The organism is Streptomyces sp. CBMA29, from assembly GCF_014596445.1.
GTDB lineage: Bacteria > Actinomycetota > Actinomycetes > Streptomycetales > Streptomycetaceae > Actinacidiphila.
This window is the reverse complement of the sequence record NZ_MECL01000177.1, coordinates 1-57,671: the sequence shown is the minus strand read 5'-3', so window position 1 is coordinate 57,671 and position 57,671 is coordinate 1. Positions and strand designations below refer to the sequence as shown.

Genomic DNA, 57,671 nt, shown 5'->3' with positions numbered 1-57,671 from the left:
TCGAGCGGCTGAAGAGGGACCTGCTGGCGCGCGGCGAGGTGCAGGATCTCATCGCGTCCGTGTGGGGCGCGGTGCGCACGATGATGGTCGCCGCCGCCGAGGACGAGCGCAGCGAGCTGCGGATGCGCGCCCGCGCCTCCCTGCTGTCGCTCGGCCGCAAGCTGGCCACCGACCCGCGGCTCCAGGAGAAGGTCGACGTCTGGCTGGAGGACGCCGCCACGTATCTCGTCACCACCTACCGTGACGAGATCACCTCGCTGATCTCCGAGACCGTCGCGGGCTGGGACGCCGACCAGACGTCCCGCAAGATCGAGAACCACGTCGGCCGCGACCTCCAGTTCATCCGGATCAACGGCACCGTCGTCGGCGCCCTCGCGGGCCTGGCCATCTTCGCCATCTCCCGCCTCGCGGGGGGCTGACGGGCGGCGCCGTACCGCCGTATCGTTGCCGATGTGACGGTTCGTCAGATACGGCGTGATCGGCGGGGTGCGACGTCCAGGCGGGGGTCGGGCCCGCCCCGGCGGCGGCGCGTGGTCGCCTACGGGCGCGGCTACGGCCGCCGCTACGGGCAGGCGTACGGCCCCGGTTACGGCCGCGGGCCCCGTCCGCGGCGCTCGCCGACCGGGCGGCTGCTGTGGGCGGCGGCCGAACTGGCCATGACCGCCGGGGTTCTCGTACTCCTGCTCGTCGTCCACCAGTTGTGGTGGACCAACGTGCAGGCGCACGCGGCGGCCCGGCGCGAAGTCGCCGCGCTGGAACGCAGTTGGGGCACGCCGTCGCCTTCCCCTTCGCCCGCGGCGCCCTTGCCGGGGGCCGGCGCGCCGAGTGACGATCCGGCCGTCACGCCGAGCGGCCCGGCCTCCTCCGCCTCCGCGCCGCCGCCCTCCTCGAAGGGCGGCACCCGCGATCTGGCCTTCGCCGTCATCCACATTCCCCGGATCGGGATCACCGCGCCGATCGCCGAGGGCATCAGCAAGTCCGCGATCCTCAACCACGGTTACGTCGGCCACTACCCCGGCACCGCGGGACCCGGCGCCACCGGCAACTTCGCCCTCGCCGGGCACCGCAACACCCACGGCGAGCCCTTCCGCTACATCAACCGGCTCCGGGTCGGCGACACCGTCGAGGTCGAGACGGCCGCCTACCGCTACACGTACGTGATCCGCCAGGTCCTTCCCGAGACGTATGCCTCCGACGGCACCGTCATCGCGCCCATCCCCTACAGCTCCGTCCACTCCTCCGCCAGGATGCGCGGGGCCGCGCACTACATCACGCTCACCACCTGCACTCCCGAATTCACCTCCCGCTACCGCCTCATCCTCTGGGGCACCCTCCAGTCCACCGCCTCCCGCTAGGGGTCGCGCCCCTCTCCGGGGCCCGGCCCGTGCGGTTCTCCTGCCAGGGTGGCTGGCCGATCTTTCAAGGGGCGCTGGGGACACCTCCCAGCGGTAGCCAGCTGAGGAACCGCGCGCTCAGCCACAGCGGTGGCGCGGTCAGCTGCCCCCAGTTCCCCGCTGTCCCGCCCCGAGCTGGCTCGACCTGAGAATGCTTGTGGGTCGCGTCGCAGGGGGTCAGTCTCGGGTGGCTCCCGCTGGCCACAGAATCTGAACAGTCACTCCGTTGCTTTCCGCGTAGCGGACGACATCGGCGGTGCCGCCGTAGCCGCGCGCTGGCTGACCGTCCCATACGGCAATCACCTGGTCGACCAAGCCCACGAGGATCTCGCTGCCAGTCATGTGAGCCTGGGAGTTCGAGTGGGCCAAACCCGTAGCGTGAACCTCTGACGCGCGGTTCAGAAGGGCGTCGTACGTGAGGTGGTGCCACTCAGGAAGGGCGTCCCGATAGTCCTCGGAAGGGATGACCACTTCGAGGTGGCCGCCGTGTTCGAGGATCGCCTCGGCGAACCAGGCGTCGGGGCCGTCGGCGATGCACGACACTCCGATGAGTTCCTCGGCGGGAAACGTCGTCACCGTATCGAGGATCGCCGCCTTGACGAGGCTCGCCGACTGCCCGGTCAAGCCTCGGTGTCCCGTTATTCCTACGCGCATCTGGTTTCCCTCCTGATCACAGGTATGCGCCGTGCAGTCGCTCATCGAAGTCACGGACCACCCGAGGCGGCGTCTTCGATGAGTACGCGCGACGGAAGACCCGTGCTCGCTCGACTACGCGACCGGAGCGATACCGTAGCCCAGTCTCGACTGCCCGCGTGGCAAGTAGGTATCCCGCTTCTAGTCGACCGTTAACCAAATGGCCTGTAGCGAGGTCGAGTTGCAAGATGGCGCGTTGTTTGGGGTGTGAGGCTGCGGCAACCAGAGCTGTTTCGTCGTCAGTTTCGAAGACCCATGACGGTAGACCGAGCCTTGCTCCGCACGCGAGGCGGGATGCGGCAACCTTGGACTCGTTGAACGTGAAAACCCAGGGCCAGGGCGGCGGTTCCTCTGCCGAGATACGCGCCACCCCTTCTCGGCTCCTGACGAGAGCCCGATCGCACGACCGCTCATCTCCCGCCGCAGCGTGGGCCAGAGCCTCTACGGTGCCCAACCAGGAGTCGGCGATTGCTATCGCGTCGGAACCTAGGTGTCGTCGTGCGGTGTGAACGAGGGCCAGGGCCTGTGCGGCATTGCCCGTGTCCGCCTCCATCTGCGCGAGGCTGCCAATCTGGTACGAGGCAAGCAAGTTGTTCCCCGACCGCTTGGCCGCCTTGATCGCCGATCCGTACCACGTACGCGCTGATCCGGCGTCTCCCATGTCCCAACTGAGCCAACCTGCCAAGCTCGCCGCCTCGCTGCCGACTGCGGCGAGCCGCACCCTCTGCGCCTCGTCCTCGGCGTCAGCCGCGACACTATGGATCAGCCGAAGGTGGGCGAGTACCACTTCGGAGAGCTGCCGCGACGAAGTCGCGCCATCCATGCGGCGGAACGCGGTAGTTGCGACTCTCAGGGTTGCTGCCTGTCCTGACTCCGCATGGCGCTGGCGTCCCGACAGGGAAGCGAGAGCCGGTGCGGTCGCCACCGCTGCCGCTCCCGCAAGGAATCCTCGGCGTTCCACTTGATCTGTTCCATCCGTGCGCGATGTGGCTCCTGCCGCCGACGTGTCGGCGAGACCGACTAACCGTCGAGGCATGTCCAGATATGTGGCTGCCTTCGCAAGGATGCTCATGTCGTACGGTCCCGCTGCCCGTGATTCGAGTCGTGAGACAGCAGATTGTGTGATGCCGCATCCTTCACCGAGCTGCCGCTGAGTGATCCGCAAGTCCCTGCGAGCGAGTTGGATGACGCGCCCGTAGTTTCCCCCTCTAGAGGCATCGCGGATCGCTTGCTTCGACCAGTTCATTCGTTCCGCTTTCCCGGACGGTACGTCCGTGATCGCTGAGACCGCCGTCCCCGTATGCGCATCGCGAATGTGCGCATGCGTTACGTGCATCAAGTTTGGCTGACGCCAGCGCCCGCCCGCTTTGGTCTAGCCAAGACAACCGCAATTAGGTGGGGGCGAACCCATGACGGACGAGGCAACGTCAGCGCAGGGCGTTTCGGAGGGGCACACAGGCAGCCAGGAAGACGTGGAGGGTACGCGGCTGGTGAAGCGGTGGACGCGTAACCCGCGGTGGGTGGCCGAGGCCAGGAGTGACCTGCGGAGGGAGTTGGGTGGGTGGGGGCTGGGCGGGCTGGCGGAGACGGCCGAGTTGGTGCTGTCCGAGCTTTTCACCAATGCGGTTCGGTATGCGCCGCGTGACCGGAAGATCGAGACACGGTACGAGCCGACGTCGGACGGCGGGGTTCGGATCGAAGTGCATGATGCGAGTGAGGTCTGGCCTGTGCTCCAGGAGCCTTCCGCCGATGCGGAGTCCGGATACGGTCTCGCGCTGGTGGACTCGCTGACCGGTTCCCGGTGGGGTGTCAGTGAGCGGGACGGGGTCGGAAAACGGGTGTGGGCGGTCGTCGGGTGTGCCGACGGAGAGGTGGCGGGCCGGTGAGCGCGCTCGGGGCCGTCGTTGACGCCGACGCAGAAGCGCGGTCCGGCCGGACGTGGGTGGTGGTGGCGGGGCGGACCGCCGTTACCGGTCATCTGCCCGCGTGGGCCGAGGACGATCCCAGTGGCTCGGTGCCGCTGAGCCGGTTATCGGTCGTGCTGGCCGACATCAGTCATCGGGTGCCGTTCGACGGTCAGCGGATGCGGGTGGGGTTCGCCAACGGTTCGGACGCCGCCGAGCAGTGGGTGCTGAGCGGATTCATGCGCTGCACCCCCTATGCCGAGGCTCCCGCGCCGTGTGTTCCGGTCGTGGACCTGCTGATCGTTGACGACTGGTGGGTGAACGACCTCGACCCTGCGGGGCTTTCGGAGGTCATCGCCCTTCTGCGCGCGCAGGCCGACCGCCTTGACCGCGAGGTGCGTCCCGCTCTTGTCGCCGCCCGAGACGCCTGGGCCTCAGACCCTCCCGCGCGTCTCGCGGGAGGGAGCGCGCCGCAAGCGATCAGGCCGACTTGAACTGCTGGCGCTGCGTGCCGAGTCCGTCGATGCTCAGTTCGACGACATCGCCTGGCCGGAGGTACGGCTTGGGCTCGGGCTGGCCCATCGCCACACCGGCGGGGGTGCCGGTGTTGATGACGTCGCCGGGGTAGAGCGTCATGAAGTGGCTGAGATAGCGGACGACTTCGGCGACGGGGAAGATCTGGCTCGCGGTGGAGCCGTCCTGCTTCAACTCGCCGTTGACCCAGAGTCGGAGGCTCAGGGCCTGCGGGTCGGGGACCTCGTCGGCGGTGACGAGCCAGGGCCCGAGGGGGTTGAAGGTCTCGCAGTTCTTGCCCTTGTCCCACTGGCCGCCGCGTTCGATCTGGAACGCGCGCTCGGAGACGTCGTGCGCGATGGTGTACCCCGCGACGGCGGCCAGCGCCTCCTCGTGCGAGGCGGCGTAGCGCAGTTCGCGGCCGATGACGACGGCCAACTCCACTTCCCAGTCGGTCTTTTCGCTGCCGCGCGGCACCAGCACCGTGTCGTCGGGGCCGACGACCGTGTCCGGGGCCTTCATGAACACGACGGGCTCGCTCGGCGCCTGGGCGCCGGTCTCGGCCGCGTGGTCGTGGTAGTTGAGCCCGATGCAGACGACCTTGCCGATCCGGGAGAGCGGCGGGCCGACCCGAAGCGACTGGTCGAGCGACGGCAGCGAGCCGTCGGCCGCGGCTTCCGCGACCGCGGTGAGCGCCGCCGCATCGGCGAGGAGCTTCCCGTCGATGTCGGTCACCAGACCGCTCAGGTCGCGCAGTACACCGTCTCCGTCGAGCAGGGCCGGGCGCTCCGCCCCGGCGGGGCCGACTCGCAGCAGCTTCACTTGGGTACTCCCATTTGTTCTCCGGTCGCCTCTGGGCGGCCTGCCCCGGGCCGGGGCTCGGTCATCGGTTGGGCACCCGGTGGGAACGGTCATCGGATGTCTTGTCCGATCCTCCAACTCCGTCCCCGGCCCGCGCAACCCCCGCCCACCCCGTGGGACAGCCACTGCCTGCGCGGTGCGTTGAGCGCCTGGAGGTGCGGCCTCCGTTCCCGCGCTCGCGCAAGACTTGTGCGGGGACCCGAAGGGGTGCGGGGGACTTGCGCGACACGTCGTGGCGGCGGCGCGCCTTGAGGAGCGGTCCTGGCGGGGCCGTCGCTGTCCGGGCTCGGGCCGGCGGCCCGTGGCCGGTCGCCCGGTCGCCCCTGGAAATGACGATGGCCCCTCGTCGGGGGCCGTGCACCACGCTGGGCCGGGAAGAAGACGCGGCCTCCTGCATTTCCAAGCTATAGCGCATGGGGGGGCTTGCGGCAAGGGCCCCCTGGGGTCGCACAATGGGCGGCCGGAGGCCAGAGGTGCGGTGAATCTGGCGGAATGCACGGCTTTGTGGACGGGGACATCTGATGGTGGACGTGACCGTCGTCGGCAGTGGGCCGACGGGGTTGATGCTGGCGAGCGAGCTGCGGTTGCAGGGCGTGGACGTGGTGGTGCTGGAGCGGGAGGCGGGAGCGGCGTCGTTGGTGCGGGCGCTGGGGCTGCACGCGCGGAGCATCGAGATCATGGACCAGCGCGGGCTGCTGGAGCGGTTCCTGGCGCTGGGGACGCAGCACCGGGTCGGGGGATTCTTCGGGGGGATCGGCAGGCAGTGGCCGCAGCGGCTGGATACCGCGCACGGATATGTGCTGGGGATCTTCCAGACGGTCACCGAACGGCTGCTGACCGAGCACGCGCTGGAGCTCGGCGTGGAGTTCAGGCGCGGCTGCGAGGTCGTGGGGCTGAGCCAGGACGACGAGGGGGTGACGGCGCGACTGGCGGACGGGTCGCGGCTGCGGTCGCGGTATCTCGTGGGGTGCGACGGCGGCCGGAGCACGGTGCGCAGACTGCTCGGCATCGGGTTCCCGGGGGAGCCGAGCAGGGTGGAGACGCTGATCGGCGAGATGGAACTGGACGTCGACCAGGAGACGTTGGCGGCCGTGACGGCCGAGGTGCGCAAGACCGAGAAGCGCTTCGGGGCGATGCCCCTCGGTGACGGGATGTACCGGGTGGTCGTGCCCGCGAAGGGCGTCTCCGAGGACCGGGCGGTCCCGCCGACGCTGGAGGACTTCAAGGAGCGGCTGACGGCGTTCGGCGGCACCGACTTCGGCGTGCACTCACCGCGTTCGCTGTCGCGGTTCGGCGACACGACCCGCCTGGCGGACAGCTACCGCGTGGGCCGGGCGCTGCTGGCGGGGGACGCGGCGCACATCCACCCGCCGACCGGCGGCCAGGGCCTCAACCTCGGCGTGCAGGACGCGTTCAACCTCGGCTGGAAGCTGGCCGCCGCCATCAACGGCTGGGCCCCGGAAGGGCTGTTGGACACCTACGAGACCGAACGGCGACCGGTGGCCGCCGCCGTACTGGACAACACCCGCGCCCAGATGGAGCTGATGTCCACGGAGCCGGGAGCCATGGCGGTGCGCCGACTGCTGTCGGAGCTGGCCGAGTTCGAGAACGTCAACACGTATCTGATCGAGAAGATCACCGCGATCGGCATCCGCTACGACTTCGGTGAGGGGCACGAACTGCTCGGACGGCGCCTGCGGGACGTGGAGTTGAAGCGCGGCCACCTTTACGGGCTGATGCACCAGGGGCGCGGTCTGCTGCTCGACCGGACCGGCGCGCTCTCGGTCGACGGGTGGGCGGACCGGGTCGACCACGTGATCGACGTCAGCGAGGAACTGGACGTGCCCGCCGTCCTGTTGCGCCCGGACGGCCATGTGGCGTGGGTCGGCGAGGACCAGGCGGAACTGCGCGCCCTGATGCCGAAGTGGTTCGGCGCCCCCGCCGACGGAACGAACGAATCTCAGGCGGGCAGCGCCAGATAGCGGGTGAGCGCCGCCACGACCAGCGCGTGGTCCTCGACCTGCGGGAGGCCGGAGACGGCGACGACCCCGACCACGCCGACTCCCGCCACCCGCAGGGGGAACGCGCCGCCGTGCGCCGCGTACAGGTCGGGGTCGAGCCGCGAGGACTCCTCGAAGCTGCCGCCCTTGGCCCGGAACCGCTCGCCGACCAGCAGCGACGAGGCGTGGTAGCGCTCGACGACCCGGGCCTTACGGGTCAGCCAGGCGTCGTTGTCGGGGGTGGTGCCGTCCAGGGCGTAGTGGAAGAGCTGCTGACCGCCGCGCCGGATGTCGACGGTGACGGCGGCGCCGCCCTCGCGGGCCATCTCGACGAGCAGGGAGCCGAGCCGCCAGGCGTCGTCGTGGGTGAACCGGGGGAACACCAACTCTGCTTCCTGGGCCACGAGTTCGGCGACCCGCTCACCGGCCGGGACGCTCGCGGCGGTCACAGCGCCACCGTCCTGCCCTGCGCGGCCGAGAGCTTCGCGGCCTCCAGGACGTCCAGGGCCGCGGCGGCCTCCAGGGCGCTGACCGGCGGCGGGGCGCCGTCGCGCAGGGAGGCCAGGACACCGGCGTAGAAGGCGGGGTAGTCGCCCGGCACGGACGGCACCCGGCGCGCGTTGTCGTCGGTGCCGATCGTGCCCCACGAGGACTCCGGCTCCGCGCCCCACGCGGTGCCCTCGCCGGGACGCAGGCCCTCGCGCAGCGCGGCCTCCTGCGGGTCCAGGCCGTAGGTGACGTAGCCGCCGAGGCTGCCGAGGACCCGGAAGCGCGGCCCGAGGCGGGCGGTGGTGGCGCTCATCCACAGGTGGGAGTGGACGCCGTTGGCGTGGGTGACGGCGATGAAGGTGTCGTCGTCCGCGGCGGCGCCGGGCCGCTGGACGTCGGACTCGGCGTAGACCAGGGCGGCCGGGCCGAACAGGGCGAGCGCCTGGTCGACGAGGTGGCTGCCGAGGTCGTACAGCAGGCCGCCGATCTCGGCCGGGTCGCCGGACTCGCGCCAGCCGCCCTTGGGCTGCGGGCGCCACCGCTCGAAGCGCGACTCGAAGCGCTGCACCTCGCCCAACTCGCCCTTGTCCAGCAGCCCTTGGAGGGTGAGGAAGTCGCTGTCCCAGCGCCGGTTCTGGAAGACGGAGAGCAGCAGGCCGCGGCGCTCGGCGAAGGCGGCCAGTTCGCGCGCCTCGGCCGCGGTGCTCGCGAGCGGCTTGTCCACAACGACCGGCAGCCCGGCGTCCAACGCGGCGGTGGCCAGCGGCACATGGGTGCGGTTGGGGGAGGCCAGGACGATCAGGTCCAGCTCGGACGCGCGCGCCCACAGCTCGTCGGCCGCGGCGGCGAAGCGTACGTCTGGGTGCTCGGCCAGCGCCTGGGCGCGGCGCTCGGGGCTGCCGGTGACGACCGTGTCGAGGACCAAGCCCTCGGTGGCGGCGATCAGCGGGGCGTGGAAGAAGGAGCCAGCCGGGCCGTAGCCGACGAGGCCGACGCGAAGGGGGGTGCCGGGGGTGCGGGTGCCGGGGGTGCTCATGTGCTCCACTTTGGCAACAGTGTTGCCAAAGTGCAAGCACGCGGGACAATGGCGGGGTGAACCCGTCCGCGCCCGGCGCCAACCTCCCCGCCCTCCGCATCCACAACGCCGCACTCGTCCTCGCCCTGCTCCGTACGGCCACGCTGTCGCCCGCCGACGGCGGTACGGACAGTGGCGGTACGGGCAGTGCCGGTGCGGGCAGCGGCGGTACGGGCAGCGGCGCGCGGGGCATCAGCCGTCTGGAACTGGCCGAGCGGACCGGCCTCACCCCGCAGGCGGTCAGCAAGATCACCGCCCGGCTGCGGGCCGAAGGACTGGTCGAGGAGGCCGGCCGGCGCGCCTCGACCGGCGGCAAGCCGCGCACCGAACTGCGGCTGGTCAGCGCCGCCCGGCACGCCGTCGGCGTCCACCTCGACGGGGAACGGCTCACCGCCGTCCTCACCGACCTCACCGGCCGTACCGTCGCCGAACGCGAGGCGCCGCTTGATCTCGGCCTGCCCGTGGAGTCCGCGCTCGCCGCGATCGTCCACGAGGTACGGCTCACCGCCGCCCGCGCCCCCGGCGCCGTCCTCGGCGTCGGCGTCGGCATGCGCGGCCCCCTCGACCACCGCACCGGCACCCTCCACCGCGTCACCGGCTTCCCGCACTGGCAGGACGTCCCGCTCCGCGACCGGTTGGCCGCCGCCCTCGGCCTCCCGGTCGCCCTCGACAAGAACACCAACGCGGCGGCCCTGTCGATCCTGGCCGAGGCCGTCCCGGCCGGGACCGCGGAGGTCCCACCACGTCCGGCCGCCCACTCCGACCCGGCCCCCGACCCGGCCCCCGCCCCCGTCACCGCCGCCCGTCCCCGCCCCGCCTCGGGCGGCCCCCCGGCCTTCGCGTATCTGCACCTCGGGGCCGGGCTCGGCGCCGGGCTGGTGCTGGGCGGGGAGGTGTACCGGGGCGGGCGGACCGGCGCGGGGGAGTTCGGGCACCAGGCGGTGGAACTGGGCGGGGTGCTGTGCAAGTGCGGCAACCGTGGGTGCCTGGAGGCGCTGTGCCTGGCGGCGGCCGGGCGCGGCGACACCGCCGGCGCGGCGCGGCTGCTGGGCGTCGGGGCGGCGAATCTGGTCGCGCTGCTCGACATCGACCGGGTGGTGCTGGGCGGCAGGACCGTACTGGCCGCGCCCGCCGTCTTCGCGGCGCAGGTCGCGGCCGTCCTGGCCGAGCGCGGCCGGAGCGTGCCCGTGGGATTCGCCGCGGCGGGCCCCCGCGCGGTGGCCGAGGGCGCCGCCCTGCTCGTCCTGGCCCCGCTCTTCGGCCATGTCCTGACCCGCGCCTGAAACGTCCCCACCCGCGCCGGGCCGGGGCTCCGGGGGCGGGCGGCCCCGCCCGGTCCGCGGGGATCGGACGAGGGCGGACCGCCGCCCGCCGAAAGGGAGTTGGCGGCCCGCACCGATGTGACCGCCCGCGACCGACGCGAACGCGAACGCCGACGCCGACGCCGCCAAGCTCAAGCAGATCATGGCGGGCCTGGACGTCTTCACCCCCGACTGGTCCGACATCGACGCCCACCCGACCGCCCACCCGACCGCCCACCCGACCGACCACCCGACCGCCCACCCGACCGATTACGTGGACGCGTGGAAGACCGCCGCCGGAGGCTGATCCGTGGCTGACCGTGAGACGGCCGGGGCGGGTGCCATTCGCCCCGGCTACGCTGATGAGTGAACGCCGTGCGCTGAAGCCGCGAGCGCGAGTGGTGCGAGGAACAGGAGAGCGGAACCCGTGTCGACACGCAGGCCCATCGAGTCGTGGCTCACCGACATGGACGGGGTGCTGATCCATGAGGGCACGCCCATCCCGGGCGCCGACGCCTTCATCAAGGGGCTGAAGGAGTCCGGCAAGCCCTTCCTGGTGCTCACCAACAACTCCATCTACACCCCGCGCGACCTGCACGCCCGGCTGACCCGCATGGGTCTCGACGTGCCGGTCGAGAACATCTGGACGTCCGCGCTGGCCACCGCCAAGTTCCTGGACGACCAGCGCCCCGGCGGCACCGCGTACGTGATCGGCGAGGCGGGGCTGACCACCGCCCTGCACGACGTCGGCTACATCCTCACCGACACCGACCCGGACTACGTCGTCCTCGGCGAGACCCGCACCTACAGCTTCGAGGCGCTCACCAAGGCGATCCGGCTGATCAACAACGGCGCCCGCTTCATCGGCACCAACCCCGACGAGACCGGGCCGTCCCCCGAGGGCGTGCTGCCCGCGACCGGCTCGGTGGCCGCGCTGATCACCAAGGCCACCGGCAAGGACCCCTACTTCGTGGGCAAGCCCAACCCGCTGATGATGCGCGCCGGGCTCAACGCGATCGGCGCGCACAGCGAGACCAGCGCGATGATCGGCGACCGGATGGACACCGACGTGCTGGCCGGCCTGGAGTCCGGCATGACCACGTTCCTGGTGCTGACCGGCCTCACCACGCCCGCCGACATCGACCGCCACCCCTTCCGTCCCTCGCGCGTCGTGAACTCCATCGCGGACCTCGTCGCGGAGATCTAGGAGACCCGACACACCGATTCGTCACTCTCCGTAGAGCGTGCGTCACCCTGATGGACGACTGAGGCGCCCCCCGGGGTGCGGGCGGCGGCCGTCGCAGGGATGTTCGTAAGCACCGGGCGCGAGTCCCCGCTCCCGGACGAGCGGAGGTCTCCATGTTCGGTCTGAAACTGCCCGTCATCGCCGCAGCCGGTGCCGTCGGAGTGTTCGCGCTCGGTGGCGCGTCAGGGCTGCCCAGCCAGGCGATCGCCGACTCGGGCGGAGGGGGATCGTCGTCCTCTTCCTCCTCGTCGTCCTCGTCCTCGTCGTCCAGCTCCTCGGACTCGATGGACGTCTCGCCCACCAGCGTGGCGCCGGGCGGTGTCGTGAGCCTGCACCTGGAGACCTCCTGCAAGTCCGGCGGCAAGGCCCGCGCCAGCGCCGAGGTCTTCGTGGACACCGTCACCCTCGCCCCGGCGAGCGACGGCTCCCACTCGCTCGAAGGCACCGCGTTCATCAAGTCCGACGCGGTCGACGGCTCGTACGAGATCTCCGTGGAGTGCAACGGCGCCTCCAGCTCCGCGTCCGCGTCCGTGACGGTCACCGGCGCCAGCACCTCGCTGCCGATCGCGCCCGTCCCCGCGGGCGGCGGCGGTACCGCGCAGCTCGCGGCCGGGCCCGGCACGGCCGGTTCCGACACCAGCGCGCTGCTGGTCACCGGCGGCTTCGCGGCCGTCGGCCTGGCGGGCCTCGTGATCCACCGGCGCCGCAGCTCCGACCGCGGCTGACCGGCATGGCGGAAGGGGCGGAGGCCGCGGGCGGCGGCGAGGACGGTCCACGGCCCGACAACAGGACCTGGACGACCGCGGCCGTCGCCCTCGTGCTGCTCGCGGCCTGGCTGTTCGGGCACGACGGCGGCGGCAGCGGTACGGAAGCCACCCCCGGCGGCCGGGCGCTGGCCGCCGCCGCTGCCGACCGCCCGCGCGAGGTCTACGCCCCCCACCTGCCGATGCCCGCCTCCACGCCGCTGCGCATCGACATCGCCTCGATCGGGCTGCACGCCAAGCTCGTCGGGCGCGGCCTGAAGGACGGCGCGGTCGACCCGCCGCCGTACGCCACCCCGGACGTCGCGGGCTGGTACCGCGACGGGCCGTCGCCCGGAACGGCGGGCGCGGCGCTGATCGTCGGCCATGTCGACACCGAGACCCGCGCGGCCGTCTTCTACGGGCTGAGCACCGTCGAGCCGGGCGCGCTGGTCGAGGTGACCCGCGCGGACGGCACGGTCGCCGAATTCTCCGTCGAGGGCGTCGAGGTGGTGGAGAAGGACCACTTCGACGCCAACCGGGTGTACGGGTCCTCCGGGCGCCCTGAACTGCGGCTGATCACCTGCGGCGGCTCCTTCGACAAGGAGAAGCAGGCGTACTCGGCGAACGTCGTGGTCTTCGCGGCGCTGACCGGCAACCGCACGACCTGACGCACGGACGACCTGACGCACGGACGGCCTGACGCACGGACGGCCCGGCATGCGTACGGACTGGCATGTGTACGACCTGGCATGCGTACGGGGACTGGCATGTGTCGAGACCCGCACCCCTCCCGGGGTGCGTACCGCGCCCGGCCGGTGGCTCGCCTCCCCCGCGAAGCCGCCCGGCCGGGCGCTCCTCACCCTCGGGCGCCTGGACTGCGGGAGGCGTCCGGCGCGGCCGGGGGAGTGGGGGAAGCGTAGGGGCGTGGGGCAGTTGGGTCCTGAAGCGGATGAGCACGGCGCCGTCCACCGCGTGGTGCACCTGGACCCCGTCGATCGTCACCGGGTGGGCCGCGGCCTCGGCGAGCCGCCTGCACAGGTCCCTGGCCTCGTCGCGGGCCGGTTCCGGCGCCGGCTCCGCGCCGTCGCCGGGCGGCCCGTGGTCGTAGCCGTAGTCGGTGACCGCGACCGTGCAGTGCCCGCCGTCCACGCCCAGGGTGACGCGGTAGCGCCGGGCCAGGCTGTGAGCGACCAGGTAGGCGCACGCCAGCGAGGTGGCGTCGGTGATCAGGGCGCCGATCCCGCCGTACGGGCCGCCGAGCGTGTCGAGGGCGGCGCGGGTCATACGGGCCGCCAGTTCGTCGCTGCCGGGCAGGCGGCCGACGGAGAAGGTCCAGGACACGTCGAGCGCCGGGCGGTCGGCTTCGCGTGGGGGGAGGTACGCGGATGCCGCGAGCTTGACCATGGGCAAACCAAGTCCTGCGTCGTCGGGCCGTGCCTGAGCGGACGGGAGAGTACGGGTCTGAGCGCCGCGACCGGGGTCACGGGCCACGAAGTGCCCCACACCCTAGAACACCGAACTCCCGTGCACCAGAGGGAATATGACGGTTGGTTACACATTCTCTACGCAATGCGACGTCATCAGCGACGTCATCAGCGACGTCAGCGTCACCGGCGACGTCACCGGCCGGGGCCCCCGCGTAGCTCCGCCGCGTCCACCGTGCGGTCGAGCAGGCCCTGCGCCAGGTCGGAGAGCCGGATGCGGCGCGTCCTGGCGTGGCTGCGCAGCGCGGTGAAGGCGGCGTCCACGCTCACCTGCCAGCGCTCGGCGAGCAGCCCCTTGGCCTGCTCGACCAGGACCCGGCTCTCCAGCGCGGACTGGAGCTGGTCGGCGAGCTGTTCGCGCTGCCGTCTGACCCGGCGCTGGAGCACCCCGATGGTGGTGACGTCGGCGAGCGCCTGGGTCAGCTCGGCGTAGCCGTCCGGGAGCGGGCCGGGCGCTGTACGGAACAGCGTCAGGGCGCCGATGGTCTCCTCGCGCCAGCGCATCGGGACGGCGAGGACGGCGCCGTGGCCCGCGGCCAGCGCGGCCTCGGTGAATTCGGGCCAGCGGCCCGCCGCCGCGTCCAGCACGTCGGCGCGCACCGGCGCGCCCGCGCGGTGGCACTCGCGGCCGGGGCCCTCGGCGGCGACCAGCGCCCGTACGGCCTCGTCCGTGGCGGCGACCACCTCCGGCTCCCGGCTTCCGCGCGAGTCCGCCACCAGCAGCAGCCCGGCCGCCGCCGCCCCCAGCACCCCGACACACCGCCCGACCAGCACGTCTCCGACCGCGCCGTCCCCGTCGAGCGTGTCGGCCACGGCCACGAAGGCCGCCCCGAGCGCGGCGGCGTACGGCTCGGGCGCCGGAGAGTCCGAGGGAGCGCCGGAGGGAGCGCCGGGCCGGACACCGGAAGCACCGTTCGTGGCAGGGCCGCTCTTGGGAGGACCGGAAGGAACACCTGGCGCGCTGTGGCTCATTCTCGCTGCTCCCCGTTCGTGCCCGGCCCCCGTTGCCGGACTCGCAGCCGAGTATCCGCCGCCGGGTCGGCGCGGCGCCTCCGCCGTAGGTCGGAGACAGCGCGGTAGCGCGGGGCCGCGGGACGAGCGGGAAGCCGGAGTCCGTCATACCTTGGCAAAACGGTGTGCTCGCACCGAGCACCGAGCACCCAGCACCCAGCACCGAGCACCGAGCACCCAGCACCCAGCGCCGACGACCGAGAACCGGAAACCACCACGTCCCACGGTCCGCCCGAGGAGGTCCGGATGCCCGTGCCCGATCCGAAGGGCGAGGCACTGCGCCCTGTGCCGCCCGCGAGCGCCGCGCCCGACCGGGTGGAGGAGTCACGGGCCGCCGGCACACCGCAGGGCCTCAAGGCCGCGCTGACCGAGCTGCTGGGCGCCGGCAAGGTCCTCACCGGCGTCTCCGACCTCGTGCGCTACGCCTCCGACGCCAGCCCGTACCGCTTCGTGCCGCAGGCCGTCGTGCTGCCCGAGAGCGCCCAGGACGTCGTCAGACTGCTGGCCTACGCCCGCCGCGAGCGCCGCCACCTGGTCTTCAGAGCCGCGGGCACCAGCCTCAACGGCCAGGCGCAGGGCGAGGACATCCTGGTGGACGTGCGCCGCCACTTCAGCGGCGTCGAGGTCGAGGCCGACGGCGCGCGGGCCCGTATCCTGCCCGGCACCGTCCTCGCGCGGGCCAACGCCGCCCTGGCCCGGTACGGCCGGGTGCTCGGCCCCGACCCGGCCAGCGCCGTCGCGTGCACGGTCGGCGGAGTCGTCGCCAACAACGCGTCCGGGATGGCCGCGGGCACCAGCCGCACCTCGTACCGCACCGTCACCTCGATGACCGTCGTCCTGCCGTCGGGCACCCTCGTGGACACCGGCGATCCCGACGCCGACGCGGCGCTGGCCGCCGCCGAGCCCGAGCTGTGCCAGGGCCTGCTCGACCTGCGGGACGAGATCGAGGCCGACGAGGAGCTGACCGCCAGGATCCGCTCGAAGCACGCGATCAAGAACACCAACGGCTACCGGCTGGACGCCTTCCTCGACGCCGAGACGCCCGCGCAGATCCTGCGCGGCCTGATGGTCGGCTCACAGGGCACCCTCGGCTTCGTCGCCGAGGCCGTCTTCGAGACGCTGCCGATACGCGGGGCGGCGACCGCCGCCCTGCTGTTCTTCCCGACGCTGCCCGCCGCCGCCGCGGCCGTACCGCTGTTCAACCAGGCGGGGGCCGAGGCCGTCGAGCTGATGGACGGCAACACCCTGCGGGCCGTGGTGGGCGTGCCCGAGGTGCCGGGCGAGTGGGCCGTGCTGCCGCGCGAGACGACCGCGCTGCTCGTGGAGTTCCGGGCCGCCGACGACACGGAGCTGGCCGCGTACGAGCGGGCCGCCGTGCGGGTCTGCGACGACCTCGGCCTGGTCACGCCCGTACCGTCGGCGGACAACGCCTTCACCCGCGACCCGGCGCGGATCGCCGATCTGTGGCGGATTCGCAAAGCCTTCGTCGCGGCGGTCGGGAGCGCCCGCCCTTCGGGCACCACGCTGATCACCGAGGACTTCGCCGTACCGCCGGAGCTGCTCGCCGACGCCTGCGCCGAGCTGCTGGAGCTCCAGGAGCGGCACGGCTTCGAGGCGGCCGTCGCGGGCCACGCCGCGCACGGCAATCTGCACTTCCTGCTGACCTTCGACGCGGCCGACCCCGCCGACGTGGAGCGCTACGCCGCCTTCATGGACGATTTCTGCCACACCGTCGTCGAGCGCTTCGACGGCTCGCTGAAGGCCGAGCACGGCACCGGCCGCAACATCGCGCCCTTCCTCGAACTGGAGTGGGGAGCGAAGGCCACCGCCCTGATGTGGCGGGTCAAGCGGCTGCTCGACCCGGACGGCGTCCTCGCCCCCGGAGTCGTCCTCGACCTGGACCCGCGCGGCCACCTGCGCGGCCTCAAGACGATCCCGGCCATCGAGGCCGTCGCCGACGCCTGCATCGAGTGCGGCTTCTGCGAGCCCACCTGCCCCAGCCGCGACCTGACCACCACCCCCAGGCAGCGGATCGTGCTGCGCCGCGAAATGCTCCGCCAGCCGCCCGGCTCCCCGGTCCTCCAGGCGCTCCTGGACGCGTACGGGTACGACGCCGTCGACACCTGCGCGGGCGACTCCACCTGCGCGCTGGCCTGCCCGGTCGGCATCGACACCGGCGCGATGATGCGGGACTTCCGGCACGCCGGGCACTCCCGTACCGAGGAGCGGGTCGCCGCCTCCGTCGCCGTCCACTGGAAGGCCGCGGAACGCGCCGCCCGCGCCGCGGTGGCCGCCGCGGACGCGGTACGCGACCGGGTCGGCGACCGCCCGCTGACCGTCAGCACCGGCCTGGCCCGCAGAGCGGTGCGCCCGGACCTGATACCCGGATGGCTCCCCGAGATCCCCGGCGCAGCCCCCAGGCTGCCCCGCACCGAGAAGGACGGCGCGACCGCGGTGTACTACCCGGCGTGCGTCAACCGCGTCTTCGGCGTCCCGGCCACCCGGTACGGGTCGCTGCCGCAGGCCGTCGTCAGCGTCTCCGCGCGGGCGGGCCGCCCGGTGTGGATTCCGGACGACGTGACGGGCACCTGCTGCGCCACCATCTGGCACTCCAAGGGCTACCTGGCGGGCAACGCGGTGATGGCCAACCGGATCGTGGAGGCGGCCTGGCTGTGGACCGGCGGCGGACGGCTGCCGATCGTGGTCGACGCCAGCTCCTGCACGCTCGGCCTGGCCCGCGAGGTCGTGCCGTACCTCACCGACGCCAACCGCGAGCTGCACGGCGAGCTGACCGTCATCGACTCCGTCGTCTGGGCCGCCGAGCACCTGCTGCCGCGGCTGACGGTCACCGGCACCGTCGCGTCCGCCGTCCTGCACCCGACCTGCTCGATGCGGCACCTCGGCGACACCGCCGCGCTGGAGACCGTCGCGCGGGCCTGCGCCCGCGAGGTCGTCGTACCCGACGACGCGGGCTGCTGCGCCTTCGCGGGCGACCGCGGGATGCTGCACGAGGAGCTGACCGAGGCCGCGACGCGCGCCGAGGCCGAGGAGGTCGCGGCGCGCGGCTACGACGCGTATCTGTCGGCGAACCGGATGTGCGAGCTGGGCATGGAACACGCCACCGGCGAGGCGTACGAGTCGGTGCTGATCGCGCTGGACCGCGCGACGCGGGGTCTGCCGGCCACCCACGCGGCGGCCGGGCCGGACGCGCCGGACACGACGGCAGCGGTCACACCGGATTGAGCGGCGGGTCCTGCGGGTGGGCCGGCAGCGGCCGTTGCTGGGGCGCGAGCAGCAGCAGGACCACGTCGTCGGTGAGCGAGCCGCCCGCGTGCTCCAGCAGGTCGCTGTAGACCCGCTCCACGGCGTCGTCCAGGTCGTACGAGGCGCCGGCCACCAGCCGGCCGACCCGCTCGGCCAGCGGGTAGAAGGAGTTGTCCCGCGGGCTGCGGGCCTCGATCACCCCGTCGGTGCACAGCACCAGCACGTCGCCCGGCATGAGCGGCACCCGCCACGGCGTGGGCCCCTCGGCCACCATGTCGGCCAGGCCCAGCGGCAGCCACGGCTCGTTCGGGTACAGCGACTCCACCTCGCCGTCCCGCGAGACGCGCAGCGGCGGCACATGGCCGTAGTGCAGCAGTTCCACGCTGTCCGGCTTGTCGAACTGCGCGAACAGCGCCGTGATGAAGTCCCCGCCGGTCACATGCCTGCCGACGCTGATGTCCACCCGCCGCGCCACCTGGTCGAGTCCGCCCTCGTCGAACGCGGCCTCGCGGAAGGCGCCGAGCACCACCGCCGAGGTCTGCACCGCGCCCAGGCCCTTGCCGCGCACGTCGCCGATCAGCGCCCGTACCCCGTACGGGGTCTCGAGCACCGCGTACAGGTCGCCGCCGATCTGCGCCGCGTCGGCCGCCGACACGTACCGCACGGCCAGTTGGACACCGCCCACGCGCGGGGCGGGCGGGCGCATCAGGGCGTGCTGGGCGGCTTCGGCGACGGAGGTGATGGCGCTGAACGCCTTCGCGCCGGTCTCGCGGCGCCAGGCGATGTAGATGCTGAAGAGGGTCACCGAGCCGTACGCGAAGATCTGGCCGAAGAACACGTCGTGATCGGGGATCTCGGCGATGCCGTCGTAGGGCGCGAGCGCCGCCTGGATGATCAGGCCCAGCACGCCGATGAACAGGGTCCGCCGCCAGTTGACGGTGATCGCGGCCAGCGGGGGCGCGGCCACGATGCCCGGCGTGATGAAGTGGTCCCGGCCCGCCGCGAGATCGGCGATCACGACCAGCGCCATGACCAGCAGGGGGAGCGACATACCCATACGTGACAGGTATTCGTCCTCCACATGCTGTAGCGCCCTGACCACGCGGACATTCTTCACACGGTGAACCTATCTGGCCTTTCCGGCCGGGTCAGCCGCTCGTCCAACTCGTCCAGGACCAGCCGGTCGCCGTCCACCTGGCCCGTGCGATACGCCGCACGGCCCACGATATGAGCCGCGACCGGAACAGTCATCAGCTGAAACGTGCCAATCAGTACCAGCGTTCCCAGATCCACCCAGGAACGCAAGCGCAGGGCGACCCCGAGCAGTACCAACAGCAGCCCGAGCACCTGAGGCTTGGTCGCCGCGTGCATCCGGGTGAGGGTGTCGGGCAGCTTCAGCAGCCCGACCCCGGCCACGAAGCTCAGCCCCGCGCCGAGCAGCAGACACACCGCCGCGGCCCAGTCGCCCACCGAGGTCCAGCTCATCCGCCCGTCTCCTCACCGTCAGGGCGGTCCCGCCCGCCGTCTTCCGTTCCGGCGCCCTCCTGTGGCTCCGGTTGTTCCTGAGGTTCCTGACGTTCCTGAGGCTCCGCGCCGCGCGCCGCGATGAAGCGGGCACTGGCCACCGAGCCGGTGAAGCCGAGGAAGGCCAGGACCAGCAGCACCGGCAGGGTGTACGGGGTGCGCGCCTCCGCGGCCCGCGCGCCGAGCCCGGCCACCACGACCGCCAGCAGCGCGTCCACCGCCACCGCCCGGTCCAGCATCGAGGGGCCGCGCGCCAGCCGGACGAAGACCATCACGCCGGAGGCGACCAGCAGGGCGAGCACCACCCCCGTCACCCAGTTCACGGTGCACCCGTACCCGGCTCGGGGGCCGTCAGGTCGGCGATCTCCGCGCGGGTGCCGAACGCCCGTACCACCAACTCCTCCAGCCGTCTGACCTCGGCGCGGGCCTGGTCCGTGCCCGCGCTGTCGGAGCCCATGACGTGGACGAAGAGGGTGCCGGTGGAGCGCTGGATCTCCAGTACGGCGCTGCCCGGCACCGCGCAGACCGCCACGGCCGTCGCGGTCAGCATCAGGTCGCTTCGGGAGCGCAGCGGTACGGCGAGCACCGCGCAGGGCAGCGGCGAGGGGGTGAGGATCTGCCAGACCGTACGCATCCCGGCCACCGTCAGATCGGCCAGGAAGGAGGCGGCGAAGCGGACCAGGCCCACCGGGTGCAGCCGCAGTTCGAGTTCGAGCGGCGGGAGGGGGAAGGCCAGGCAGAGCACGACGCCGACGGCCAGGCCGGTCAGCACATTGCCCGCGGTGACCTTTCCCCACAGCAGCACCCAGACCACGGCCAGCCAGAGCACCAGCGGCCACTGGATTCTCCGCAGGGTACGCACCCGCCGAATGGTCGCAGACCGGACACGTGTGACGGGCCCGCGACACGGGTGTCACGTTCCGGCCGTTGTGTTGCGCCGGGTGAACGTTCTGCGACAGCAGTGAGCACAGGGGTGGCTGGGACGGTTGGGGCTCCTTAGGGTCGCCGTGTACCTGCCACTCGACCGCTGCCACTCGACCGTCGCCATCCGACCGCTGCCACTTGACCGCCGCCATCCGACCGCCGCCACCCGCCTCGTGGCGGCGGCCACGCGGCACCCGCCCCTTGTCGTTCACCGTGCTGGAGGACCCCTGTGCGTAAGAGAGTCATCGCGTCCACTGCCGCCGCCCTCGGCCTGCTGCTGGCGATCCCGGCAGCCGCTGCCGACACGGGGCCGGGCGCGCCCGGCATCGGCGACCCGTACTACCCGACCTACGGGAACGGCGGCTACGACGTCTCCCACTACGACCTGAACCTCGACTACCAGCCCGGCACCGACCTGCTGTCGGGCACCGCCGTCATCACCGCGACCGCCACCCAGGGGCTGACCAGCTTCGACCTGGACTTCGCGCTGACCGTCAGCCGGGTCACCGTCGACGGGAAGCCCGCCGCCTTCGCCACCAGCGGCGAGCAGGAACTGGTCATCACCCCCGCCAGGCCGATCGCCAGGGGCCACCGGATCACCGTCGCCGTCACGTACTCGGGCGTCCCCTCCACCGTGAAGCGCTACGGCTTCACGTCCTGGCAGCGCACCCCGGACGGCGCAGTCGCCGCCAACGAACCCGAATCCGCGTGGTGGTGGTTCCCCAGCAACGACCACCCGGCCGACAAGGCCACCTACGACGTGCGCGTCAAGGTCCCCGACGGCGACCAGGCGATCAGCAACGGGCTGCTGGTCTCGCGGACGTCCGAGGACGGCCGGACCAGCTACCACTGGCGCGAGACCAAGCCGCAGGCCACGTACCTCACCACGCTGGCCGTCGGCCACTTCGACATCACGCACAGCCGCACCCGCACCGGCGTCCCGGTCATCAACGCGTACAGCACCGACCTCCCCGCGGCCACCGCCGCCAACGCCCGCGCCAGCGTGGAGCGGACCGCCGAGATCGTCGACTTCCTCAGCGGCTGGTTCGGCCCCTACCCCTTCGACGCGGCGGGCGGCTACGTGCCGAACGTGACCTCGCACTTCGCGCTCGAAGCGCAGACCCGCGTCTTCTACAGCCCCAGTTCCTTCGCCACCAAGGCCAACACCAACGTCGTCTCGCACGAACTGGCCCACCAGTGGTGGGGCGACGACGTCTCGCTGGAACGCTGGTCCGACATCTGGCTCAACGAGGGCTTCGCCAGCTACGCCCAGTTCCTGTGGGCCGAGCACGAGGGCACCGGCACCCCGCAACAGCTCGCCCGGGACATCTACGACGCGCACCCCGCCGACGACCCGTTCTGGACGGTCAAGCCGGGCGACCCCGGCCCTGACAACCAGTTCGACGACGCCGTCTACGACCGCGGCGCCGTCGCCATCCAGGCGCTGCGCGACACCATCGGCGACCGCGACTTCCGCACGCTGCTCAAGGCGTGGCCGGCCCTGCACCGCTACGGCAACGCCACCATCGCCGACTTCCAGCGGCTCGCGGAGCGGATCTCCGGGCAGCGCCTCGGCACCTTCTTCCGGACCTGGCTCTACACCGCGGCCAAGCCCGCCGTTTTCCCCCCGGCGCCGTGAGGCACCATTGACCGGTGAAGACGCCGACGGGTGAGACGAGTGAGCTGCGGGCCGACTGCGGCGACTGCTTCGGGCTGTGCTGCGTGGCCCTCGCCTTCACCCGCTCCGCGGACTTCGCCGCGGACAAGGCCGCCGGGGAGCCCTGCGGGCACCTCGGCGGCGACCACCGCTGCGGCATCCACCGCGAACTGCGGGGCCGCGGCTACCGGGGCTGCACCGTCTACGACTGCTTCGGCGCGGGCCAGAAGCTCTCCCGGATCACCTTCGGCGGCCAGGACTGGCGCGACGCCGCCGACGGGGGGCGGTCGATGTTCGCGCTGCTGCCGGTCGTCCGGCAGCTCCACGAGCTGCTCCGCTACCTCGCCGAGACGCTGGCGCTGGCCGCCGCTCGGCCGGTGCACGCCGCCGCCGAGGCGGCTGCCGCCCGGATCTCCGGGCTCACCCTCGGCACGCCCGAGGCCCTGCTCGCGCTCGACGTCGCCGCCGAGCGCGCGCCCGTCAACGAGATCCTGCTCCGCGCCAGCGCCCTGGCCCGCGCCGGAACCCCCGGCCGCGACCGCCGCGGCGCCGACCTCATCGGCCGCGGATTGCGCGGAGCGGACCTGCGCGGCACCGACTTCCGCGGGGCCTACCTGATCGCCGCCGACCTCCGGCGGGCCGACCTGCGCCTCGCCGATCTCATCGGCGCCGATCTGCGCGACGCCGACTTGCGCGGGGCCGATCTGCGCGGGGCGCTCTTCCTCACCCCACCCCAGCTCACCGCCGCCCGCGGCGACTCCACCACCCTCCTCTCCCCAACCGCCCCGCCCCGCCCGCCCCACTGGCCCTGACGCCCCGCGTCCGTGCGTTGCCAGGGCGAGTGCGGGGCCCGCTCGGATCGGTTAGAGCAAGGCGGCGCGCACGCGGTTCTTCAGAGTCTCGTCAGCGATCGTGTCCGCGGACCGCCACGCGCACGCGCTGACCTCTTCCTCCTGCGGCCGGATCGACTGCTCACCTACCGCGCGGAACAGATAGCGGAAGTCGATGTGCCGGTGCGCGTCCTCGCCCTTGTGCGGATTCTCGGGGATCGGGTGAACGTCGATGTGGACCGGGACCGGGAACACCGGGGACACGTTCAGCGCGATCCCCGTTTCCTCGATCAGCTCTCGCAGCGCCGCACCGACCAGGTTCACGTCTTCGGGCTCGACGTGCCCGCCCGGGGTCAGCCACGTGTCGAGCGCCACGTGACGGATGAACAGGACTTCTCCCGCGTCGTTGATCAGCACGGCCCCGGCCGTGACGTGTCCCCGGTACTCCTTGCGGTCAGTCAGTTCGGCCCCGTCGTCCAACAGGGCGTTGACAACCGCGAGAGCGGGCTTTTCCTCGGGGTGGGCATCGGTGTACTCCGCCAGCGTCGCGCGGATGTGGTCTGCCGTGATCGTCATGGATTCACCTGTTGTAGTAGTTGAGCCACGTCGCGGCGATGGTCGCACGGTCCTCGGCGGGGACTTCGTGCATCCCCGGGGGCATCTCTCCTCGGGCCAGCAGCCGGACACCCGCCAGGATCTCCGCTTGTACCAGGAAGATGAACGGTCCAACGGACGCGCCGTGAAGGAAGTTCACCGCGTTCCCCTGATTCATCAGATAGAAGTAGTGCCCCGTGGTCTGGAATCGGGTGACATGCTCGCCCGAACTGGCGCGGGTGTAGCCGTCCGGCAGTCCGTCCAACTCCAGTTCATCCTCGGAGCTGGTCACCGTAGCCACGTAGGCACCGTTCTTGAGCAACGGGAAGTCCTCGCCCCGCAGCGACAGGGAACCGGTCGCGCAGAGAACGAGTCCCGCGCTGCCTATCGCGTGGTCGCGGTCACGGGCGACACCGAAGCCCTGCGAGAGCGCTTGGGTGCGGCGTACCGGGTCGATGTCGTAGACCGTGACGTTGACGCCCTTGGCGTGCAGTAGTCGGGCGATGCTCGACCCGAGCTTGCCGAACCCGAGGACCAGCGCGGGACGTCCGTGCAGAATGTCCCCGCGCCCGCGTAACAGGGCTTCCGTCGAGAACACGACGGACTGACCGACGAGAAAGTCTTCCGGGTCTTTGAGCGGCGAGCGCGCGACGGACAGCACCGGGCAGGGCAGTTTGGGCAGTCCGGCGTACCGTTTGTGGCCGTTCTCCGTGTCCTCGATCACGCCGAGCAGCCGACCCGAGAACTGTTCCGCGATGGCGTCGAGCGCCGGGGCGAAATACCCGCCCACGTCGAGCAGTACGACCCCTGCCCCGGCCGCTCTGGCTTCCACATAGGTCACGGCGGCGGCGGGGTCCTCGAACATGTCGCGGGACAACTCGTCGCACGCGGTGGTTCGCTCGATCTCGCGGCGGGCCGCCGAGTGGATCGACTTCGGCTTTGGCAGCACCGCCCGAAGGTCGGAAACGGTGCCCACAGCCCGCACGAAAGCGGGACGCTCGGGCAGCAGATGTGTCACCAGCAAAGACGCGGGCCGTTCAGCGGGGGCGAACGCCTTGCTGATCCTGCCGAAGTAGGTGTCGAGCCGAACCCGGTCCGAGGTCTCCATGGGACCCCCCATTTCTCGTCTGTTGACGGGCACTCAGTCGCCGTCGGCGGGGATTCCGAGCGCCGACAACGGCAGCTCGTTGCCGCAACGGACGGCGTCCACGTGCTGTGGATGTCTCACGGGGTGGTGTTGCGCCCAGTCGGCGCGGGCGGCGGCCAGTTCGGGGGCCACTTTGTTGAGGAGCAGGTCGGCGAAGTCGTGGAATTTCGCGGCCACCTCGGCGACTCCGGGCGGGTCGAGGTTCATGAGCCAGAGGTCGCCGGACATCTGTATGTTCACGACCGGGTCGTGCGGTGCGCAGTCGCCACCGATGTGAGGGCTGCACCGGATTGACCCGGCGAGTGCCACCGAGTCCTGCCCGGGGTCCATGGCAGCGGGCCACAGACGCATGAACTGACCTCCGAAAGTGGTCTCGTGGGTCAGGTCGTCCAGTTCGATGACCAGGCGTTCCGGATCGACGCCGATCCTGCTGGGGTCCTCTTCCGCCCACGGAGGCAGATACCCCGAAACGGTGTATCCGTTGGTCGTGGTGATCGTCCACGTACGGTGCGACGGAACCAACGTGCTTTCTGCCTGCGTCACCGGGCCGCCTCCATGCCGTCGCTCAGGCACACCGCCCACACCATTTTGCCGACGCCCTCACGGTCACTGACGCCCCAGCGCCCGCCCGTGAAAGCGTCCACCAGCGCGAGCCCGCGCCCGGATTCCGCGTCCGCCGAGGCGTTCTGGAGCACCGGGCGCACGTCGTTGGCGTCGTGCACCTCGATCCGTACGCCGTTCTCAAGCCGTTCGAAGTGGGTGGCGATCCTGCGCCCGTCAGGCACCCGCGCGTGCCGCACGCTGTTCGTGAACAACTCGGAGACAACCACTTCGGCGGTGTCCGTGAGGTGAGCCAAGCCCCAGGCGTCGAGCTGGGCGGCGAGTAACTTCCTTGCCCTGCCCACCGAGCGGGGACCGTGCTGCCACTGTCTCACCACGGCGGCGGGACGTTCTCCGGTCGGGGCTGCCGACGTACCAGGGGTCATTGGGCTGCCCCCGTACATCCGAGCGAGTGGCGATTAGGCTGATCCATGTCGGCGCTCCAGGTAAGCGTTGGCCATGCCCCCGGGCCGGTCACACGGTCGCGGGGGTCTGTCTCGCTCTAGGCAACCGGACCGCTACGCACAGCGGTAGCGTTGAAGCGCTAGGTGTTATTAACAGCGTTAAACGCGGGAGTGGGGCCATGGGCAACCGGCAGCCGAACGAGGGGCTGAGGCGGCTGCACGCCGCAACGGGGTGGACGTTCCGGCAGTTCGCCCAAGAGGTCAACAAGATCGCCACCGAGCGGGGCAAGCCGACGCGGTACCAACCCCCATCGGCTCACCAGTGGCTGGACGGGCACATGCCCAAAGTAGAGGTACGCCCCCTGATCCTTGAGGCGCTTGCCCGCCACCTCAAGCGCCCGGTAACCCACGCCGAGGCCGGCTTCCCTGTTCCCGTCCGTGACGGGAAGGACGTCAGCACGGTCGGAGGCTTACTGGACCTGAGCCGACAGGACATGGACCCTTCACGCCGCAGCGTCATAGGAGCAGGAGCGAAACTCTTCTCCGTGGCTCTGTCCATTCCCGGATGGCAAGACGTCGTCGGGCGCATGGAAGCGATTCAGACTGGACGAACGCAGCGTGTCGGTATGCCTGAAGTCGAGTCGGTGATTGCCATGACAGATCGACTCTCCGATCTTGACGACCAATTCGGCGGCCGATATGCACGGCCGATGGCTGCCGCCTTTTTGGTCAACGTCGTCGCCCCCTACCTGAAGGCGGACGCGCCGAGCGAAGTACGTAAGGCGATGATGTCCGCCACGTCCTTCTTGTGTTATCTCACGGGTTGGATGGCGGTAGACGAAGGATTGCACGGCACCGCTCAGCAGTATTACGTCAAAGGTTTGGAGTTTGCGGGTGCCAGTGACGATCACTCAACGTACTGCCACATACTCCGTGGGATGTCGGTGCAGTCAGTGGACTTGGGTCATGGCCCGACGGCGGTGAACTGGGCGAACGTCGCAAGCGAGGCGTCCCCGACGACCAGTCCCAGGATGACGGCGTTCATGGCAGGGCAACAGGCTCACTCCTATGCCGTTGCCGGAGAACGCGCCAATGCTTTGCGAAGCATCCGGGAAACCGAAAGTGCCCTGAGTAAGGCAAGCAGTCAGGGAGGGACTTTCGGCGGCTATAACGCCGCCACACTTGCCTACCACACCGCCCAGGTCAGGCATGCGCTGGGCGACATTTCCGGGAGTGTGGATTCCCTGCAATTATGTTTCCGTTTGCGCAATTCAAAGAATGATTCCCGGCGAGGGGACCTGCGCTTCGGTGCGCTACTGGCCGAGCGTCAACTGGAAGCCGGTCATCTGGATGCGGCGTGCGCCACGTGGGCGAAGATTCTGGATGATTATCCCTCCATGAACTCAGGCCAGGTCGACAAGAGAATGGCAGAGATGTTCCGCCTGATCCGCCCGCACCTCAAGAACCCGGCCGCACGTGATCTTTACGAGCGGGCACGGTTCGTCGCACCAATGCTTGCGGCCTGATCACTTCCGCCGCGCCTTCCTGACCCGGTAGCTCGCCCTTCTCCCCCCCCGCAGACGGTCAGTGGCGGAGGACCGCGGAGATGTACGGGGTGCGGGACAGGAGCTCGGTCGCGGAGCGATCGGCGAGGCCGGTGAGGGGGCCGGCGAGGACGGTGAAGGAGAGACCGAGCGCGACCATGGCGCAGGTGGCGAGGAGCATGGGGGCGGGGAGGGCCGCCGTGGTGGTGATGGGCCGCCCGCTGAGAGACGCGGCGTGGGCGGCCCCGGCGGGCAGCGGCACGGCGGTCGCCCCGGAGTCCTCCCCGGGCGACGGGGGCGACGGGGGCACGGGGGCCGGACTCGAGCCGCTCTCCGCCGCGTCAGCGGAGTCCTCGTCGGATTCGAGGACGGTGCCGTCCTCGCACAGATCGGGCGGGGCGGCACGCCAGAAGGCCAGGTTCCAGACCTTGGCCAGCGCGTACAGCGTCAGCAGGCTGGTGACGATGCCGCCCGCGACCAGGACGTAGGACCAGCCGGTGTCGTAGGCGATTCCGGCACGGAGCAGGCCGAGTTTGCCGAGGAAGCCGGACAGCGGCGGAATACCGGCGAGGTTCATGGCGGGGACGAAGAAGACGACGGCGAGCAGCGGCGAGATCCGGGCGAGGCCGCCAAGACGCAGCAGATCCGTCGTGCCGCCGCGCCGTTCGATCAGCCCCGCGACGAGGAAGAGCGTGGTCTGCACGGTGATGTGGTGGGCCACGTAGAAGACGGAGCCCGCGATGCCGCCGCGTGAGGCGAGCGCGATACCGAAGACCATGTACCCGATGTGGCTGACGAGCGTGAAGGACAACAGCCGCTTGAGGTCGGTCTGGGCGACCGCGCCCAGGATGCCGATCACCATGGACAGCAGGGCGACCAGCATCAGCGGGTCGGCGAGCCGCCCGCCGGGGAACAGCAGCGTCTGGGTCCGCAGTATCGAGTAGACGCCCACCTTGGTGAGCAGACCGGCGAACACGGCGGTGACGGGCGCGGGCGCGGTCGGGTACGAGTCCGGCAGCCACGCCGCCAGCGGGAAGACGGCGGCCTTGATGCCGAAGACGGTCAGCAGCGCCAGTTGCAGCACCAGCCGTACGCCGGAGGGCAGTTCGGCCAGCCGCCCGGCGAGCAGCGCCAGATTCACCGTACCGGCCGCCGCGTAGACCATCCCGATCGCGACGAGGAACAGCACCGACGACAGCAGCGACACCACCACGTAGGTGGCGCCCGCCCGCATCCGGGCCGCCGTACCGCCGAGCGTCAAGAGCACATAGCTGCTGGTCAGCATGATCTCGAAGCCGACGTAGAGGTTGAACAGGTCGCCCGCGAGGAAGGTGTCGCAGACCCCGGCGACCAGGATCAGATACGCCGGGTGGAAGACGGACAGCGGGGTCGCCGCGTCCTGGTCGGCCATGCCCTGGCCGATCGAGTAGATCAGCACGCACAGCGTGACCGCGGCCGACACCACCAGCATCAGCCCCGACAGCCGGTCGGCGACCAGCGTGATGCCGACCGACGCGGGCCAGGTGCCGGTGTGCATGACCTGCGGCCCGTCCCGGTCGGCGGCCACCAGCAGGGCGAGGGACGCGCCGAGCACCGCGCACAGCACGCCCGCGCTGATGAACCGCTGCGTGCGCGGCAGCCGTTGGCCGATCGCCAGCTTCACCCCGGCCGCGAGCAGCGGCAGCGCCACCGGCAGCGGCAGCAGGTCGGACGCGGTCACCGGTCGGCCCCCAGTACGTGGTCCCAGACCTCGTCGTCGAGGTCCTCGGTCTCCTCCGCGCGGGCCTGCCGCACCCGGTCCGCCCGCAGCACGGCCCGCAACTCCGCCCGCGTGCCCTCGTGTTCGGCGCGCAGCGCGATCCGGATGTCCTCGACGTCGTCCTGCACGTCGTCGTTCCCCGACAACTGCCAGCTCCGGTACGCCATCGCCAGCAGGAAAGCCGTCAGCGCCAGCGTGATGACGATCGCGGTGAGCGCCATCGCCTGCGGCAGCGGGTCGGTGACGTCCTTCGGGTCGGTGCCCGGATACAGCAGCGGCGGCTTCCCGGCCTTGCCCGAGGTGGCGAGCACCAGCAGATTCGCCCCGTTGCCGAGCAGCACCGCGCCCAGCAGGATCCGGGTCAGCGGTCTGGACATCAGCAGCGCGGTGCCGCAGCCGAACAGCACACCGCCCGCCGCGATGAGCGCGATCGTCGCCTTCACATGACCTCCCTCTCCTCGCGGCCGTCCCGTTCGATCTGGAGGTCGATCTCGGCGCCCAGGCCGCGCAGCACGTCCAGGACGACGCCGAGCACCAGCAGGTACACCCCGAAGTCGAAGAGCACCGGGCTGGCCAGATGGACCGAGCCGAACAGCGGCAGCCGGGCGTGGTACGTGCCCGCGTCGAGCACCGCGCGGCCGAACACCAGCCCGCCCAGGCCCGTACCGACCGACACGACCAGGCCCGCGCCCAGCAGGAAACCGGCGTCGACCGGGGCCGCGGCGGCCAACTCGTACCGCCCGCCCGCCAGATAGCGCACCACCAGGGCCAGGCCCGCGACGAGCCCGGCCGTGAAGCCGCCGCCGGGCAGATTCTCCGCGCAGAACAGCAAATACAAGGAGAGCACCAGGATCGGGTGGAAGGTCAGCCGGGCCACCACCTCGAAGACCACCGAACGGCGCTCCTCCGCGAGGGTGCCGCTCGCGGCCAGCCACGTCCGCTCGGGGGCCAGCGACGCCGGGCCCGGTGCCTCGCGCGGCCCCGCCCGCCATACGGTGCCCGGCTGCTCGCCGTCCGCTGCCCGTGGCAGCGAGCCCGCGCGGCGGCGCAGGAACAGCAGACTCGTCACGCCGACCGCGGCGACCGCGAGCACCGCCGACTCGCCCATCGTGTCCCAGGCGCGCAGATCCACCAGGATCGTCGCCACCACGTTCTTCACGCCGTCGTGCTCGGTCGCCTCGATCAGCGCGGCGCGGGCGTCGCTCGCCCGGCGGGCCGCCGCCGTCAGATACGTCAGGCCCGCGACGAGGGCGCCCGCGGCGGCGCCCACCGCGTAGTTCGCCGCGCGGCGGCGCGGGGCGGTGCGCGGGAAGCGCGCCGGGAGGCGGCGCAGCACCAGCACGAACACCACGATGCTGGCCGTCTCCACGGTGAACTGCGTCAGGGCCAGGTCGGGGGCGCCCTGGAGGACGAACAGCACCGCCGTGCCGTAGCCCGTGGTGCCCGCCAGCACCACCGCCTTCATCCGCAGCCGGGCCGTCACGCACAGCGCCGCCGCCGCCATCACCGCGACCGCCACGGCCGCCTGCGCCGCGTCGTCCGCCAGCCGGGGGCCGCCGCCGGGGGTGTGCCAGGGGGCGTCGTGGACCAGGGCGTACGACTCGGCGCCGGTGAAGACGAGGAGGGCGGTGGTCAGGTACACCGCGAGCGAGCCGCGTTGCACCGTGCCGGTGAGCTGGAGGGCGAACCATTCGGTGCCGCGGATCATGCGGGCGAAGGCCGCCTCGGCGGTGGGGAGGGCCGTTTTCCGGGCGAGCCGGAGCAGGGGGGTGTTCGCGGCGAAGAGGGCTGCGCCCAGCGCCCAGGCGACCAGGGACAGGGCCAGGGGGGTGCCCCAGCCGTGCCACAGCGCCAGGTGGTACGGCGTGGCGCCGGCCGCTTCCGGTACGGAGTGGGCGTACCGGCCGAGCAGCGGTTCGAGGTGTGCGACGTAGGGGCCGAGGACGGTTCCGGCGAGTGCCAGTGCTCCCACGGGGAGCGCCTTTTCCCAGCCCTTCAGGTGGGCGCCTGCCGTGTGTGCGCGGGTTGTGTGTGCGCGGGTTGTGTGTGCGCCTGCCGTGTGTGGGCTGGCCGTGTGTGCGCGGGTCGGTGCCGGGCCGGGGTACCTCCTCGAAATGCGTCCACCTCGTCTCGCGTATGCGTCCCCCACTTGTTGACGCATTTCTGCGGGGGCACCCCGGCCCGTCCCCTCCGGTACGTCGGCGGTTGCGGGGGGATGGCGGTCCGCCGGTTCCTCCGGGCCGGTCGCGGCTGCGGGGGGACCCTGGCCCGCGGCCTTCGGCGCGTCGGCGGCTGCGGGGGGATGGCCGGCAGGGGGCTCGCTCGTGCTTGACGGTGCCTCGCGGACCGCCTCACTCGGTCCGAAGGCGCCCCACAGGAAGCGCAGGGTGTACGCGACGGTCAGGGCGGAGCCGAGGACGGCGAAGGCGAGGGGGAGGGGGGTCAGGGCGTCGAAGGCGGCCTCTTTGGCGGGGAAGCCGAGGAAGGGGGGGAGGCCGGTCATGGAGGCGGCGGCGAGGGTGGCGGCGGCGCACAGGAGGGGGGAGGTGCGGGCCAGGCCCGACAGGCGGCGGATGTCGCGGGTGCCGGCGGTCTGGTCGACGGCGCCGACGACGAGGAAGAGGGCGGCCTTGAAGAGGGCGTGGGCGAACAGGAGGGTGACTCCGGCGAGAGCGGCGTCGGGGGAGCCGGTGCCGACCAGGGCGGTGAGGAAGCCGAGTTGGCTGACGGTGCCGTAGGCGAGAATCCGTTTGAGGTCGAATTCGCGCAGGGCGCGCCACCCGCCGAGGAGCATGGTGGCGAGGCCCAGGCCGACGGTGAGGGCGCGCCAGGGGCCGACCGGGGCGAAGGCGGGGGAGAGGCGGGCGACGAGATAGACACCGGCCTTCACCATGGCCGCCGCGTGCAGGTAGGCGCTGACGGGGGTGGGCGCGGCCATCGCGCCGGGCAGCCACAGGCTGAAGGGCCACACCGCGGACTTGGACAGGGCGCCCGCGAGGACCAGGACGAGGGCGACGCGTACGGCGGGACCGGTGGCGGGCGGGTGGGCGATCAGCGCGGACAGCCGGTAGGTGCCCGCGCTGTGGCCGAGCATGAGCAGCCCGACGAGCATGGCGAGGCCGCCCGCGGTGGTGACCACCAGGGCCTGGAGGGCGGAGCGCCGGCTGGCCTTCTTCTCGGCGCTGTGGCCGATCAGCAGGAAGGACAGGACGGTGGTCAGCTCCCAGAACACGTACAGGAGCATCAGGTCGTCGGCCAGGACCAGCCCGAGCATGGCGCCCGCGAAGGCGGTCAGGGTGCCCGCGAAGCCGCCGAGTCCCGGCTCGTCGTCGCGGAAGTACCCGGCGCAGTAGACCAGGACGAGGGCGCCGACGCCGCCCGCGAGGACGGTGAGCAGCAGGCTCAGCGCGTCGAGGCGCAGCGCGATCTCCAGATCGAGGGCGGGCGCCCAGTGCCAGGTCTGTTCGCGGACCCGGCCGTCCGCGACCGCGTTCCACTGGAGGGCCGCCCATACGGCGGTCGCGGCGGGCGCGGCGGCGAGCACGAGGAAGGCCCGGCGGCCCCACCACCGCGTGAACACCCCCGCGAAACCCGCCAGCACGAAATGACCCACGATCAGCCCCAGCACGGGCCGACCTTCCTCCGCCCGCCCCGCCCCGTACGCCCGCCGCGCCCGCCACCGCCCAGGACCACCCGTGCGGAGCACACCGGCGGGCACACGGAGAAGGCCCCCCGCTCGCGCGGAGGGCCTTCACAGCAAGTGCGCCGCCAGGGACTCGAACCCCGGACCCGCTGATTAAGAGTCAGCTGCTCTAACCAACTGAGCTAGCGGCGCTTGCGGGGACCATCATACGTGGTCGGAGGGGGTGATCGAGACCACCCCCTCCGGCCATCCCCTCCACTCGGCGGGTCAGCCGGTCACCGGGGACCGGGTCACTTCAGGCCGAAGGCCCTGATGATCTCCTGGCTCACCGAGCCGCCCGCGCCGTCGGACGCGCTCGCCCTCAGCGACACGGAGCCGCCGGGCTTCCGCGGAGTCCAGATCAGCGTCGTCCAGTGGCCCTTGCGGTCCTTGAGCAGCAGCGTCGGCAGCCAGGTCCTGCCGTCGTCGTAGGAGACCGACAGCTTCGCCGAGGCCGCCTTCGTCGCGCCGTCCAGCCACTCCTGCGTGGTGGACCCCAGGCCGACCGGGATCAGCCGGCCGCCGGGCACGTCGCCCGCGGTGTCGGTGGGCACGTCGTAGTCGAGCTGGAGCAGCCTGACGTCGTCCTGGCCGACCCCCTCGGGCAGCGGCCCGGAGACGAAGTTCCACTCCGTGTGCGTACGGATCGAGGTCCGCCACTCCTTGGCGTCCCGCGCCGAGTCGAGCACCAGCCGGTAGGGCAGCTTCTTCGCGGGCTGGTCCCAGATGCCGCCCGCCCGGCCGACGCCCTGGGCGACGAGGGTGTCGCCCTGGTAGGCGGCGTAGGTGGTGCGGCCGTCGTACTCGTCGGCGGGCATGTCGCCCGAGTGGCCCGCGCCGCCGTCCGTCCACGGCGTGATGTTGAACTGGATGTCGTTGTACGACGAGCGGTTCGGCCCCCAGAAGGCGGAGCCGAGGCGCGGCCGGACGATCCCGCCGAACCAGGAGACCGCGTACGAACGGCCCGGTGCGAACAGGTCGTTGCCGCCGCGCTCCTCCAGGAGCTGGTCGCTGTAGTCCGCGTCGTAGACGCTGTGGTCCTCGTACCAGAACCCTGAGCCGTGCTCCGGGGAGACGTACTCGGTACGGGTGCCCGGGTAGGACTCCCGCTCGGTGAAGCCGATGCCGTAGCCCCAGGCGGGGATGTCGTAGCGGAAGCCCCCGCCGTTGCGGGCGCGGTCGCCGTTGTAGGCGGCGGTGACCTTGGCCAGGTCGCGCTCGGGGTCGGGGGTGTAGGCCAGGGAGCGGTCCGGGATGGCGCCGTCGTGCTGGTCGAGCAGGTCGTAGACGACCCGGGTGTACGCGCGCTGCTCGACGCTCAGCGAGAGCGTGCCGCCCTTGGCGTCGGCGACGAGCTTCGCGCCCGCGTCCCGCTGGACGGAGACCACGGTCAGCGGCGTGTCCCGGTAGTCGTCGTCGGGGTCGGCGTAGGACTCCAGCAGCCTGCCGCGGCCGTCGTTGACGACGATCAGCAGCTTCGCGCCCGCGGCGGTCGCCGCCGCGGCCCGCTGGACCGGCGTGACGGCGTCGGAGCGCTCGACCACCACGACCTTGCCCCTGGCGTCCAGACCCCGGTAGCCGGCCGCGCCGCCCTGCCCGGCGTAGACCGCGCGGAGCGTGCCCTTGCCGTCGGTGACGGTGGCGCCGGGCTGCGGGGTGGTGTCCAGATCCTGCCCGCGCCCGGTGACGGCGACCTGCCGCTCACCGAGCCGCCAGCGGGTCAGGAAGTCGAAGGTGCCGTTGCCGACCTTGGCCGTCGGCGACGCGTACAGCGTGTCGTACGTCAGCGGCAGGATCGCCGCGTCGCGGATCACCTCGCCGTCCGCGAAGGTGCGGGCGATGTCCACGTGGAGCTGCCGCGTCTGGGTCCGCCGGCCCGGCACGGCCGCGCTGACCTCGCGCGCCTTGCTCGCGTCGAGCGTGACGGTGGTGTCCTTGCTGAGCACCGTCTCCGGGTTGACCAGCACGGCCAGGCCCAGCGAGTCCGGCGCGTCGCCGGCCACGTCGATCTCCGCGTACGCCATGTACGTGCCGGGCGCCAGCCGCAGCGTGCGCTCGCCGTCGACCGCGACCGGCGACGGGTACGGGTCGCCGTCCCGCGCCAGTACGACGGTGCCCGCGGCGGGCTTTCCGTCCCGGCCGCGCAGCTTGACCGTGTAGTCGTAAAGCTCTTGTTCCTTCTCCAGCGCGAAGCCGGTGTGCGCGACGACGTGTCCGGTCGCCGCGTCGGTGGCCAGCACCTGGCCGGAGAAGGTGGTCGCCGACGGCACCCCGGCCGGGTCGAGCGTCAGCGTGACGTCCGCGCTGCCGCCCGGGGGGACGGCGACCGACGGCGCCGACAGCGTGTACGCCCGGTCCTCGGTGTCCGTCGTCAGATCCAGCGTGACCGGGTCCTTGCCGCTGTTGCGGTACGTGATCACGCGGGTGGCCGCCGCCGCGCCGTCGTGCGGCCAGGAGTAGACGGCCGTGTCGACCGAACCGGTGGCCTGGACGGGGGAGTCGACCGCGGCCAGGACGTCGACCCGGCCGGTGCCCTGCTCGAACGGCGTGTAGTCGGCGAGCACCTTGGACGTGCTCATCAGCGCGTCCTTGAGCCGCGCCGCCGTCCAGTCGGGGTGCCGCTGCTTGAGGATCGCGGCGGCGCCCGCCACGTGCGGGGTGGCCATCGACGTCCCCGACATCGTCTGGTAGCCGCCGCCCGGCATGGCCGCGGTGATGTCGACGCCGGGCGCCGACAGGTCCGGCTTGAGACCGTAACCGCCGCTGAGCGGGCCCATGCTGGAGAAGTCGGCGCGCTGGTCGGACTTGTCGACGGCGGCCACGGTGAGCGCGTCGCGCGCCGAGCCGGGGGCGCCGATGGTGCCCGCGCCGTAGGAGTTGCCCGCGGCGATCACGTACAGCGGACCGCCGTCCGCCGACAGGGAGTTGACGGCCAAGGCCATCGGGTCGGTGCCGTCGTCGGGTATCGAGGAGCCGAGGCTCATGCTCACCACGTCGGCGCCCTGGGCCTTGGCCCACTCCATGCCCGCGATGATCCAGGAGTCCTGGCCCTCGCCCTCGTTCGAGAGCACCTTGCCGACCAGCAGCTTCGCGCCCGGCGCGACGCCCTGGTAGCTGCCGTCGGAGGCGGCGCCGCTGCCCGCGACGGTGGAGGCGACGTGCGTGCCGTGGCCGTTGCCGTCGGCGACGGCCTGGCCGGGCACGAAGCTCTGCTCGCCGGCGATCCGGTCCTTCAGGTCGGGGTGGGTGTCGTCGACGCCGGTGTCCAGGACGGCGACCTTCTCGCCGGCGCCGTCGTAGCCCTCGGCCCACGCCTGCGGAGCGTTGATCTGCGGCACCGAGTCCTTGAGGTCGGCCGTCACCCGGCCGTCGAGCCACAGCCTGTCGATGCCGGTGGCGCCGTTGAGCGAACGGGCGTTGCCCGCCGGGCCGGTGGCCGCCGGGCCCGCCAGGCCGGTCCAGAAGGCGCGGGACCGCTTCTTGTCGGCCCTCAGGGCCGCGCCGCCGATGCTCGGCAGCGTCCGTACGGTGCTCGCGCCGGCCGGCGCCACCGGCTGCGACCGCGCCGTGCGGGCGGCCTCCGTCCAGGTGGCGATCAGCGGCAGTCCGGCGCTGTGCGCGTCGTCGTAGCCCATCGCGGCCAGGGCGGACACGTCGAACAGCCGCCGGTCCAGCTTCCCCGCGGCCAGCAGCGGCTCCGCCTCGTCGGGAATGACGTACGTGTCACCGCCGTACTGCTGGATCCGTACGATCCCCCGCGCTCCGGGCGCGCGGTCGACGGTGACGGTGTCCTGCTTGCCCGGTCCGTCGGCGATGTGCACGACATCTCCGGTGAGCAGGGTGACGGTGGTCGAGGTGGCGGAGGGGGTGGAGTTGGCTGACGAGGGCGCGGACCGCGGCGCCGCCGCGGGGGTCGCCGCGGCGGCGGGGCCCGTGGGCAGCAGCAGTGCGGTACCGAGGGCGAGCACGGTGGTGCCCGCCGGTACGGTGATCCGGCGTCGAGTCGAAGTCATGCACATGATCTACCGGCCGTACGCCCGCCTCCGCACGGATCGGCGGTGGCGCGATTCCGCCTGGCGGCAATCCGCCGCCGCTTTGAGCCCGGCCCCGGCCATCGGGTACGATCTCCCACGTCAGCAGGCGCCGCTAGCTCAGTTGGTTAGAGCAGCTGACTCTTAATCAGCGGGTCCGGGGTTCGAGTCCCTGGCGGCGCACATGCTCACGAAGGCCCTCCGTTCACGCGGGGGGCCTTTGTCGTACCGAACTTTCTTCGTACCGAACGTTCGTCGTGCCGGGCCTTCGTCGGACCGGACCCAGATGCCTGACGGTCGTGCCGGATCAGATGCTGAACGAGAGCAGGACCGGGGCCGCGCGGGTGTGGAGGGTGTCCACGGCCGGCTTGAGGCGGTGGGCCTGGGCGTACGGCATCGACAGCGCGAGGCAGGCGACCGTCTTGCCGATGGTGACCGGGATCGCGGCGCAGACGGTGCCGACCGCGTACTCCTGGAGGTCGAGCGTGGGCACCGAGGTCGGCTGGCGTTCGAGCTTGGTCAGCAGGATGCGGTCGTCCACGACGGTGCGCGAGGTCAGCCGGGCCGGGCGGTGCCGGGAGAGGTGCTCCAGCCGGCCGTTGTGGTCGAGCTGTGAGAGCAGGCACTTGCCGACCGCGCTGGCGTGGGCGGAGGAGCGGAAGTCCACCCACTCGTTGACCTTCGGCGCGTTGGGGCCGTCGGCGAAGTCGATGACGTGCACCTCGCCGTCGTCGTACCGGCTGAAGTAGACGGCCGCGCCCACCTCGTCGCGCAGTTCGGCCAGCACCGCCTGAAGCTTCTCCGCGAGGGCGTGGTCGCGGTCGGCGGCACCGAGGAGCACCATGGACTCGCCGATGACATATCCGCCGCCGGGCAGAAATCCGAGATAACGCTCACGGCGCAGCATTGCCAGCAGATGGGAGAGATAGTCCAGCGGCACACCGATTTCGCGGGCCAACTGTTCGGCGGTGACGCCGTGCCGATGGGTGTCGACGGATTCGAGCACGCGCAGCGCGTACTGGACCGCGTACACCGGCTCGATCTGTCGGTGCTCAAGCGCCACGGTAGCCCCCTGCAGGTATGACCGTTTGCGTCCTGGCTGTCGCCGCCGGTCACGGACGGGGATCAGAAACGGCCGGACCCGGCGGCTGGGCCGGTCTCCACGATAGCCCCAATCCCGTTTCAGGTAGAGGCGGTTGGCCAGTTATCCGGGGCTCTTCAAGCGTATATGCAGGAAGGGGCCACGCTGGCATATGCCAACGTCATTACCCGAAAAGGAAACGGCGGGGGAACCGTACAATCCGCGCCCGGGAATAACCGGACGCGGGCTCCGGTTGTCGGTCGCGCGGGGGTGGGACAGACATGGGCACGGAGACGATCGAGGAGGCGCCCGCAGTGGGTGACGAACGACAGGGCGAACAGCGGGGCGAACGAACGGACGGGCGGTCCGGTTCGGACGACCGGTCCCGTACGGACGGGCGGTCCGATACGGGCGAGCGGTCCCGTACGGACGGCCGGTCCCGTACGGACGGCCGGGACGGCGACACCGGTACGCTCCGCGGCCGGGGCATCCGCGGCCCGGTCCGCGGCACCGCCCCCGTACCGCTGTCCGTGCTGGACCTGGCCACCGTCGGCAGCGGATTCACCGCCACCGACGCGCTGCGCACCAGCGTCGAGATCGCCAGGACCGCGGAGACCCGCGGCTACCACCGGATGTGGGTGGCCGAGCACCACTCGATGCCGGGCGTCGCCAGCTCCTCGCCCGCGGTGATCCTCGCCCACCTCGCGGCCCACACCCGCACGCTGCGGCTCGGCTCCGGCGGGGTGATGCTGCCCAACCACGCGCCGCTGGTGATCGCCGAGCAGTTCGGCACCCTGGAGGCGCTGGCCCCCGGCCGGATCGACCTCGGTCTCGGCCGTGCGCCCGGCACCGACGGCGCGACGGCCGCCGCGCTGCGCCGCACCGACCGGCTGCACGAGGGTGCGGACGAATTCCCGCAGCAGCTCGCGGAGTTGACCCGGTTCCTGGACGACGACTTCCCCGACGGGCACCGCTACGCGCGCATTCACGCCATTCCTGGCCCGGTGCAGGGCACGGCGCCCGGCGGCGTCCAGTCGGCGGGCCGCCCGAGCGTGTGGCTGCTGGGCTCCTCCGGCTTCAGCGCGCGACTGGCGGGCACGCTCGGCCTGCCGTTCTCCTTCGCGCACCACTTCTCGGCCGCCAACACCGTTCCCGCGCTGGCCCTTTACCGTGAGTCCTTCCGGCCCTCGGAGATCCTGGACCGCCCCTACGCCTCGATCGGCGTGGCCGCCCTGGCCGCCGACGACCCGGCCGAGGCCCGCCGCCAGGTGCTCTCCGGCGCGCTGAGCATGCTGCGGCTGCGCACCGGCCGCCCCGGCCTGGTACCGACGCCCCAAGAGGCCGAGGGCTACGAATTCAGCCCGGCGGAACGGGACTTCGTGGACTCGTGGCTGGTGAACATCGTCCACGGCGACCCGGAGACGGTGCGTACCGGACTCGACCAACTCGTGGACCGCACCGGCGCCGACGAGTTGGTGATCACCGCCAACGCGCACACGCCGTCGGTCCGGCTGCGCTCCTACGACCTCATCGCGGACGCCTACGGCTTCCCCAAGGACATCGCGACGGCCTCCGCCGATGCCCCGTCCGATGTCTCCTCCGGTGTCTCCTGCGAGGTCGCCGCCGGTTAAAGACTCGTTTCCGGCCGGTGGGTGGTCCAACGTCGAACGACAGCCCCTGACCAGCCTTAAGTCAGCGTTAAAGCCGCTTGTCACCCGGTTGACGAGCGGCTTTGCCGTTGTCGCGGAACGCTACCGGCCGGTCGCCTTCCGCAGGATTGGTCTAGTCCTAAGTCTGGTTCAGACCATTGACGTGCACTTGACGAGGGGTTATCCATTCACCAGCCCCCTGTTGTTCCTCCCTCTCCCCCCGGAGGTACTCGTGCAGTCCAGGAAGAGAGCGATCGTGGCCGCCGTCACGACCGCCGCCCTCACCGCCGGAGCGCTCACCGCGCTCGTCGCCGGAGTGGGCACAGCCCAGGCGGACACCACCGCCGCTGCCAAGCCCGCGGCCGCCGCCGCGAGCAGCGGCGGCGTGAAGATCGCCTATTACGACCAGTGGAGCGTGTACGGCAACGCCTACTACCCCAAGAACCTCGACACGTCGGGGGTGGCGGGCAAGCTCGACATCCTCAACTACTCGTTCGAGAACATCGATCCGACGAATCTGACCTGTTTCGAGGCCACCAAGGCGTCGGACTCCACCAACGAGTCCAACCCCAACGCCGGTGACGGCGCGGGCGACTCCTTCGCCGACTACCAGAAGTCGTTCGGCGCGGACATCAGCGTGGACGGTGTCGCCGACACCTGGAACCAGCCGATCGTCGGCAACTTCAACCAGCTCAAGAAGCTCAAGGCGAAGTATCCCAACCTGAAGATCGTCGCGTCGCTCGGCGGCTGGACCTACTCCAAGTACTTCTCCGACGCGGCGGCCACCGACGCCAGCCGGAAGAAGCTGGTCAGCTCCTGCATCGACATGTTCATCAAGGGCAATCTGCCCGTGCAGGGCGGCTACGGCGGCACCGGCAGCGGTGCCGGGATCTTCGACGGCTTCGACATCGACTGGGAGTACCCCGGCTCGCCCAACGGGCACACCGGCAACCACTACAGCCCCAACGACAAGGCCAACTTCACCGCGCTGCTGGCCGAGTTCCGCACCGAGCTGAACGCGTACGGCGCGGCCAACGGCGGCAAGAAGATGCTGCTGACCGCGGCGCTGCCGGCCGGCCAGGACAAGATCGCGCAGATCGAGACCAACAAGGTCGGGCAGTACCTCGACTACGCGAACATCATGACGTACGACATGCACGGAGCCTGGGACGCGACCGGTCCGACCAACCTCCAGGACCCGCTGTACCAGTCGCCGACCGACCCGTCCACGGCGATCCCGCCGGGCACCGAGAAGTACAGCACCGATCACGCCATCAACGCGTGGATCAACGGTAATTCGGCCTACGGCATCGCGGGCGGCTTCCCGTCCAACAAGATCACCATGGGCTACCCGTTGTACTACCGCGGCTGGACCGGCGTCCCCGCGGGCAGCAACCACGGCCTGTACCAGTCCGCTTCGGGCCCCGCCCCGGCGCGCGGCATCAGCCAGGTCGCGGGCACCGCGTACTACAAGGAACTCACCTCGATCGTCGGCAACGCCTCCACGACGTTCTACGACCCGAGCACCCAGGCCAACTGGTTCTACAACGGGACCGAGTTCTGGACCGGCCTCGGCGCCCAGGCGATCCAGGCCAAGGCGGACTACGCGCACTGCCACAACCTGGCCGGCTCGATGATGTACTCGCTGCTCGACCTCGATCCCGCCGCCACCCTCTTCAACAAGATCGTGACGGCGACCAACGGGTCCGCGTCCGGCTGCGGCACGACCACCACGCCGCCGACCACGCCTCCCACCACCCCGCCGACGACGCCCCCCACGACGCCGCCGACGACCCCGCCCACCACGCCTCCGACCACCCCGCCGGGCGGCACCTGCACCCTGCCGTCCTGGTCCGCCTCCGCGGTCTACGTCGGTGGCAACCAGGTCTCCTGGAAGGGCCACAAGTGGAACGCCAAGTGGTGGACCACCAATGAGGAGCCCGGTACGACCGGGGAGTGGGGCGTGTGGCAGGACCTCGGGGCCTGCTGACCCCGCTCACCTCCTGACCGCATGACCCGGGGTCCGCGTCCTTACTCCCCCCAAGGACGCGGGCCCCTTCCGCCTGCCACCGTCGTCCGGCGGCGCGCGCCGTCCGCGGGCTCAGTCCAGCAGCGCGGAGATCGCCGCCGCCGCCACAGGGCGCGAGTAGTGCCAGCCCTGGCCCGTGTCGCAGCCGATCCGCCGCAGGCGCTCCGCCTGCTCCGCGTTCTCCACGCACTCCGCCGTGACCGTCAGGCCGAGCCGGTGGGCCAGTTCGACCAGTGCCTCGACGATGGTCTCGTCGGCCGGGTTGGGGTGTTCCGCGGAGCGGAAGCCCTGCACGAAGGAGCCGTCCAGCTTCAGGGCCGAGACCGGCAGGCGGCTCATGTAGGCGAGGTTGGAGTAGCCGGTGCCGAAGTCGTCGATGGCGATCCGCACGCCCATCTCGTCCAGGGCGTGCAGCGCCTGGAGGGGACGGCCGGCGGAGCCCATCACGGCGGACTCGGTGAGTTCGAGCTGGAGCAGCCGCGGCGGCAGACCGGTGTCGGCGAGGATCGCGGCGACGTCGGCGACCAGGTCGGAGTCCCAGACCTGGCGTACGGCGACGTTGACGCTGACCACCAACGGTGCCTCGGGGTGGGCCAGTTGCCAGGCGCGGGCCTGGCGGCAGGACTCGGCGAGCACCCAGCGGCCGAGCTGCACGATGGAGCCGTCCTCCTCGGCGAGACCGATGAAGCGGTTGGGCGCCAGCCGCCCGAAGTGCGGGTGCTCCCAGCGCACCAGCGCCTCGACGCCGCGCAGTTCGCCCGAGTCCAGCGCCACCAACGGCTGGTAGTCCAGGACGAATTCGCCGCGCTCGACGGCCTGCCGCAGCGTACGGGACAGGGCCTGACGGGTCATCCGGTGCTCGTTGCGCTCCGGGTCGAAGAGCGTCCAGCGCGCCTTGCCGTCGGCCTTGGCCCAGTACAGCGTGGTGTCGGCGGCCTGCATCAGACCGGTGGCCGACGTGCCCGCCGCCTCCCGTTCGACCACGCCGATGCTGGCGGAGACCGCGAGCCGGTGGCCGCCCACGTCGAACGGCGGCTGGAGCGCGGCCAGTACGGCCTCGGCCAGATCCGTCGCCTGCCCCGTACCGGTGGAGTCCCGTACCAGCAGGGCGAATTCGTCGCCGCCGAGCCGCGCCACCAGGTGCCCGCCGGGCTCGGCGCAGGCCAGCAGGCGGCGGCCGACGGCGGCCAGCAGTTCGTCGCCGACGCGGTGGCCTAGCGTGTCGTTGACCGCCTTGAAGCCGTCCAGGTCCAGATAGCACAGGCCGATCCGGCCGGTACGGCTGCCGTGGTCGCCGACGGCTGCCGACAGCCGCTCGAAGAACAGCGCGCGGTTGGGCAGTGCGCTGACCGGGTCGTGCATGCGCAGGTGGCGTAGCTGCTCGCGCAGGGTGTTCCGCTCGCCGACGTCCTCGACGGACAGCAGCAGCGGGCGGGCGCCGGTGCGCGACAGCGTGATCTCGGCGTGCACGGTGCTGCCGTCGGGCCGGGTGATGCCGCGCGTGCAGCGCAGCCGTTCGCGGCGGCCGGTGAGCACGTCGTGGAAGGCGGCGCGGGCGTGCCGGTCGCCGCTCAGGCCGAGGAGCGCGGCGGCGCCCGTGGCGCTCATCCGCTCGGGCGAGGCGCCCAGCAGCGCGCCGAGCGCGCCGTTGGCCTCCAGGACCGTGCCGTCAGGGGCGAGCAGCGCCATCGCGGTCTGGGCGATGGCGAAGGCGGCCCGGTAGTCGCGCAGTTCGGCGTCGTCCGGCCGCGCGGCCGTACCTCCCTGCGCGGCCGTACCTCCCTGCCCGGCCGGCCGTCCTCCCGGCTGCGGGTCCGTGCCGCCGCCGGAGCGTGGGGCAGAGGTGTGACTGTGCGTGATGACTTGTGCTGTGCTTTCGGGCTCGACACCTGGGCCGCCCGAGGGTCCGCCCATGGCCCGCTCCCCGCTTCGCGCTCGTCTCGGTCGCGATCATATGGGCTGGCGGAGTTGGTGTTCCAGCGCCCTGGTGGTGATTCTCCGCACGTGTGCTGACGGATCGACCGAACGTGTCCGAACGGTTCGCTCACGTGATCGCATCCCCGGGGACATTACGCACCGTAATGACCTTCGTGCGACGCCCGTACGCCTCCCGCGCACCGCCCGCCTGGAGCAGTCGGACAGGACATCTCGCCACATTCCATAGCAATGTGGGGGAGGTGTCCCGAACGGGTTCACGAATCCTCCCCGGAGGTCCATGTGCGGCGGTCAGCCAGCTCGTCAGGCTCCTCAGGCGTCTCGATAGGCGTACCGCCCCGCGCGCGGCGGCGTGTCCTGCGCTCCGTCGCGGCGGCGCTCAGCGTCTTCAGTGCCGTGGTGGCCTGGACCCTGACGACCGGCCCCGCCGCGTCCGCCGCCGTCGGCAGCGCCTGCCTCCTGCCGCGCACCGCCGCCCACCACTCCGAGGGCGTCGACACCTGGGAGAGCGGCTACGCCCGGCCGACCGGCCACATGAAGGCCCTCATGGTCTTCCTCGACTTCCCCGGCACCGCGCCCGACCTCACCACCCAGCAGGTCGCCGCCGACCACTTCCCGGCCACCACCCGCTTCTTCGACCGCGCCTCGTACGGCCGCTTCGACCTCGGCGTCCACCCCGTCAGCCGCTGGCTGCGCATGCCGCGCCCCGCCACCGACTACGCGATCAGCCGCGACTGGAACGCCGCCGACCGCAGCGCCTACCTGCGCGACGCCATCGCCGCCGCCGACCCGGTGGTGGACTTCCACGGCTACGACGTCGTCTACCTCGTCGCCGACCCCGACGCGCCCGGCGTGGACTCCGACGCCACCAAGGTCGTCAACCTCGCCACCCCGATCACCGTCGACGGCACCCCGCTGCGCCGGCTCGTCACCGTCTTCGAACGGCACCCGCCGGACCGCAACGTGCTCGCCCACGAGACCGGCCACGTCTTCGACCTGCCCGACCTGTACTACCGGCCGCCCGCGGGCAGCAACGCCGACTGGGACACCCACGTCGGCGACTGGGACCTGATGGGAAGCCAGTTCGGCCTCGCCCCCGACCCCTTCGCCTGGCACAAGTGGAAGCTCGGCTGGATCACCTCCGACCAGGTCGGCTGCGTCACCCGCGCGGGCACCACCTACCAGGACCTCAGCCCCGACGAGACCCCCGGCGGCACCAAGCTCGTCGTCGTACGCACCGGGCCCGACACCGCCCTCGCCATCGAGGCGCGCACCGCCACCGGCAACGACCACGCCGCCTGCCGCCAGGGCGTCCTGCTCTACAAGGTGCGCTCCGACATCGAGTCGGGCGACGGACCCATCACCGTGATCGACGGCCACCCGCACACCTCCGCGTGCCGGGCCACCTCCGTCTACCCGCCGCTGGCCGACGCGCCGCTGGGCGTGGGGGAGTCCTACGCCGTACCCGACGGCTCCACCCGCGTGACGGTCACCGCCCACCATGCGGACGGCACCTGGACGGTCAAGATCGTCGAGGGGTCGCCCGCCGGCGACGACACCGGCCACAGGAGCTAGCGCCATGGCCTCCACCAAGGGGTCTGGACCGCGGCGCCCGGCCACGACCGGGTCAGGACCGCGCCGGCTGTCCCGGACCGGACTGCGCTGCACCGCGCTCATCGCGCTCGGGCTGCTCGCCGTCGGCAGCACCGTCTCCGCGGGCCCGCGCACCGCCGCGCTCCACGCCTCGCCGCCGCCCGCCGCCCGGCCCTGCGCCCTGCGGGCCGTCCCCGGCGTCGCCATGTCCGAGGGCTTCCCCGACAGCTCCAGCCGCGGCCCCAACGCCGAATTCGCCCCCTCCACCGGCACCCTGCACGCCCTGACCCTGCTGATCGACTTCCCCGACGCGCCCGCCCAGTACAGCGCCGCCGACCGCTACGGCGAGTTCTTCCCCGCCGTCAAGAAGTGGTATGCCGTCAGCTCGTACGGCCGCCTCGACTACGAGTCCACGCCGGTGCTGCGCTACATACGGATGCCGCGGCCGTTCAGCGCGTACGGGATCGGCCGCGGCTACGGCTGGGACGCCCACACCGAGATGATGCGCGACCTGCTGAAGGTCGCCGACCACTCCATCGACTTCCGCGGCTACGACCTGGTCAACATCCTCGTCACGCCCAACGCGGGCCCGCCCGCCGACGAGGCGGTGCTCTCGGTCACCTGGACCGGCGCGTCCGCCGCGACCACCGACGACGGCGCCCACCTCGACAAGGTCTCCCTCATCTACGGCCACGACCAGTCGGGCCCGCGCGTCCTCAGCCACGAGAACGGCCACGCGCTCGGCCTGCCCGACCTCTACGCCGCCGACGACTTCCCGCGCACCGACACGCTCGCCGGGCAGTGGGACAGCATGTCCCTCGACTGGGGGCTACAGGGCGACCTGTTCGCCTGGCACAAGTGGAAGCTCGGCTGGCTCGACGACAGCCAGATCGCCTGCGTCACCGGCCGCACCGACGCGACCTACGAACTCGGCGCCGTCGAGATCCCCGGCGGACGCAAAGCCGTCGTGATCCCGTACAGCCGCACCGGGGTCTTCGTCCTGGAGGCCAGGCAGCAGCTCGGCAGCGACAAGGACGCGTGCCGCGCGGGCGTGCTCGCCTACCGGGTCCGTACCGACGTCGACTCGGGCAAGGGCCCGGTGACCGTCGTGGACGCCCATCCCCGCACCTCCGCCTGCGACTTCAGCAGCGGCGCCTTCAACTCCCTGAACGACGCGCCCTTCGGCGTCGGTGAGAGCTACACCGACAAGGCGTCGGGGCTGACCTTCAAGGTGCTGGGAAGGACAGCGGCGGGCGCGTGGCGCATCCACGTCACCCGCCACTGATCAGGCGTCAGAAACCTTACTCAGTCCAGCAGTTCGGCGTTGAGCGTGATCGTCGTGCCCGCGAGCGCCTTGCTGACCGGGCAGTTCTCCTTGGCGCCCTGCGCCGCCGCCTCGAAGTCACCGGCGGAGATGCCGGGGACGCGCGCCTTCACCGTCAAGACGATGCCGGTGATGCCCTCACCCGGCTGGAAGGTCACGTCGGCCTGCGTCTGCACCGACTCGGGCGGGGTGCCCGCGCCCGCGAGCGCGTGCGAGAGCGCCATCGAGAAGCAGGAGGAGTGGGCCGCGGCGATCAGCTCCTCGGGGCTGGTCTTGCCGTTCGCCTCCTCCGCGCGGGAGGCCCACGTCACGTCGTACGAGCCGACGCCCGAGGTGTCGAGCGAGACGGTCCCGGCGCCGCCCATCAGCGGGCCCTTCCACTGGGTCGTCGCGGTGCGGGTGGTTGCCATGGTGAAGCCTCCAAGAGGTACCGACGGATGGCGGGAACGCCTCCTGAACGCTACCTCGCGCGCACCCCGCTCAGCGCGCGGGGAAGCTGTATGTCCAGCCCTGCGCGTCGAGCCTGTCCAGCAGCCGCGACAGCGCCCGCACCGTCTGGGAGCGGTCGCCGCCGCCGTCGTGCATCAGCACGATGGAGCCGGGGCGCAGTTGACGGTCGATGTTCGCCAGCACCTTGGCGGTGCCGGGCCGCTCCCAGTCGCGGGAGTCCACCGTCCAGCCCAGCGGGCGCAGCCCGTGGCCGGCGGCGATGTGACGGATCGTCGGGGTGAAGTCGCCGCCGGGCGCCCGGTAGTACCAGAGCTTCGCGCCGGCGCCCGCGGCCTTGGCTATCTCGCGCTGCGCGTCGACGATCTCGTGCGTGTTGTACGCCGCCGACCTGCTGCTCTGCCGCTCGTTGTGGTGCACCGAGTGGTCGCACAGCCGGTGGCCCGCCGCGGTGATCCGCCGGACCAGGTCGGGGTGGGCGGCGGCGTTGGGGCCGATCTCGCAGAAGGTCGCCTTCGCGTGGTGCGCGGCCAGCAGCGCCAGGACCTGCGGGGTCCAGCGCGGGTCGGGGCCATCGTCGAAGGTCAGCGCGACGGACCTGCCGCCGTCCTCGGTGGAGTGCTGGATCGACTCGCCGGCCGGGGCGCCGGTGGCGGGGCTCCCCGAGGGGTCGGCGGGACCGGCCGAGGGGTCCAGGGGCCCGGTCGGCTGCCCGGGGACCGTCTGCGACGGGACGGTCCCGGACGGATCGGTCGGTACGGGACCGGTCTGCGACGGACCGGTCTGCGACGGATCGTTCCGCGTGGGACCCGCACCGGACGGACCCGCCCCGGCCGGATCGTCCGGCGCGGAGGTCCGCTGGGACGGGATGCCCGCGGCCGGTCCTGACGCCTCGCCCGACGCGGTCGACGACGGCCCGCGCGACGAGGCCCGCGCGTCGTCCGCCCCGCTCGCCGCGGCCCCGCCGTGCTGTGAGCCGCAGGCCGCGAGCGCGGTCCCGGCGAGCGCCGCGGTGGCCACCGCGGCGGCGGTCCGCCGTACGGCCGTGCGGCTCAACATCCCAGATCGTCCGGTTTTGTACCTCATGCGCACCACCGTAAACATGCTCCGAACGGGTGACGCAAGGCCCCCGCCCCGCGCCCGGCCCCTCGGAACCCGCCCCGCACCCCCGCGCGACCGGCCGCGAACCCGCCGCGACCCGCCGCGCGGCACGGTCAGCGGCGACGTACCAACGGGAAAGGCAGCGTCTCACGGATCGTCCGGCCCGTGAGGAACATCACCAGCCGGTCCACCCCGATCCCCAGCCCGCCGGTCGGCGGCATCGCGTACTCCAGCGCCGTCAGGAAGTCCTCGTCCAGCTCCATCGCCTCCGGGTCACCGCCCGCCGCCAGCAGCGACTGCCGGGTCAGCCGGGCCCGCTGCTCCACCGGATCGGTCAGCTCGGTGTACGCCGTGCCCAGCTCCGTGCCGTACGCCACCAGGTCCCAGCGCTCGGCGAGCCGCGGATCGGTGCGGTGCCGCCTGGTCAGCGGCGAGACCTCGGCCGGGAAGTCCTTGTAGAAGCACGGCGTGGTGGTGCGCTCCTCGACCAGCCGCTCGTACATCTCCAGCGCCACGTCGGCCGGCCCGTCGTCCGGGCCGTACGGCACCCCCGCCCGGTCGCACAGCGCGCGCAGCCGCGCCAGCGGCGTCCCCGCGTCCACCTCCTCGCCCAGCGCCCGCGAGATCGCCCCGAACACCGTCCGCACCGGCCACCGCCCCGACAGGTCCACCTCCGCGCCGTCCGGCCGCCGGGCCGTCTGCCCCCCGTTCGCCGCGACGGCCGCCGCCTGGATCAGCTCCCGCGCCAGATCGAGCATCACGTCGTAGTCCGCGAACGCCTGATACGCCTCCAGCATCGTGAACTCGGGGTTGTGCTTGTACGACACGCCCTCGTTGCGGAAGGTCCTGCCCAGCTCGAAGACCCGCTCCACCCCGCCGACGCACAGCCGCTTCAGATACAGCTCGGGCGCGATCCGCAGATACAGGTCGAGGTCGTACGCGTTGATGTGCGTGGTGAACGGGCGGGCGTTCGCGCCGCCGTGCACCGGCTGAAGCATCGGCGTCTCGACCTCCAGGAAGCCGCGGTCGGCCAGCGTCGTACGGACCGCGCCGACGGCCGCGCTGCGGGCGGTGAGCAGGGAACGCGCCTCGGGGGAGACCACCAGCGCCAGATAGCGCTGCCGCACCCGCGCCTCCGGGTCGGTCAGGCCGCGCCGCTTGTCCGGCAGCGGGTGCAGGCACTTGCCGGTCAGCGTCCAGGAGTACGCCTCCGCGGTCGGCTCGCCGCCGCGGCTGACCGCCATCGCGCCCTCGACCCGGAGCAGGTCGCCGAGGTCCACGCCCGACGCGAACGCCCGCAGACCGTCCCGTCCGAGACGATCCCTGGTCAGCATGGTCTGGAGGTCGCCCGACCAGTCCCGCAGCGTCACGAAGACGACGCCGCCGTGGTCGCGCACTCGCAGCACCCGGCCCGCGACGGCCACCGCGCTGCCTGCCCCCGCCGTACGCGCCGCCGCCAGCGTATGCGTCGGACCCGCGCTCACCGGATACGGGTCGACGCCGTCGCGCCGCATCCCCTCGACCTTGGCCAGGCGTACCCGGACCTGCTCGGCGGGGGCGTGCGGGTCCGCGGGGGCGTGACGGCCGCGCTCGGCCGCGGCGGCCGTCACGCTCGCCGTCGTCACGCCTGTCGCCACACCGTCCGCCACGCCCGTTCCCGTACCGCCCGTTCCCGTCCCGCCCGCCGCGGACCGGCGGCGCCGCCGCAAGCGCAGGCTCGGGAGTTCCACGAAACCCTCCGCGATGCCCGAGGCCAGGCCGATCCTCGCCATGTCCTTGCCGTCGGCGTAACACAGGAACCGCGGGTACCAGTGCGGCTGGTACTTCACGTTCGAGCGGTACATCGCCTCCAGCTGCCACCAGCGGGAGAAGAACAGCAGCAGCCGTCGCCACATCCGCAGGACGGGCCCCGCGCCGATCCGGGCGCCCTCCTCGAAAGCGGACCTGAACACCGCGAAGTTCAGCGAGACCCGCCGGACACCCAGCGCGCCCGCGCCCGCGGCCAGCTCGGTGACCATGAACTCCATGATCCCGTTGGGCGCCGTACGGTCCCGCCGCATCACGTCGAGCGACACCCCGTCGTGCCCCCACGGCACGAACGACAGCAGCGCGATCACCCGTCCCCTGTCGTCCAGCGCCTCCACCAGCAGGCACTCGCCGTCCGCCGGGTCGCCGAGCCGCCCCAGCGCCATCGAGAAGCCGCGCTCGGTGTCGGTGTCCCGCCAGGCGTCCGCCAGCCGTTCGACCTCCCGCAGCTCCTCGGGCGACAGGTCGTGGTGCCGCCGGACACGGGTGGTCGCCCCGGTCCGCCGCACCCGGTGCACCGCCTGCCGGATACCGCGCATCTCCCGGCCCGCGAGGTCGAAGTCCGTCACGTCGAGAATCGCCTCGTCGCCCAGCTCCAGCGCGCCGAGCCCCGCCCGCGCGTACGCCTTCGCGCCCTCCTCGCCCGCGCCCATCACCGCGGGCACCCAGCCGTACGCCCCCGCGTGCGCCAGCCACGCGTCGATCGCCGGACCCCACGCCTCCGGGTCGCCGAGCGGATCACCGCTGGCCAGACAGACCCCCACCTCCACCCGGAACGTCACCGCGGACTTGCCGCTCGGCGAGAACACCACCGACTTGTCGCGCCGCGTCGCGAAGTAGCCCAACGAGTCCTTGTCCCCGTACCGCGCCAGCAGCCCCCGGATCCGGCCCTCGTCGTCCCCCCGCAGCGCCGCCTCCATCCGCTGCGACCTGAACAGCGCCGCCGCCGCGCACAGCAGCGCCGCCGCGCCGAACAGGCCGAGCCAGAAATTCGTCCAGTACGGCGGCCTGCCGATGTCCGGCAGGTCGTTCACCCCGCCGACCACCTTGTTGACCGCCCACCGCAGCCGGTTCCCGCCCTCCAGCGTCCCCGGGAACAGCGTCAGCAGCCCCCAGCCCAGCAGCACGCCGATCGCCAGCCCGCACACCAGCACCAGCAGCGCCCGCCAGAACGCCCCCTTGCGCACCCGCGCCGAGAACTCCCCCCGCGCGGCGATCACGGCGCCCAGCACCGTGCCCGTGATCAGCAGCGCCGGGATCGCGCTCCAGTCCCGCACCGCGATCAGCACCAGATTCGCCACCACGGTCAGGCCGAGGAAGACCGCCACGATCCAGTACGCCACCCGTTTGCGGGCCGCCATCGCGCCGCCCAGCAGCACCAGGAACGCCGCGTACGCCAGATTCGCCGACGCCGGCACCGTCAGGATCTCCACCCACCGGCGTACCGGGTCCAGCAGGGGCCGCAACGGGGAGACGACGGCCAGGGTGGCGCAGAACAGGGCCAGAATCCCGAAGAATTCTCCGAACCAGCCCGGAATTCTGGGCGCCACCCGCCCCCACGCCACCTTCCCGGGCATCGGCTCCGCCTCTCCTCCCACGCACCTGGCGCTCCCAGCTTTCCCCAACCCGGCGGCATGCGCCTCCGCAGAGCCACGGGGAAGGTGCCCCCCAGTGCCCCTCAAAGCCACGCCCCGCGCTAGGGGGCGCCGTCCTCCGGGGTGAGGAGGGTGCCGCGGTGCCGGAGACGGGGTCCGGTGAGGAAGCCCTCGGCGATGGCATTGGCGGCGGCCACCCGCGGAAGATCGGCTCTCCGCTCGAAGAGCACGTAGCGGGCCTGCCAGCGCGGCGCGAACGCCGCGTAGCCCCGCTCGCGCGCGGCGACCTGCCCGAGACGGGCGAGAAGCCGCAGCGGCGCGCGGCGCAACCGCGAGGTCAGGGCACCGCGGAAGGCGGTGAAGTTGAGGGACACGCGGGTGACCGCACCCAGCGGAGCCGTACCGGCGGCGGCGCGCAGCAGCACCTCGGTGAGGAGGAAATCCACCGGGGCCCGCCCGGACTCGCGGTCGCGCCGGATGAGGTCGAGCGTGAGCCCGTCGGGCCCCCAGGGCACGAACGTGACCATCGCGCAGGTCCGCCCGTGCGGATCGAGGCACTCCGCCAGGAGACAGTCCCCGTCGGCCGCGTCACCGAGCCGCCCGAGCGCCACGGAGAAGCCGCGCTCGGCGGGGTGCCGCCGCCACTTGTCGGCCAGATGCGCCAGCCGTCGCAATGCGTCCGGGTCGATCTCCCGGTGCCTGCGCAGCACCACCGAGTAGCCCGCGCCGCCGAGCACCCCGTGCGCCTGCCGCAGCGCGCTCAGCCCGGCGGAGCCCGTATCGGCGAAGACGGCGGCGAAGGAGGCCGTCTCCACCACCGCCTCGTCACCGGACGGCAGCGCGCGGAAACCGGCCGCCTCGTACACCACGGCCGCCGCGGGCCCCGCGCTGGTGACGGCCGGGACCCAGGCGTGCCGCCGCGCCGTGTCCAGCCAGTGGTCGACGGCCCGCGGCCAGGCGGCCCGGTCGCCGACGAGGTCACCGGAGGCGAGCGCGACACCGTTCACCACACGGTAGAGGACGGCCGCGTCCCGCTCCGGCGTCCAGGACACCGCCTTGTCGCGGCGCAGCGCGAAGTAGCCGAGCGAGTCGCGCCGCCCGTACACCCGCAGCAGCGCCCGCAGCCGCCGCTCGTCCGCGGGCAGCAGCCGGTCCCGGCCGCGCGGCGAGCGGAAGAAGGCGAGCAGGATGAGCAGCATCAGAGCGACGCTCAGGACGTTGATCGCCAGGTCCGTCCAGCCGGGCACCTGGATCTCGGGCAGGTCGAAGAGACCGGACACCGTCAGCACCCGCACCAGCGTGTACCGCGTACTGGCCCCCCACTGGCGCGGCGGCAGCTCGTCCGTCGCGTGCACCAGCAGTGTGCCGAGGCCGATCGCCACCGCGCCGCCGACGACGAAGGTCGTCAGCCCCAGAGCCACGTTGCCCCGTTCGCCGCGCACGTTGAACACCGTCCTGGACACCAGCAGCGCGACCAGCACCAGCCCGGTCACGCCCAGCGACACCCAGTTGAACGGATGCCCGCGCGTCACCGGCAGCGCCGCCACACCGGCCAGGCACAGCAGCGTGTATCCGCTGGTCAGCACGGTCGTGACAATCCAGGCGGCCCGCTTGCGGCGGCGCAGGCTCACCGACAGCACCAGCGCGAGCACCGCGCCGGTGAAACCGGGGCTGACCAGGAAGGCGGTGAAGAACTCGCCGTCCGAGGCGGCCCGCACCCGGTTGCGGAACGGCGCGATCACCCCGGTCACCGCGTTGACCGCGCACACCACCCGCAGATACCAGACGGTGAAGGCCGCCCCCGGCTGCCGCAACGGCCGCAGCACGTCGGCCAGCAGCGTCTCGATCCTGGACGGCGGCAGCTCCACGATCGTCGGCCGCCGCGCGGGTTTGCGCGCGGACGTCGCCGACGGCAGCGGCGCGCCCGCCACCGCGTCCATCATGGCCGTCTTCATCACGACCATCCGCCGGTGGATCCGGTCCTCGCGCCGCTCGGCCCTGGCCATCCGGCGCGGCCGGGAGGTGTACCGCCAGCGCGCCCACGGACTGGCCGGGCGGGCCAGCCGCAGCGCGCCGACGATCGCCAGCACCGGCACCATCACCCCGAGCAGCCCCGTCCACACCTTGCCCTTGGACAGGCACACCACCACGAAGCCGATCAGCACACCGGCGGTCAGATACTGCGCGTACGACTCGCCGCCGCTGAATCCGCCCAGCGGCGCCTGGCCGATCAGCAGCAGCCCGATCACCGCCACCGCGAGGATCACCGCGTCGACCGACTGGCGGCCCTGCTCGCTCCAGTAGACGTCCTTGAGGTGCAGTACCAGCGCGAACTCGTCCAGCACCAGGCCGCAGCCGATCCCGAAGACCAGCGCGAGCACGTCGTGCACGACCGGGCCGCCGCGTACGGCGAACGACCCGATGCCGCCGATCAGCATCATCGCCTGGCCGAACACCACATGGTGGATGTGCAGGCCGCCGGGCTGCACGTTGCCCGGCCACCACTTCACCCCGCGCCGGATCATCCGCACGCTGAACCGGATGAAGAGGAAGGAGCCGATCAGTCCGACCAGCAGCAGGAAGAGCGGCTCACGGCCGGTGTCCGCGATCCGCGTCCGGTACGCGTCGGCCAGCCAGTCCACCATGGCTCCAGGGTCGTCGTGGTGCGGGCCGCCGGCCACCCGGACGGCGCGTCCGTATGCCCGGACGTGCGTACGAAGGGACGTTCATACGAAGAAGGCCCCCCGCTTCCGCGAGGGGCCTTCGACCGTCTGTGCGCCGCCAGGGACTCGAACCCCGGACCCGCTGATTAAGAGTCAGCTGCTCTAACCAACTGAGCTAGCGGCGCTTGCTGACGTCGTAGACCTTAGCATCCGGCCACGGGGAGCGGAAATCGATATGACTCAGGCCGTTCCAGGGGTGCTGACCAGGGCGGGAACGGTCTTCGCGGGTGCCGACCTGGCCGCCCGTACGCACGCCCAGAGCACCACGTCCGCGCCCGGCAGCCAGGGGTGCCGGGTGTCGGGCGCCACCAGCCAGCGGGACAGCCCTGCCCCCGGATCGCAACCGGACCCCTGGCCGGCCCCGGCAGCGTCCTGCGGCGCGTACAGCGGGGGTACGGTCACCGCGTCGCCGCTGCCGTGACAGAGCATCGGCGGCACGGCCTCGCCCCACTCCTCCCAGTCCAGCAGGTACGGCAGCCGCTGCGCCGTACCGGGCGCGACGAGCAGCAGCAGCCGCCCCCGGTGCACGGCCACCGGGCCGCTGCCGGGGCCCGACGCCCATAACTGCTCCAGAAGTCTGCGGCCGAACAGCGCCGACAGGTTCACCACGTCGAACGCCGTACCGCACGGCAGCACGCTCGGCGCCGTCGGACGCGCCGACCACAGGGCCCGCACGCTGCGCGGGAAGGCGCTGGCCGAGGCCAGCCACTCGGCGCCTTCCGGCGTGACGTACGACGTGTGCCGACGCCGCTGGGCTTCGGTGACGACCTCGGTGACGGCATGCGTCACGGCCGCGATGCTTCCGGTCCCTTGCCATTCGTCCATGGCATCTACAGGTACCGGCCGCTTCCGGCGCGCTCGGCGGAATCGGCCGAATTCGGGACAGGAGGGTGAGAGAGGGGGTACCTTGCCGCAACGCATATGCGGGGCACAGTTGCGGCGGGCCGTGGCCGCGTGACAGTCACGGCCGCCGCCCGGGAGCCAAACCCGCCGGACACGCCCTAGGAGGCCGCGCCGCCCGCGATCAGGCCCTCGCCGTACTCGGCCATCCGCTTGGCGTAGTCCTCGGTCCACCCGGCGCGCTCGGCGAGAACCGCGTAGGTCAGCCGGTCGAAGCGGCGCGGATCGGTGAGCTGCGCGGCGGCTATCGCCTGGAAGTCCGTGGCCCGGTCGGCGGCCGTACGGAAAGCCGTCGCCAGCTCGGTCGCCCGCGCCAGCATCCGCCCCGGATCGTCCATCGACTCCAGGTCGAAGAAGTGCTCCGGGTCCTCCACCGTCGCGGCAGGCTCGAAGCTCAGCGACGCGGGCCGCCTGGGCCGCGGCGCCGCCTCCCGCGACCCACCGCCCTGCGCGCTCTGAGCCGACTGCGGCTCTGTCATACGGCTACCTCCGGAATCGATCACGCACACCATTGTCCCGCGCCCACGCAAGACCCCCTCCATTCGGGTGAGCGACCGCGCTCACGGCCGCCAGCTCACCCGGTGTTCCGCGAGGTGCGCCAGGACCGCGTGATTGGCCTCCCAGCCGTCGGGGAACTTGACCGTGACACCGAGCTGGACCGGCTCGGAGGACGGGTGCTCGTCGAGGAGTTCGGCCACGCCCGCGCGGCACACCACGATGCACGCGTGCCGGTGCCGGGAGGCCAGCACGCACAGCCGACCGGTCTCCAGATGGAACGCCGTGGCGTCGGGGCGGCCGGACAGCGGGTGCAGCACCACGGTCACGTCGAATTCGCGGCCCTGGAGGCGGTTCGCGGTGTCCACCGTGACCCCGGCGACGCCGACGTCGGCCAGCGCGGCGCGCACCGCCGCCGCCTGGTCCCGGTGCGCGGTGCCGACCGCGATCCGGTCCGCGGTCAGCGGCGCCGGGTCGGGATCGGGCGCTGAGTACGTCAGACCCCCGCGGTCCAGCAGCCGCCGCACCACCGCGGCCACCGCGCGTACCGCCTCCGGGTCGGTGCGCGGGGTGTGCCGGGCGGGCAGCTCCAGCAGCCCCCAGCCACTGGCCGCCGCCTCGTCCAGGACGCGGTCGGGCCCGTCGCCGTCGCCCGGCACCCCGAACACCAGCCGCCGGTCGCCGTGGTCCGTACCGCTCCTGAACGGGGTGTACGGGTAGAACGCGCGCGACACCAGGGGCGCCGCCGAGGCGGGCAGCCGCCAGGACACCGGCAGCCGGTGCTGCGGCAGCCCCGGATTGTGCGCGAGCAGCGTCACCACCGCGCTCGCCGACGGGTCGTAGCTCAGCCCCGCCCACTGCTCCGCGCCCACCACGCTGAACGGGTCCAACTGCCCGGGGTCGCCCACGAACAGCGCCCGCTCGAACAGCCCCGCCACTTGCAGCAGCGCGTCCGACCGCATCTGGTACGCCTCGTCCACGATGGCGTGCCGCCACGGCTCGGCGTCCTTCACGTACGCCCACTTCGCCGCGGTCGCGATCACCACCTTGCAGGCCCGCAGGTCCGCCACCGAGCTGGACTTCATCAGCGCCGGGTGCCGGTCGAGGGCCTTGTCGGGCGGCGACTCGGCGCCGTGCAGCCGGCCCACCGGCAGGTCGGGCTCGGCGGTGGCGAGCCGGTCCGCGAGGTCGTCGACCTGCGCGTTGGTCTGCGCGACGATCATCAACGACTCGCCCGCCGCGGCCAGTTCGCGTGCCGCGCGCACCACGAGCGTCGACTTGCCCGCGCCGGGCGGCGAGTCGACCACGACCCCGCGGGCCGTGCCGTGCAGCGTGCTCTCCAGGATCGCGGCCGTCGCCTCGGCGGCGGCCCTTCCCGCGTCCCACCTCTCCGACACGTGTCCGTCCGTGTCCGGGCCGTCGGCTCGCACGGGCTGCGTCACAGGAAGTCCTCCGCGGTCACGGGGTCGGGCGGGTCAGCGGTCGGCGGTGTGCCGGGCGGCGTCCCGGCGTCGGGCGGGCCGCCGTGCGTCCACGGTGTCCGCTCCGGCTCCGGCAGCCCGGGGCCGCCGCGCGGATCGTGCTCGAAGAAGGTGAAGTCCACCCGGTCACCGGCCCCCGGCACCGACCCCTCCTTCGGCGTCCGCCCGCTCCCCATCCCCCCGGTGAGCCGCACCACCACCAACCGCCCATCCGGCCCGGCAGCACGACCGCCTTCCGTCGCGGTGGTGACGTCGCCGTCCGCCGCGAGGGCAGGGGCGCCCTCGGCCCCGGTCGCCCGGTCGGGCTGTGCCCCGGGCGCGTGGACGGGTTGCGGCGCGGTCGAGTCGTCGGGGTGCGGTCCGGTCGCCAGGGCGGCCTCGGGGCGGCTCGCGGGGGCGAAAGCCGGTGCTACCGAGACGACTTCGGCGCTCTGGGCGGACTTGGCGCCCGGCACTGAGCGGTACGCCTTGGTGCCGGGCTCGGCTTGGGGGAGGTCGTGGGTGCGGATGGTCAGGAGGGGGCGGGGCATGGGCCGCTTGCCCTCGGAGTACGTCATCTCGACGCCGGTGACCTCACCGGCGAACGCCTCGCCCGCCAGCCGCCTGGCCGCCATCGTCAGGGGGTCGTCCAGCGCCTCCTGCGCGGAGACCCGCGCCTGGGCGGTCTCGCGGCCCGCGAGCTTCTGCGCGGCGGCGATGGCGCCGTCCCGCTTGGGCTGCGGCGGCTCACCCGCGCGCAGCCGGTCGCGGTGCCCGGTGAACGACCAGCGGTCGCGCTTCCACCGGTCGGCCACATGCGCGCCCTCGGGCAGCGCCCGCAGCAGGTCGAGGCCGCGCC

Annotated in this window: 45 protein-coding genes, 3 tRNA genes and 1 pseudogene (1 of these 49 running past the window's edge); 19 read left to right on the top strand and 30 right to left on the bottom strand. The window is 72.2% G+C overall.

Annotated features, from left to right (window positions below):
• The coding region annotated (locus BGM09_RS23305) for a DUF445 domain-containing protein (RefSeq protein WP_411158362.1) crosses the window boundary (this coding region is incomplete at its 5' end): on the top strand, positions 1 to 419 show 419 of its 1,303 nt. The annotated region extends 884 nt beyond the left edge of the window.
• 111 nt (positions 420 to 530) lie between these two features.
• Positions 531 to 1,355 (top strand): class E sortase, encoded by an 825-nt coding sequence (locus BGM09_RS23300; protein WP_188283623.1) that lies wholly within the window; start codon positions 531 to 533, stop codon positions 1,353 to 1,355.
• A gap of 216 nt (positions 1,356 to 1,571) precedes the next feature.
• Here the strand turns inward: BGM09_RS23300 and BGM09_RS23295 are convergent, their stop codons facing one another.
• The gene (locus BGM09_RS23295; RefSeq protein ID WP_188283630.1) at positions 1,572 to 2,048 is read right to left on the bottom strand and encodes a hypothetical protein; all 477 of its coding nucleotides are present in this window, start codon (positions 2,046 to 2,048) and stop codon (positions 1,572 to 1,574) included.
• A gap of 1,448 nt (positions 2,049 to 3,496) precedes the next feature.
• Here BGM09_RS23295 and BGM09_RS23290 point away from each other — a divergent pair.
• The gene (locus BGM09_RS23290; RefSeq protein ID WP_188283622.1) at positions 3,497 to 3,973 is read left to right on the top strand and encodes an ATP-binding protein; all 477 of its coding nucleotides are present in this window, start codon (positions 3,497 to 3,499) and stop codon (positions 3,971 to 3,973) included.
• Positions 3,970 to 4,485: a DUF6907 domain-containing protein gene (locus BGM09_RS23285; RefSeq protein ID WP_188283621.1), complete on the top strand. Its 516-nt coding sequence runs from the start codon at positions 3,970 to 3,972 to the stop codon at positions 4,483 to 4,485. Before BGM09_RS23290 ends, BGM09_RS23285 begins: the two co-directional genes overlap by 4 nt.
• On the opposite strand, the gene BGM09_RS23280 is transcribed toward BGM09_RS23285, so the two are convergent.
• Positions 4,472 to 5,326, bottom strand: a complete 855-nt coding sequence (locus tag BGM09_RS23280) for a fumarylacetoacetate hydrolase family protein (RefSeq protein ID WP_188283620.1) — start codon at positions 5,324 to 5,326, stop codon at positions 4,472 to 4,474. The genes BGM09_RS23285 and BGM09_RS23280 overlap by 14 nt on opposite strands.
• Before the next feature lie 560 nt (positions 5,327 to 5,886).
• On the opposite strand from BGM09_RS23280, the gene rox reads away from it, so the two are divergent.
• Positions 5,887 to 7,347 carry a rifampin monooxygenase gene (gene rox, locus BGM09_RS23275; protein ID WP_188283619.1) on the top strand — a complete coding sequence of 487 codons (1,461 nt, stop codon included), beginning with the start codon at positions 5,887 to 5,889 and terminating at the stop codon, positions 7,345 to 7,347.
• On the opposite strand, the gene BGM09_RS23270 is transcribed toward rox, so the two are convergent.
• A complete protein-coding gene (locus BGM09_RS23270) occupies positions 7,326 to 7,814 on the bottom strand; it encodes a heme-degrading domain-containing protein (protein ID WP_188283618.1) in 489 nt (162 codons plus the stop codon). The genes rox and BGM09_RS23270 overlap by 22 nt on opposite strands.
• Positions 7,811 to 8,890, bottom strand: coding sequence for a Gfo/Idh/MocA family oxidoreductase (locus tag BGM09_RS23265; RefSeq protein WP_188283617.1), 1,080 nt, complete (start codon positions 8,888 to 8,890; stop codon positions 7,811 to 7,813). The genes BGM09_RS23270 and BGM09_RS23265 overlap by 4 nt, the downstream gene beginning before the upstream one ends.
• A gap of 56 nt (positions 8,891 to 8,946) precedes the next feature.
• Here BGM09_RS23265 and BGM09_RS23260 point away from each other — a divergent pair, with 56 nt between their 5' ends.
• The 5 genes from BGM09_RS23260 (at position 8,947) to BGM09_RS23240 (ending at position 12,887) form a co-directional block, all read left to right on the top strand.
• On the top strand, positions 8,947 to 10,212 hold the full coding sequence (locus tag BGM09_RS23260; protein ID WP_188283616.1) for an ROK family protein: 1,266 nt from the start codon (positions 8,947 to 8,949) through the stop codon (positions 10,210 to 10,212).
• 181 nt (positions 10,213 to 10,393) lie between these two features.
• Positions 10,394 to 10,537 (top strand): hypothetical protein, encoded by a 144-nt coding sequence (locus BGM09_RS23255; protein ID WP_188283615.1) that lies wholly within the window; start codon positions 10,394 to 10,396, stop codon positions 10,535 to 10,537.
• Positions 10,538 to 10,657: 120 nt separating this feature from the next.
• On the top strand, positions 10,658 to 11,437 hold the full coding sequence (locus tag BGM09_RS23250; RefSeq protein ID WP_188283614.1) for an HAD-IIA family hydrolase: 780 nt from the start codon (positions 10,658 to 10,660) through the stop codon (positions 11,435 to 11,437).
• 152 nt (positions 11,438 to 11,589) lie between these two features.
• On the top strand, positions 11,590 to 12,201 hold the full coding sequence (locus BGM09_RS23245; protein ID WP_188283613.1) for a hypothetical protein: 612 nt from the start codon (positions 11,590 to 11,592) through the stop codon (positions 12,199 to 12,201).
• Positions 12,202 to 12,206: 5 nt separating this feature from the next.
• On the top strand, positions 12,207 to 12,887 hold the full coding sequence (locus BGM09_RS23240; RefSeq protein ID WP_188283612.1) for a class F sortase: 681 nt from the start codon (positions 12,207 to 12,209) through the stop codon (positions 12,885 to 12,887).
• Here BGM09_RS23240 and BGM09_RS23235 read toward each other — a convergent pair.
• Both BGM09_RS23235 and BGM09_RS23230 read right to left on the bottom strand, forming a co-directional pair.
• Positions 12,796 to 13,623: a hypothetical protein gene (locus BGM09_RS23235; protein ID WP_188283611.1), complete on the bottom strand. Its 828-nt coding sequence runs from the start codon at positions 13,621 to 13,623 to the stop codon at positions 12,796 to 12,798. The genes BGM09_RS23240 and BGM09_RS23235 overlap by 92 nt on opposite strands.
• Before the next feature lie 215 nt (positions 13,624 to 13,838).
• The gene (locus BGM09_RS23230) at positions 13,839 to 14,675 is read right to left on the bottom strand and encodes a GAF and ANTAR domain-containing protein (protein WP_188283610.1); all 837 of its coding nucleotides are present in this window, start codon (positions 14,673 to 14,675) and stop codon (positions 13,839 to 13,841) included.
• A gap of 285 nt (positions 14,676 to 14,960) precedes the next feature.
• Here BGM09_RS23230 and BGM09_RS23225 point away from each other — a divergent pair, with 285 nt between their 5' ends.
• The gene (locus BGM09_RS23225; RefSeq protein WP_188283609.1) at positions 14,961 to 17,957 is read left to right on the top strand and encodes an FAD-binding and (Fe-S)-binding domain-containing protein; all 2,997 of its coding nucleotides are present in this window, start codon (positions 14,961 to 14,963) and stop codon (positions 17,955 to 17,957) included.
• Here the strand turns inward: BGM09_RS23225 and BGM09_RS23220 are convergent.
• Genes BGM09_RS23220 through BGM09_RS23205 form a run of 4 tightly spaced genes read right to left on the bottom strand, consistent with a single transcriptional unit; the run spans position 17,944 to position 20,364 of the window.
• Positions 17,944 to 19,095, bottom strand: coding sequence for a PP2C family protein-serine/threonine phosphatase (locus tag BGM09_RS23220; RefSeq protein WP_317452854.1), 1,152 nt, complete (start codon positions 19,093 to 19,095; stop codon positions 17,944 to 17,946). The two genes, BGM09_RS23225 and BGM09_RS23220, sit on opposite strands and share 14 nt — an antisense overlap.
• Positions 19,092 to 19,463, bottom strand: a complete 372-nt coding sequence (gene mnhG, locus BGM09_RS23215) for a monovalent cation/H(+) antiporter subunit G (RefSeq protein WP_188283608.1) — start codon at positions 19,461 to 19,463, stop codon at positions 19,092 to 19,094. Before mnhG ends, BGM09_RS23220 begins: the two co-directional genes overlap by 4 nt.
• Complete coding sequence (locus BGM09_RS23210; protein ID WP_317452853.1) at positions 19,460 to 19,825, bottom strand: monovalent cation/H+ antiporter complex subunit F; 366 nt, start codon at positions 19,823 to 19,825, stop codon at positions 19,460 to 19,462. Before BGM09_RS23210 ends, mnhG begins: the two co-directional genes overlap by 4 nt.
• Positions 19,822 to 20,364, bottom strand: a complete 543-nt coding sequence (locus BGM09_RS23205) for a Na+/H+ antiporter subunit E (protein WP_317452852.1) — start codon at positions 20,362 to 20,364, stop codon at positions 19,822 to 19,824. Before BGM09_RS23205 ends, BGM09_RS23210 begins: the two co-directional genes overlap by 4 nt.
• A gap of 291 nt (positions 20,365 to 20,655) precedes the next feature.
• On the opposite strand from BGM09_RS23205, the gene BGM09_RS23200 reads away from it, so the two are divergent.
• Positions 20,656 to 22,065, top strand: coding sequence for a M1 family metallopeptidase (locus BGM09_RS23200; protein WP_188283607.1), 1,410 nt, complete (start codon positions 20,656 to 20,658; stop codon positions 22,063 to 22,065).
• A gap of 14 nt (positions 22,066 to 22,079) precedes the next feature.
• Positions 22,080 to 22,895 carry a pentapeptide repeat-containing protein gene (locus BGM09_RS23195; protein WP_188283606.1) on the top strand — a complete coding sequence of 272 codons (816 nt, stop codon included), beginning with the start codon at positions 22,080 to 22,082 and terminating at the stop codon, positions 22,893 to 22,895.
• 51 nt (positions 22,896 to 22,946) lie between these two features.
• Here BGM09_RS23195 and BGM09_RS23190 read toward each other — a convergent pair whose 3' ends face one another.
• The 4 genes from BGM09_RS23190 to BGM09_RS23175 are packed head-to-tail and all read right to left on the bottom strand — an operon-like array spanning position 22,947 to position 25,559.
• Positions 22,947 to 23,489, bottom strand: coding sequence for an NUDIX hydrolase (locus BGM09_RS23190; RefSeq protein WP_188283605.1), 543 nt, complete (start codon positions 23,487 to 23,489; stop codon positions 22,947 to 22,949).
• 4 nt (positions 23,490 to 23,493) lie between these two features.
• Positions 23,494 to 24,615, bottom strand: coding sequence for an adenosylhomocysteinase (locus BGM09_RS23185; RefSeq protein ID WP_188283604.1), 1,122 nt, complete (start codon positions 24,613 to 24,615; stop codon positions 23,494 to 23,496).
• Positions 24,616 to 24,648: 33 nt separating this feature from the next.
• Entirely contained in the window at positions 24,649 to 25,197 is a 549-nt protein-coding gene (locus tag BGM09_RS23180) for a DUF6907 domain-containing protein (RefSeq protein WP_188283603.1), read from the bottom strand.
• On the bottom strand, positions 25,194 to 25,559 hold the full coding sequence (locus BGM09_RS23175; RefSeq protein WP_317452851.1) for an ATP-binding protein: 366 nt from the start codon (positions 25,557 to 25,559) through the stop codon (positions 25,194 to 25,196). Before BGM09_RS23175 ends, BGM09_RS23180 begins: the two co-directional genes overlap by 4 nt.
• 278 nt (positions 25,560 to 25,837) lie before the next feature.
• Between BGM09_RS23175 and BGM09_RS23170 the strand changes: the two genes are divergently transcribed.
• Positions 25,838 to 27,184, top strand: coding sequence for a tetratricopeptide repeat protein (locus BGM09_RS23170; protein WP_188283601.1), 1,347 nt, complete (start codon positions 25,838 to 25,840; stop codon positions 27,182 to 27,184).
• Positions 27,185 to 27,242: 58 nt separating this feature from the next.
• Here BGM09_RS23170 and BGM09_RS23165 read toward each other — a convergent pair whose 3' ends face one another.
• From BGM09_RS23165 to BGM09_RS23140, 5 genes are all read right to left on the bottom strand, one after another.
• Positions 27,243 to 28,922, bottom strand: a complete 1,680-nt coding sequence (locus BGM09_RS23165) for a Na+/H+ antiporter subunit D (protein WP_188283600.1) — start codon at positions 28,920 to 28,922, stop codon at positions 27,243 to 27,245.
• Positions 28,919 to 29,404 (bottom strand): Na(+)/H(+) antiporter subunit C, encoded by a 486-nt coding sequence (locus tag BGM09_RS23160; protein ID WP_188283599.1) that lies wholly within the window; start codon positions 29,402 to 29,404, stop codon positions 28,919 to 28,921. The genes BGM09_RS23165 and BGM09_RS23160 overlap by 4 nt, the downstream gene beginning before the upstream one ends.
• Positions 29,401 to 32,589 (bottom strand): hydrogen gas-evolving membrane-bound hydrogenase subunit E, encoded by a 3,189-nt coding sequence (gene mbhE, locus BGM09_RS37950; protein ID WP_317452850.1) that lies wholly within the window; start codon positions 32,587 to 32,589, stop codon positions 29,401 to 29,403. Before mbhE ends, BGM09_RS23160 begins: the two co-directional genes overlap by 4 nt.
• A 133-nt stretch (positions 32,590 to 32,722) precedes the next feature.
• Positions 32,723 to 32,796 (bottom strand) — tRNA-Lys (locus BGM09_RS23145).
• Between the two features lie 98 nt (positions 32,797 to 32,894).
• Positions 32,895 to 36,656, bottom strand: a complete 3,762-nt coding sequence (locus BGM09_RS23140) for a S8 family peptidase (protein ID WP_188283598.1) — start codon at positions 36,654 to 36,656, stop codon at positions 32,895 to 32,897.
• A gap of 127 nt (positions 36,657 to 36,783) precedes the next feature.
• Here BGM09_RS23140 and BGM09_RS23135 point away from each other — a divergent pair.
• Positions 36,784 to 36,857, top strand: a tRNA-Lys gene (locus tag BGM09_RS23135).
• A 124-nt stretch (positions 36,858 to 36,981) separates the two neighbouring features.
• Here BGM09_RS23135 and BGM09_RS23130 read toward each other — a convergent pair.
• Entirely contained in the window at positions 36,982 to 37,737 is a 756-nt protein-coding gene (locus BGM09_RS23130) for an IclR family transcriptional regulator (protein WP_188283597.1), read from the bottom strand.
• A gap of 299 nt (positions 37,738 to 38,036) precedes the next feature.
• Between BGM09_RS23130 and BGM09_RS23125 the strand changes: the two genes are divergently transcribed.
• Positions 38,037 to 39,386 (top strand): LLM class flavin-dependent oxidoreductase, encoded by a 1,350-nt coding sequence (locus tag BGM09_RS23125; RefSeq protein ID WP_223187469.1) that lies wholly within the window; start codon positions 38,037 to 38,039, stop codon positions 39,384 to 39,386.
• A 271-nt stretch (positions 39,387 to 39,657) separates the two neighbouring features.
• Positions 39,658 to 41,394 carry a glycosyl hydrolase family 18 protein gene (locus tag BGM09_RS23120; protein WP_317452855.1) on the top strand — a complete coding sequence of 579 codons (1,737 nt, stop codon included), beginning with the start codon at positions 39,658 to 39,660 and terminating at the stop codon, positions 41,392 to 41,394.
• A 111-nt stretch (positions 41,395 to 41,505) separates the two neighbouring features.
• Here the strand turns inward: BGM09_RS23120 and BGM09_RS23115 are convergent, their stop codons facing one another.
• Positions 41,506 to 43,347, bottom strand: a complete 1,842-nt coding sequence (locus BGM09_RS23115; RefSeq protein WP_188283595.1) for an EAL domain-containing protein — start codon at positions 43,345 to 43,347, stop codon at positions 41,506 to 41,508.
• 420 nt (positions 43,348 to 43,767) lie between these two features.
• On the opposite strand from BGM09_RS23115, the gene BGM09_RS23110 reads away from it, so the two are divergent.
• Together BGM09_RS23110 and BGM09_RS23105 are read left to right on the top strand one after the other, a co-directional pair.
• Positions 43,768 to 44,943: a M6 family metalloprotease domain-containing protein gene (locus tag BGM09_RS23110; protein ID WP_411158361.1), complete on the top strand. Its 1,176-nt coding sequence runs from the start codon at positions 43,768 to 43,770 to the stop codon at positions 44,941 to 44,943.
• 4 nt (positions 44,944 to 44,947) lie between these two features.
• Complete coding sequence (locus BGM09_RS23105; protein WP_188283593.1) at positions 44,948 to 46,246, top strand: M6 family metalloprotease domain-containing protein; 1,299 nt, start codon at positions 44,948 to 44,950, stop codon at positions 46,244 to 46,246.
• Between the two features lie 20 nt (positions 46,247 to 46,266).
• Here BGM09_RS23105 and BGM09_RS23100 read toward each other — a convergent pair whose 3' ends face one another.
• From BGM09_RS23100 to BGM09_RS23060, 9 genes and pseudogenes are all read right to left on the bottom strand, one after another.
• Entirely contained in the window at positions 46,267 to 46,695 is a 429-nt protein-coding gene (locus BGM09_RS23100; RefSeq protein WP_188283592.1) for an OsmC family protein, read from the bottom strand.
• Positions 46,696 to 46,765: 70 nt separating this feature from the next.
• Positions 46,766 to 47,791 (bottom strand): polysaccharide deacetylase family protein, encoded by a 1,026-nt coding sequence (locus BGM09_RS23095; RefSeq protein WP_188283591.1) that lies wholly within the window; start codon positions 47,789 to 47,791, stop codon positions 46,766 to 46,768.
• A gap of 155 nt (positions 47,792 to 47,946) precedes the next feature.
• A complete protein-coding gene (gene lysX / locus BGM09_RS23090; protein WP_188283590.1) occupies positions 47,947 to 51,216 on the bottom strand; it encodes a bifunctional lysylphosphatidylglycerol synthetase/lysine--tRNA ligase LysX in 3,270 nt (1,089 codons plus the stop codon).
• Between the two features lie 119 nt (positions 51,217 to 51,335).
• A complete protein-coding gene (locus tag BGM09_RS23085) occupies positions 51,336 to 53,879 on the bottom strand; it encodes a phosphatidylglycerol lysyltransferase domain-containing protein (protein WP_188283589.1) in 2,544 nt (847 codons plus the stop codon).
• A 129-nt stretch (positions 53,880 to 54,008) separates the two neighbouring features.
• Positions 54,009 to 54,082: transfer RNA gene (locus tag BGM09_RS23080), tRNA-Lys, on the bottom strand.
• Between the two features lie 55 nt (positions 54,083 to 54,137).
• The gene (locus tag BGM09_RS23075) at positions 54,138 to 54,746 is read right to left on the bottom strand and encodes a bifunctional DNA primase/polymerase (protein ID WP_317452849.1); all 609 of its coding nucleotides are present in this window, start codon (positions 54,744 to 54,746) and stop codon (positions 54,138 to 54,140) included.
• A gap of 212 nt (positions 54,747 to 54,958) precedes the next feature.
• Positions 54,959 to 55,336, bottom strand: coding sequence for a hypothetical protein (locus BGM09_RS23070; RefSeq protein ID WP_188283587.1), 378 nt, complete (start codon positions 55,334 to 55,336; stop codon positions 54,959 to 54,961).
• A gap of 81 nt (positions 55,337 to 55,417) precedes the next feature.
• Positions 55,418 to 56,749, bottom strand: a complete 1,332-nt coding sequence (locus BGM09_RS23065; RefSeq protein WP_188283624.1) for an AAA domain-containing protein — start codon at positions 56,747 to 56,749, stop codon at positions 55,418 to 55,420.
• 41 nt (positions 56,750 to 56,790) lie between these two features.
• Positions 56,791 to 57,671: pseudogene (locus BGM09_RS23060) on the bottom strand (hypothetical protein); the annotation flags it as partial.

Excerpts from the sequence above, each read along its gene's own strand:
- BGM09_RS23295 (WP_188283630.1), bottom strand. The coding sequence starts at position 2,048 with ATGCGCGTAGGAATAACGGGACACCGAGGCTTGACCGGGCAGTCGGCG.
- BGM09_RS23290 (WP_188283622.1), top strand. The coding sequence starts at position 3,497 with ATGACGGACGAGGCAACGTCAGCGCAGGGCGTTTCGGAGGGGCACACA.
- rox (WP_188283619.1), top strand. The coding sequence starts at position 5,887 with ATGGTGGACGTGACCGTCGTCGGCAGTGGGCCGACGGGGTTGATGCTG.
- BGM09_RS23265 (WP_188283617.1), bottom strand. The coding sequence starts at position 8,890 with ATGAGCACCCCCGGCACCCGCACCCCCGGCACCCCCCTTCGCGTCGGC.
- BGM09_RS23255 (WP_188283615.1), top strand. The coding sequence starts at position 10,394 with ATGGCGGGCCTGGACGTCTTCACCCCCGACTGGTCCGACATCGACGCC.
- BGM09_RS23245 (WP_188283613.1), top strand. The coding sequence starts at position 11,590 with ATGTTCGGTCTGAAACTGCCCGTCATCGCCGCAGCCGGTGCCGTCGGA.
- BGM09_RS23240 (WP_188283612.1), top strand. The coding sequence starts at position 12,207 with ATGGCGGAAGGGGCGGAGGCCGCGGGCGGCGGCGAGGACGGTCCACGG.
- BGM09_RS23235 (WP_188283611.1), bottom strand. The coding sequence starts at position 13,623 with ATGGTCAAGCTCGCGGCATCCGCGTACCTCCCCCCACGCGAAGCCGAC.
- BGM09_RS23230 (WP_188283610.1), bottom strand. The coding sequence starts at position 14,675 with ATGAGCCACAGCGCGCCAGGTGTTCCTTCCGGTCCTCCCAAGAGCGGC.
- BGM09_RS23225 (WP_188283609.1), top strand. The coding sequence starts at position 14,961 with ATGCCCGTGCCCGATCCGAAGGGCGAGGCACTGCGCCCTGTGCCGCCC.
- mnhG (WP_188283608.1), bottom strand. The coding sequence starts at position 19,463 with ATGAGCTGGACCTCGGTGGGCGACTGGGCCGCGGCGGTGTGTCTGCTG.
- BGM09_RS23190 (WP_188283605.1), bottom strand. The coding sequence starts at position 23,489 with ATGACGATCACGGCAGACCACATCCGCGCGACGCTGGCGGAGTACACC.
- BGM09_RS23185 (WP_188283604.1), bottom strand. The coding sequence starts at position 24,615 with ATGGAGACCTCGGACCGGGTTCGGCTCGACACCTACTTCGGCAGGATC.
- BGM09_RS23170 (WP_188283601.1), top strand. The coding sequence starts at position 25,838 with ATGGGCAACCGGCAGCCGAACGAGGGGCTGAGGCGGCTGCACGCCGCA.
- BGM09_RS23140 (WP_188283598.1), bottom strand. The coding sequence starts at position 36,656 with ATGACTTCGACTCGACGCCGGATCACCGTACCGGCGGGCACCACCGTG.
- BGM09_RS23125 (WP_223187469.1), top strand. The coding sequence starts at position 38,037 with ATGGGCACGGAGACGATCGAGGAGGCGCCCGCAGTGGGTGACGAACGA.
- BGM09_RS23115 (WP_188283595.1), bottom strand. The coding sequence starts at position 43,347 with ATGGGCGGACCCTCGGGCGGCCCAGGTGTCGAGCCCGAAAGCACAGCA.
- BGM09_RS23105 (WP_188283593.1), top strand. The coding sequence starts at position 44,948 with ATGGCCTCCACCAAGGGGTCTGGACCGCGGCGCCCGGCCACGACCGGG.
- BGM09_RS23100 (WP_188283592.1), bottom strand. The coding sequence starts at position 46,695 with ATGGCAACCACCCGCACCGCGACGACCCAGTGGAAGGGCCCGCTGATG.
- BGM09_RS23095 (WP_188283591.1), bottom strand. The coding sequence starts at position 47,791 with ATGTTGAGCCGCACGGCCGTACGGCGGACCGCCGCCGCGGTGGCCACC.
- lysX (WP_188283590.1), bottom strand. The coding sequence starts at position 51,216 with ATGCCCGGGAAGGTGGCGTGGGGGCGGGTGGCGCCCAGAATTCCGGGC.
- BGM09_RS23085 (WP_188283589.1), bottom strand. The coding sequence starts at position 53,879 with ATGGTGGACTGGCTGGCCGACGCGTACCGGACGCGGATCGCGGACACC.
- BGM09_RS23070 (WP_188283587.1), bottom strand. The coding sequence starts at position 55,336 with ATGACAGAGCCGCAGTCGGCTCAGAGCGCGCAGGGCGGTGGGTCGCGG.